Source organism: Rahnella sp. 2050, assembly GCF_040544515.1.
Taxonomy (GTDB): domain Bacteria; phylum Pseudomonadota; class Gammaproteobacteria; order Enterobacterales; family Enterobacteriaceae; genus Rahnella; species Rahnella aceris.
In genome coordinates, this window is sequence record NZ_JBEPKE010000011.1 from 1 (window position 1) to 57,671 (window position 57,671).

The window sequence follows — 57,671 nt, forward strand, 5'->3', positions numbered from 1 at the left end:
TGTCTCGCTTCGCTCGGCTCGAACCTTCGTGTCGAAGATTCTTCATCCTTCCCGATTTGAGTTTTTATTTAGTTTGGGATTTTTCGGAAGGTGCGGTTGCACATAGAAGATGGTGGTGGGGGAAGGATTCGAACCTTCGAAGTCGATGACGGCAGATTTACAGTCTGCTCCCTTTGGCCGCTCGGGAACCCCACCACAACTTTTGTGGCATTTACTACATACTTCTTGGCCAAAACCATCATGTGCTACATGGATGATTTTTGTCGCTGCAGCGGTTAGCTGCGAACGGGGCGCATAATACCAAATGATTCGAAGGTGTAAAGCGCTGAAAGCGATAATAAAGTTCGTTTGCGGATTTTTTGCGCTTAACGGTGCTTCTCTGAGCGAAAAGCACCGTCAGAAGGCGGATTACAGAATGACAGTGCGGTTGCCGTAAACAAAGACACGCTGCGCCAGCACGCGATATAAGGCACGGCTGAGCACGTTTTTCTCAACGTCCCGACCGGCGCGCATCATATCTTCCGCCGTATAAGTATGATCGACGTTAATCACGTCCTGCATGATGATCGGACCTTCATCCAGGTTGTCATTCACGTAGTGCGCGGTGGCACCAATCAGTTTCACGCCGCGCTCATACGCCTGATGATACGGGCGGGCGCCAATAAATGCCGGCAGGAATGAGTGGTGAATGTTGATCACCTGATGCGGATAATGCTGCACAAAACCCGGCGTCAGCACGCGCATGTATTTAGCCAGCACCACATAATCAGGCTGATACTGGTCGATTTGCGCAATCATTGCGCTGTCGTGCTGTTCGCGGGTCAGGCCGTCATGACTGACCAGATGGAACGGAATATCAAAACGCTCGACCAGCGTTTGCAGCGTGTCGTGATTACCGATCACCGCAGCGATTTCGACATCCAGACCGCCGTAAGCCGCTTTCATCAGCAGATCGCCCAGACAATGGGCTTCTTTGGTGACCAGGATAACAATGCGGCGGCGTCCGGTGCTGTTGAGTTCGCGCACGGAACCCGCAGGCAGCGCGCTGTCAAGATCGGCCAGCAGCGTGGTGTCGTTGAAAATCCCTTCCAGCTCGGTACGCATAAAGAAGCGTCCGGTGCGGTGATCGACGAATTCGTTGTTTTGCACGATATTAAGTTCGTGCTTGTAGCAAATATTGGTAATTTTGGCGATCAGACCTTTTGCGTCAGGGCAAATGGTGCGTAATACCTTGGTTTGTACGTTCTGTTGCGGCATGAGGTTGTGGATCCTGTCCAAGACTTAAAATAGTACGGTTGAATTATTTACCGCAGCACTTCTTATATTTTTTACCCGATCCGCACGGGCAGGCGTCATTGCGTCCTGTCTGCGGTTTAATTCCGTCGATATAGTACCAGCGTTCGTTCAAACGAAGAAATCGTGAACGCTCATGGATCAGATGAATATGTTCGTCGCCGGTTTCGGTAAATCGTGCAGCAAACTCAACGAAACCTTCATCAGCATTGCGTCCCTCTGACTGAGCGATCACCTGTAAACCTTGCCAGTGCGTACTGGTAAAGCCTTCCTGTAAACTTTCACGCCAGCGCCCGGGTTGACAATCCGGATGCCAGGTGGCGATCAGATAACTCGCATTTTTCAGGACGTAAGCAGTGTAGCGTGATCGCATCAGCGCGGACGGTGTGGGCGCCACGCGGGTCTCAGAAATGTATGGCTGGCAACATTCTTCGTAAGGAAGATGGCTGCAACATGGGCAAAGTTCTGACACGGAAACTCCTGATTCGCAGGGCTTACACATTCAATAGCGCAGGTTGCGCTATTGAATGCACCAAAGCGATATGTTACCTAACAACCTCGCCGGGTGACAACGCGCTTCCCCGCTGATTCTAATGCTATGCGCAATATAAGGTCATCAGATGAGCAGAAAAGTCACCATTGGTCTTGCCCTTGGCTCGGGAGCCGCGAAAGGGTGGGCACACATTGGCGTGATTAATGCCCTGAAGGAAATGGATATCGACGTTGATGTCGTCGCCGGTTGTTCAGTTGGCGCACTGGTCGGCGCGGCCTACGCCAGTAACAGATTGCCTGCAATAGAAAGCTGGGTTCGCTCGTTCAGTTACTGGGATGTGCTGCGACTGATGGACTTTTCGTGGAAGCGCGGAGGATTGCTGCGTGGAGAGCGTGTGTTCAATGCCGTGGGGCAGTTGATCCGCATTGATGAGTTTGAAAAGTGCTCGAAGAAGTTTGGCGCAGTCGCCACCAATCTGAGTACCGGTCGCGAATTGTGGCTGACAAAAGGGGACTTGCATGAGGCTATCCGCGCCTCGTGCAGTATGCCCGGCCTGCTGGCACCGGTCTGGCACAATGGTTACTGGCTGGTTGATGGGGCGGTGGTGAATCCGGTGCCCATTTCGCTGACTCGCGCACTTGGCGCTGATATCGTTATCGCCGTTGATCTCCAGCACGACGCGCATCTGATGCAGCAGGATTTGCTGACGGTACAACCGACCGGCGAAGCACTGGATACTGAGAAAGAAGTGAGCTGGCGTGACAGAATACGTCAGCGTTTAACCCGTCCAAATGCCAGAAAACCCAACGTCAGCCCCTCGGCGATGGAAATTATGTCAACGTCCATTCAGGTGCTGGAAAACCGCCTCAAACGTAATCGCATGGCAGGCGACCCGCCGGATGTGTTGATCCAGCCTTATTGCCCGCAAATTTCGACGCTGGACTTCCATCGGGCAGAAGAAGCGATCGAGGCAGGCCGTCTTGCCGTTGAAAAACAGAGAGAGCAATTGCTACCCCTGATTAAAAATAGACAGTTCTGAATGGCTTAAAATGTGTTTGGCCTAATCTGACAATTCTGCCAAGCAAAAACAGGCTTTATGAGCCACTATTAGAATAAGAAATTCTGGGGGACCCTGATGGACAAGCCACTTACAAGCAAGCATATTCTCATCGTTGAAGACGAAGCCGTCTTCCGATCCATACTTGCTGGCTATGTAAGTTCCCTCGGTGCGACATTTACGGAAGCCGAAAATGGCCTTGAGGCTTTGTCTCTGGTCGAAGATTACCCGCCTGACCTGATTCTCTGCGATTTGGCGATGCCTGAGATGGGCGGTATGGAGTTCGTCGAAAACCTGCGATTACAGGGAAATAAAATCCCTGTTCTGGTGATCTCCGCCACGGATAAAATGACCGACGTTGCATCAATGCTGCGACTCGGCGTGGAAGATGTTCTTCTCAAACCGATCAGCGATCTCAACCGGTTACGCGAAGCGCTGCTTTCGTCTTTATACCCGAAGCTTTTTTCATCACAGGCGATGGAGGAAAGCTCGCTGGTTCAGGACTGGGAAGCGCTGTGCCGCAACCCTAATGAAGCACAGCGTTTGTTGCAGGAATTACAGCCACCGGTTCAGCAGAGGCTGGCGCATTGCCGCATCAACTACCGGCAACTGACATCAGCGGAAAGTCCGGGACTGGTGCTGGATATCGCCGCGCTTTCCTCCAAAGATCTCGGTTTCTATTGTCTGGACGTGACCCGTGCCAACGAAAATGGCGTACTGGCGGCGTTATTGTTGCGTGCTATTTTTAACAGCTTATTACGTGAGCACTTAAGTAATCAGCATCAGCGGTTGCCACAAATGTCGACGCTGCTTAAACAGGTCAACCATTTATTCAAGCAGGCAAATCTCGAAGGACAATTCCCGTTGCTGCTTGGTTATTATCATGCCGGGTATAAGAATCTCATTCTGGTTTCTGCGGGATTACATGCCAACGTGAATACCGGCACCAATATGATTCAGCTCAGCAATGGTGTGCCGCTCGGCACCACTGGCGCAACATACTCCAATCAAATCAGTCAGAAATGTGATGCCTGGCAATGTCAGGTCTGGGGTTCGGGTGGTCGTCTGAGATTAATGCTGTCTGTTGATTGAGCAAATTTATTACTATTGATAATAATTTATTAATAATCCTGAGCATTTTTCCCACACGTTTTTTTGTCTTCCCACTTTATTTCAATCTTCTAAGATGTATCTCAATGCAAAATATGCCTTTGCAGGCGCACTTGCGGCTGAAACTGGTATAATCCGTTCCGGTAAATTTGGCTGTCTATTTTACATTGTTTAAAATAACAAATAGGAATTCGCTGATGAAAGTAACAGTTTTTGGTATCGGTTACGTCGGACTTGTTCAGGCGGCGGTTCTTGCTGAAGTTGGGCATGAAGTTTTGTGTATCGATGTAGATGCAAAGAAAGTAGAAAACCTGAAAAACGGGCAGATCCCAATTTTTGAACCGGGCCTGACGCCGCTGGTTCAGAGCAACTATGAAGCAGGGCGCTTGCTTTTCAGTACCAATGCGGCTGACGGTGTAGCGCATGCAACGGTACAATTTATCGCGGTGGGTACGCCACCGGATGAAGACGGTTCCGCTGATCTGAAATATGTGACTGCCGTGGCGCGTACGATTGCTGAGTACATGACCGAACCCAAAGTGGTCATTGATAAATCCACCGTTCCGGTCGGTACTGCGGACAAGGTCCGTGCAGTAATGACCGAGAAACTCAAAGAACGTGGTGCAGATATCAACTTTGATGTGGTATCAAACCCTGAATTCCTCAAAGAAGGTGCAGCAGTCGCAGACTGTATGCGACCTGAACGTATTGTCATCGGTACTGATAACCCGGATGCTATTGATCCGATCCGTGAACTTTACGAACCTTTCAATCGTAATCACGATCGTATGATCCTGATGGATATCCGCAGTGCAGAGCTGACCAAATATGCCGCTAACTGTATGCTGGCGACCAAAATCAGTTTCATGAATGAAATGTCTAATCTGGCAGAAATGCTCGGTGCGGATATCGAGAAAGTCCGCCAGGGTATCGGTTCTGATTCACGCATTGGCTACCACTTTATCTACCCTGGCTGCGGCTACGGCGGTTCGTGTTTCCCTAAAGACGTCCAGGCGTTGATCCGTACTGCTGAGCATATTGGCTATCAGCCTAAATTGTTGCAGGCGGTAGAACAGGTCAATTACCAGCAAAAATATAAATTGCCTGCTTTCATTCAGCGCCATTTTGGCGATGACCTGAAAGGGAAAACCTTTGCACTGTGGGGGCTGTCATTTAAGCCTAATACCGATGATATGCGTGAAGCATCGAGTCGCGTATTAATGGAACAACTCTGGGCTGCAGGCGCGAAAATCAAAGCCTATGATCCTGAGGCGATGAATGAAACGCAGCGGATCTACGGTCACCGTGATGATCTGGAATTGATGGGCACCAAGGAAGCGGCATTGCACAATGCTGATGCGTTGATTATTTGTACGGAGTGGCAGAATTTCCGTGCCCCTGATTTTGATGTGATCAAAAAAGCATTAAAAGAGCCGGTTATCTTTGATGGTCGTAATTTATTCGATCCTGAACGTTTGGAGAAACGCGGATTTACTTACTACGGCATAGGTCGTGGCGCATCAATCAATCCGGTTCTGTAAGGAGTTTTCATGAAATATCTGGTCACTGGCGCAGCGGGCTTTATTGGGTTCTATGTGTCACAACGTTTGTTGGCTGCGGGTCATTCCGTTATCGGCATTGATAATCTGAATGACTACTATGACGTCAATCTGAAACTTGCCCGCCTTGCTCAGCTGGAAAATAAAGTCGGCTTTGAATTTATTAAGCTGGATTTAGCTGATCGTGAGGGTATGGCCGCATTGTTTGCGGAACAGCGTTTTGAACGGGTTATCCATTTAGCCGCGCAGGCGGGTGTCCGATATTCAATCGAAAATCCTCTGGCTTATGCGGATGCCAACCTCATAGGATTTGTTAATGTTCTGGAAGGATGTCGTCATAATAAAGTCGGACATTTGCTTTATGCCTCTTCCAGTTCAGTTTATGGCCTGAACAAAAAACAGCCTTTTTCAACGGATGATTCTGTGGATCATCCTGTTTCGCTGTATGCCGCAACGAAAAAGGCTAATGAATTAATGGCTCACACTTATTCACATCTTTATAAGATCCCTACGACCGGATTACGTTTCTTCACCGTATATGGCCCGTGGGGACGCCCGGACATGGCATTGTTTAAGTTCACCAAAGCAATACTTGCCGGGCAGAATATCGATGTTTATAACCATGGCGAAATGCGTCGTGATTTTACTTATATCGATGATATCGCCGAAGCCATTGTTCGTTTACAGGATGTTATTCCACAATCTGATCCGGACTGGACTGTAGAAGGTGGCTCTCCTGCCAGCAGTTCTGCACCTTATAGTGTTTATAATATTGGCAACAGCAACCCCGTGAAACTGATGACGTATATCAGTGCGCTGGAGAAGGCGTTGGGAATGGTTGCGGGTAAGAATATGCTGCCAATGCAGCCAGGCGATGTACACGAGACCAGCGCAGACACATCACCGCTGGCTAAGGCGATTGACTTCAAGCCTGAGACACCTGTAGAGCAAGGCGTACAGCGCTTTGTGGACTGGTATCGCGACTTTTATCAGGTTTGATTTTGTATTTCTTGCTAAAGGCTGCTGACGCAGCCTTTTTTTATGGAATCAGTTAAATCTTATAGATGTTTATTGAACAGGTTGTATCAATCTGTTTTATCAGTTTTGTATTTACGGTACGCCTGTTACAGCGCAATAAAAACAAAAAGCCCATCACTCTGATGGGCTTTTTAGCATTAACAGTAACGTTAATCAGGGCAATTACAGCAGGAAATCGTCCAGTGATTTACCTTGCTCTTCGATTGCTTTCTTGATTACAGCTGGAGTACGACCCTGGCCAGTCCAGGTTTTGTTTTCGCCGTTCTCATCAACGTATTTGTATTTAGCCGGGCGTGCTGCACGTTTTGCTTTACCAGTCGCTTTAGTCGCAGCCATTGTCTGCAGCAATTCATTAGGATCAATACCGTCCGCAATCAGCATTTCGCGGTATTGTTGCAGTTTACGGGTGCGCTCTTCAATCTCAGCAGCTGCCTGAGAATCTTCTTCGCGACGCTCGTTCACAACAACTTCTAATTTTTCCAGCATCTCTTCCAGAGTTTCCAGAGTGCATTCTCTTGCTTGCGCACGCAGAGTACGGATGTTGTTCAGAATCTTTAATGCTTCGCTCATTATACTAGTCTCAAATTATATTGGTGGGGGGCGTTTGGCTAATAATAGAATGCTCTTCTGTATTCTGCAATAGCGAATTTGTTTGCTTGACCTTAATTTACGCATTTAAAGCAAATAATGTTTATCCGCAGAGAAATATAGCCAGGTCGCTTAGCGCTATTAATCTGGGGATGATAACCCTATTTTCAATCCTCTGTTGAGGATTGTTGATGCTTTGTGTAAGTGTTTTTTTAAGTCAGCGAGAGTTCACAAAATTAAAGGATCCGTGAAGTCATGTAATGTAAGGATATGGAAAGGCTTGAGAGATGAAGCACAAGATCAGAAAAATGATTCTTTGCCGGTAGCATTTCAATTGTCTTTTTTAATGTATAGACAAACTCTTACTCTGCAATGCAGACATATAAACTGCGCTTTCATTGCGGGTATTCTGCCGTGTCAGCAGGCCATAATTATCTCATGTCGTATAATTTTTATTGTAAGCCTCTGTGATTTCTTTACCGGGAATGAATGCCCGCCCGTGCCAGATATCAGTGCCACTCTCCGGTTGTTATAGTCTGCCAGGCATGTGATACAATACATGCCGAAAATTTATGCCATCCATTACTTTATGGGATCACTTCTTTATGGCTCAGCTTTATTTCTATTACTCGGCGATGAATGCCGGTAAGTCCACCTCGTTGCTGCAATCTTCATATAATTATCAAGAACGTGGTATGCGCACGCTGGTGTTAACAGCAGAACTCGATAACCGGTATGGTCAGGGTAAAGTCAGTTCGCGAATCGGCTTGTCGTCTCCTGCAGAGCTTTACAACACAGAGACAGAACTCTTCAATCTGGTGGCTCAGGAGAACCGCACACAGCGTTTGAGTTGCGTTCTGATTGATGAGTGCCAGTTTCTCACCAAAGCTCAGGTATCGCAGCTGACGGACGTTGTGGACGATCTGGATGTGCCTGTACTTTGCTATGGTCTGAGAACGGATTTTCGCGGAGAGCTTTTTGAGGGCAGTGAATATCTGCTGGCCTGGGCGGATAAACTGGTTGAGCTTAAAACCATCTGCCATTGTGGTCGCAAAGCCAACCGCAACCTGAGACTGGATGAGAACGGTAACGCCTTACATGATGGCGCACAGGTCGTTATTGGCGGTGATGAAAGTTATGTTTCGGTCTGCCGTAAGCATTACAAAGAAGCGATGGCTGCGTTTGATGGCAGGGATGAAAGTAAGACTCTCTAAGTCATGAGCGCTGACTAAGTTCGATGAGCCAGAGTTGAATGATAAATCGCGAATTCGGACCATAAAAAAACCCGCCTTTCAGCGGGTTTTTTACTATCAGTATCTCAGCAGATTATTTTTTGCTGGTTTTCTTTTCAGCTTTTGGCGCAGGAGCAGCAACTTCTTCTGCTACGTCTTCACTGTATTCACGGCCGTAGTAAGTATCCATCAGAATCTGTTTCAATTCGGCGATCAGCGGGTAACGTGGGTTAGCACCGGTACACTGGTCATCAAACGCATCTTCAGACAGTTTATCTACTTTAGCCAGGAAGTCAGCTTCCTGAACGCCAGCTTCACGAATAGAGGTTGGGATACCTAGTTCAGCTTTGATTTCATCCAACCAGGTCAGCAGTTTCTGGATTTTCTGTGCAGTACGGTCACCAGGAGCGCCCAGACCTAAATGGTCTGCAATTTCTGCGTAACGACGACGCGCTTGCGGACGGTCATACTGACTGAAAGCCGTCTGTTTCGTTGGGTTATCGTTGGCGTTATAACGGATAACGTTTGAAATCAGCATGGCGTTAGCCAGACCGTGCGGAATGTGGAACTCTGAACCCAGTTTGTGGGCCATTGAGTGACAAACCCCAAGGAAGGCGTTAGCAAACGCGATACCCGCGATAGTCGCCGCATTGTGAACACGTTCACGGGCAACCGGGTTTTTAGCGCCATCTTTGTAGCTGGCTGGCAGGTTTTCTTTCAGCAGTTTCAGTGCCTGCAGAGCCTGACCGTCGGAGTATTCGTTCGCCAGTACAGAAACATAAGCTTCCAGTGCGTGAGTGACGGCATCCAGACCACCGAAGGCACACAGTGATTTCGGCATGTTCATGACAAGATTGGCGTCAACGATAGCCATGTCAGGTGTCAGAGCATAGTCAGCCAGTGGGTATTTCTGGCCAGTCGCATCGTCAGTAACAACGGCAAATGGTGTAACTTCTGAACCAGTACCGGAAGTGGTCGTGACGGCGATCATTTTCGCTTTTACGCCCATTTTCGGGAATTTGTAGATACGTTTACGGATATCCATAAAACGCAGCGCCAAATCTTCGAACTGAGTATTCGGGTGTTCATACAGAACCCACATAATCTTCGCAGCATCCATTGGTGAACCACCACCCAGCGCGATGATAACGTCTGGTTTGAAGGAGTTCATCTGCTCAGCACCTTTACGAACAATGCTCAGCGTCGGGTCAGCTTCAACTTCGAAGAATACTTCAGTTTCAATACCATGACCTTTCAGAACGCTGGTGATCTGATCGGCATAGCCGTTATTGAACAGGAAGCGGTCAGTTACGATGAAGGCGCGTTTTGCTCCATCAGTCGCCACTTCTTCCAGTGCGATTGGCAGTGAGCCACGACGGAAGTAGATAGATTTAGGAAGTTTATGCCACAACATGTTTTCTGCTCGCTTCGCTACAGTTTTCTTGTTGATCAAGTGTTTAGGACCGACGTTTTCAGAGATGGAGTTACCACCCCAGGAACCGCAACCCAGCGTCAGAGACGGAGCAAGTTTGAAGTTGTACAGGTCACCGATACCACCCTGTGAAGCCGGGGTGTTGATCAGAATACGTGCGGTTTTCATTTTGTTGCCAAAATAATTCACACGTTCTGGTTGGTTGTCCTGGTCTGTATACAGGCAAGAGGTATGGCCGATACCGCCCATTTCTACCAGTTTCTCTGCTTTAGCGACGGCGTCTTCGAAATTCTTAGCGCGGTACATAGCGAGGGTAGGGGACAGTTTTTCATGCGCAAACGGTTCAGATTCGTCAACAATGGTGACTTCACCGATGAGCACTTTAGTATTCGCAGGCACTTTAATGCCAGCCATTTCAGCAATTTTCACTGCTGGCTGACCTACGATAGCGGCGTTGAGGCCGCCATTTTTCAGAATGATATCTGAAACGGCTTTGAGTTCTTTACCCTGCAGCATGTAGCCGCCGTGAGAAGCGAAACGTTCACGGACTGCATTATAAGCTGAATCAACCACGATGATGGACTGCTCAGAGGCACAGATGACACCGTTATCGAAGGTTTTAGACATCAGGACGGAAGCAACAACACGTTTGATATCTGCGGTTTCATCAACAACGACTGGTGTATTACCTGCACCCACGCCGATTGCTGGTTTACCGGAGCTATAAGCTGCTTTAACCATGCCCGGACCACCTGTTGCCAGAATCAGGTTCAGATCCGGGTGGTGCATCAGTTGGTTGGAAAGCTCTACGCTTGGTTCATCAATCCAGCCAATGATATCTTTTGGCGCGCCGGCAGCGATGGCCGCTTGCAGAACGATATCCGCAGCTTTGTTCGTTGCATTCTTGGCACGTGGATGTGGAGAGAAGATAATACCGTTACGGGTTTTCAGGCTGATAAGCGCCTTGAAAATTGCAGTAGAAGTTGGGTTGGTAGTCGGGACGATACCGCAAATCAGACCAATTGGCTCAGCGATAGTGATGGTACCGAAGGTGTCATCCTGGCCCAGGATGCCACAAGTTTTTTCATCTTTGTAAGCATTGTAAATGTATTCAGAAGCGAAGTGGTTTTTGATCACTTTGTCTTCAACAATACCCATTCCGGATTCTTCAACAGCCAGTTTTGCCAGCAGAATTCGAGAATCGGCAGCAGCCAGGGCGGCGGCAGCGAAAATCTTATCGACTTGTTCTTGACTGAAGTTGGCATATTCGCGCTGTGCCTTCTTGACCCGAGCAACGAGTGCGTTTAGTTCAGCGACATTTGTTACAGCCATAATGCTCTCCTGATAAAGTTAAACTCTTTTAGTAAATAATCCGCCAAAGACTAGTATAGACCTGCTATCAGTCACCGTGAGAAACTAATTAAATCTAAGATTCTCAATGTGTTGTCTTTGTCTCTTTATTTGCTCAAAGAGCTTTCAGTTGTGAAGCACCGGGTAAAGCAGATGACGTTAAATAAATCACCTTCATCACTGGACGTTTTATCTTTCATGTAACGCTGAGTGACTATGTACTGAGATTACCTATTTGTAGGCAGCGTCAATTTGATCTGGATCACTAAATACTGATGCTGACACCTTTCAGCAACTTGATATTGAGAATGGTTATCAAATTCTCCCTTGGATAATACAGTTTTGTATCTAAAGTTATCAATAAAAAATCTGTTTTTTAACAAAAGTTGTATTCACTGCCTTTGTTCGGAAATCTGGTGATAAAAACTATGAAACGACGTGGCGCCTTTACGGGGATTCCAGTACATTAGCGCCCATCAAAACCTTCATCTACTGGCATAGTTATGCGGAGTTCTGCGTGAGCCAATCTTTATTAGATTTTTCAGGGTATATCAAGTTTTTCGTCGGGCTGTTTGCGCTGGTCAACCCTGTGGGGATCTTGCCAGTCTTCATCAGCATGACAAGCTATCAGGCGGCAGCGGGGCGTAATAAAACCAATATGACGGCAAACCTGTCGGTTGCCATTATATTGTCGACTGCACTTTTCCTGGGCGATGCCATTTTACATCTGTTTGGTATATCGATTGATTCATTCCGAATTGCGGGTGGGATCCTGGTGGTCACCATTGCGATGTCTATGATCAGCGGGAAACTGGGCGAGGACAAACAGAACAAGCAGGAAAAATCAGAAACAGCGATACGTGAAAATGTCGGGGTGGTTCCGCTTGCGCTACCTCTGATGGCCGGACCGGGCGCAATCAGTTCAACGATTGTATGGAGTTCACGCTATCACAGTTGGCCGAATCTGCTGGGACTGACACTTGCGATTATCTTCTTTGCATTTTGTTGCTGGTTACTGTTCAGAGCGGCACCATTGCTGGTGCGATTACTGGGGCAAACCGGGATTAACGTGATTACGCGTATCATGGGGCTTTTGCTGATGTCTCTGGGTATCGAATTTATTGTGACAGGGATTAAAGCTATTTTCCCTGGCCTGCTCTAACCTGCTGGTCACTGAATTATCACGGAAACACGGGTGGGTTTTCGTGATAATTATTACCTTTCCTTATAATGCGATGCATTAATATAGTGCAGCTAATGACTTAATTAAGCGCGTTTGCACCTAAATGTGGCGTAAAGCCACGTCTCATTCTTCTTTTCGAACCAAGTCTTCATTTCTTCTAATAAACTTAGCGAATTTTTAGCTAAATACGCATCTTTACTGCCCGTTTTGACGCTAATTTATCCACATCATTCTGTAAGGCTTGTGCATGCTGTATCGAGATGTTATTAGTGTTAACACCGCAGTTAACAGGTGTTTATCCTTGAAAACATCTTAATGTTAACGGATTGTGTCAGGCGAGTTCTTATGCAATCAGTGACGTTAATTTTGCGCTAAAAATTATCGTAAAAATGCCAATAAACAATGAGTTAACCAAGGTTTCCAAATGTTTCCTTGTGGGTGGCTCATCGGGCTTGTAACCAGTAAAAGAGAATTGCGTAACAAATTTGCAAAATTTATTGGCGCCTGTATCAGGCTTCTGATAATTTTCAAATCGCCTTCAAAAATGGAATTTTGTTAAGCGGGATGCTCTGAGTGAGAACGAATCTTGCTAGAGACAGAAAGATTGAAGCCATTTTATTTGTTTTTGGAGAGTATCGTGTCGCAATGCGTACCACAAAATTATCCTCATCCGCTTTCTGCGAAAAGAAAGCCGGGCATTGTGCTGGCGACATTACATAGTCTTTTGTTGAGTCTGCCGGTTCAGCAAAACAAACCTTCATCTCTTCTTCTCATTAATTGAATTCAGGCGCTTAACTGCGAAGGGCTTTCTATCGCCGTGAGGCGAATAAGAAAATAATATTGTTAAGGTTAGGAATAACAGTATGTGATTACCTGGTGTGACGCAGAACCTTGTTTTGTTGTGCACGGGGTAAATCAAATGGGGTGGGATCATCCTTAACGATCCCGGAAACAACATGGCGAACAACAGCCTGACGTTTCCAACGTTATTGAGTAATACATGCAGTAATAGGGGACAGCCATCTGCGGGTGGTAACTACATGGGGGCCTTTCTTGAGCAATTCGTTCCTGCTTTTGAAACCCATTGACCCAGCAAGGGTTTATCTTGCACCCGGGCGTGCAAGTTCATAATAAAAACTGGAGTTGAATAAAAATGACCAACATCACAAAAAAAAATCTGCTCGCTGCCTGCATTCTGGCTGCAGTAGGATCTGTTTCAATCAATAATGCATTCGCAGCCAACGTGCCAGCAGGCGTGACTCTGGCCGCCAAACAAGAGCTGGTGCGCAACAACGGTTCTGAAGTTCAGTCTCTCGACCCGCATAAAGTCGAAGGCGTGCCGGAATCTAACGTTATCCGTGATTTGCTGGAAGGTCTGGTAAATACCGATAGCAAAGACGGCAGCGTCATTCCTGGTGTAGCCACCAGTTGGGAAAACAAAGATTTTAAAGTCTGGACCTTCCACCTGCGCCCGGAAGCTAAATGGTCTAACGGCGACCCTGTAACAGCCGAAGATTTTGTCTACAGCTGGCAGCGTCTGGCGGATCCGAAAACTGCGTCTCCGTATGAAAGCTATCTGCAATACGGTCATATCGAAAACATTGACGACATCATCAGCGGTAAGAAAAGCCCTGATACTCTGGGTGTGAAAGCGCTTGACGACCATACCCTGCAAGTCACTCTGACCGAACCTGTTCCCTATTTCGTCAAAATGCTGTCTCACACCGCGATGAAGCCGGTAAACAAAAGTGTTGTTGAGAAATTTGGCGACAAATGGACTCAACCAGAAAACTACGTGAGCAACGGTGCATACAAACTGAAAACCTGGACCGTTAACGAACGCATTGTTCTGGAGCGTAGCCCGACTTACTGGGATAACGCGAAAACCGTTATTAATCAGGTCACTTACCTGCCAATCTCCTCTGAAGTGACTGACGTTAACCGCTACCGTAGCGGCGAAATCGACATGACTTATAACAACATGCCGATCGAACTGTTCCAGAAACTGAAAAAAGAAATCCCGACCGAAGTCCACGTTGACCCGTACCTGTGCACTTATTACTACGAAATCAATAACCAGAAAGCACCATTCACTGATTCACGCGTTCGTGAAGCGCTGAAACTGGGCCTGGATCGCGACATCATCGTGAACAAAGTAAAAGCGCAGGGCGATTTGCCAGCTTATGGCTATACCCCTCCTTACACTGATGGTGCAAAACTGACGCCTCCGGCCTGGTTTAAAGAGACTCAGGAACAGCGTAACGAGCAGGCTAAAAAACTGCTGGCTGAAGCGGGTTATACCCCAGCTAAACCACTTACTTTCGACCTGCTGTACAACACGTCTGATCTGCACAAAAAACTGGCTATCGCCGCTGCCGCTATCTGGAAGAAAAACCTGGGTGTTGACGTGAAACTCGTTAACCAGGAGTGGAAAACCTTCCTGGACAGCCGTCATCAGGGCAACTTCGATATCGCCCGTGCTGGCTGGTGCTCCGATTACAACGAACCTTCTTCCTTCCTGAACACTATGCTGTCTGACAGCAGCAACAACACGGCTCACTATAAGAGCCCTGCGTTTGATAAAGACATCGCGGACACGCTGACCGCGAAAACTGACGAAGAACGCGCAGCGCTGTATCAGAAAGCTGAAACCCAGCTCGATAAAGATTCTGCGATTGTGCCTGTCTATTACTACGTGAACGCGCGTCTGGTGAAACCATACGTTGGTGGTTACACCGGTAAAGATCCACAGGACAACGTCTACGTTAAAGACTTATACATCATCAAACACTAATTAATCAGTGTCAGAGCAAGGCATCCCCGAGCTGCCTTGCTCCTTCTTTATTGATGAAGGTAATGTTTTTAGTGCCGGTTTTCGGTGCTGAAGCAAAGAGCCACCACGGCGGCTATCACCCGATAGTCGTCGTGACCAAGCCAAAACTATCAAGCTGTAGTGACAGGCTTAGAAACAGGTACGGGCAATGTTAAAGTTTATTTTACGCCGCTGTCTGGAAGCGATTCCGACGCTATTCATTCTGATCACCATTTCGTTTTTTATGATGCGTCTTGCACCTGGCAGCCCTTTTACGGGTGAGCGTAATCTTCCGCCAGAAGTGATGGCGAACATTGAGGCGAAATATCACCTCAATGACCCAATGTATAAGCAATATTTCCATTATTTAGAACAACTGGCGAAAGGCGATTTTGGCCCGTCGTTCAAATATAAGGACTACACCGTTAATGATCTGGTTGCGGCTTCTTTCCCGGTTTCAGCGAAACTGGGTCTGGCGGCATTTATCATGGCGATTGTGTTTGGAGTCAGTGCGGGCGTTATCGCAGCACTCAACCAGAACACGAAATGGGATTACACGGTGATGGGCGTTGCGATGACGGGGGTGGTCATACCCAGTTTCGTGGTTGCGCCGTTACTGGTGCTGATATTTGCCATCACGCTTAAATGGTTGCCTGGCGGCGGCTGGAATGGCGGTGGTGCCAAATATATGATCCTGCCGATGGTGGCACTGTCACTGGCTTATATCGCCAGTATTGCGCGTATCACCCGCGGTTCAATGATCGAAATTCTGCATTCCAACTTCATCCGTACAGCTCGCGCCAAAGGGTTGCCGCTGCGTCGCATCATTTTGCGCCACGCGCTTAAACCTGCACTGCTGCCGGTATTGTCATACATGGGACCGGCCTTCGTTGGGATCATCACCGGTTCGATGGTCATCGAGAGCATTTTCGGATTGCCGGGCATTGGCCAGCTGTTTGTTAACGGTGCATTAAACCGTGACTACTCACTGGTCTTGAGCCTGACCATTTTAGTGGGCGCATTGACCATATTATTCAATGCGATCGTCGACGTGCTTTATGCCGTCATCGACCCGAAAATCCGTTATTAATGCCGGAGTACGTCAATGATGTTAAGTAAGAAAAATAGCGACGTCGTGGAAAACTTCAGCGAAAAACTCGAAGTTGAAGGCCGCAGTCTGTGGCAGGATGCACGACGTCGTTTTATGCACAACCGTGCGGCGGTCACCAGCCTGATCGTGCTGGCATTTATCGCGCTATTCGTGGCGTTTGCGCCGATGTTATCCCAGTTTTCCTACGATGATACCGACTGGAATATGATGTCAGCGGCACCTGATTTTGCTTCTCACCACTATTTCGGCACTGACTCTTCAGGCCGTGATTTGCTGGTACGTGTGGCGATCGGCGGACGTATTTCCCTGATGGTCGGTGTAGCGGCAGCGTTAGTGGCCGTTATTCTCGGTACGCTTTACGGGTCGTTGTCCGGTTATCTGGGCGGTAAAATTGACTCCGCAATGATGCGTCTGCTGGAAATTCTCAACTCCTTCCCGTTCATGTTCTTCGTTATTCTGCTGGTGACCTTCTTCGGGCAAAACATCCTGCTGATATTCGTGGCGATCGGGATGGTGTCCTGGCTGGACATGGCGCGTATCGTGCGTGGACAGACTCTCAGCCTCAAGCGTAAAGAATTCATCGAAGCGGCGCTGGTGAGTGGTGTGAGCACGCGCAATATTGTCCTGCGTCACATTGTTCCCAATGTGCTGGGCGTTGTCGTGGTCTACGCATCGCTGCTGGTGCCGAGCATGATTTTGTTTGAATCCTTCCTGAGCTTCCTGGGATTGGGTACACAGGAACCACTGAGCAGTTGGGGCGCGTTGTTAAGCGATGGCGCCAACTCGATGGAAGTTTCACCTTGGTTACTGCTGTTCCCGGCAGGCTTCCTGGTTGTAACTCTGTTTTGTTTCAATTTTATCGGCGATGGCTTGCGTGATGCCCTCGACCCGAAAGATCGTTAAGGAGTGCAATCATGAGCACCATTGAACATTCCACATTTGCAGCCCCCGCCGCGGTTGACGGCAAAGTTCCGCCAATCTTACTTGATGTTCAGGATTTGCGCGTCACGTTCGAGACTCCGGACGGTGACGTTACCGCAGTGAACGATCTGAATTTCGATCTGCGTGCTGGCGAAACGCTGGGCATTGTGGGCGAATCCGGTTCTGGCAAATCACAAACCGCCTTTGCTCTGATGGGATTACTGGCCAGTAATGGCCGCATCGGCGGTTCGGCGAAATTTAATGGCCGCGAAATCCTCAATCTGCCACAACAACAGCTCAATAAGCTGCGCGCAGAACAGATTTCGATGATCTTCCAGGATCCGATGACCTCTCTCAACCCGTACATGCGCGTGGGTGAACAGTTGATGGAAGTCCTGATCCTGCATAAAAAAATGAGTAAGCGCGAAGCGTTTGAAGAATCCGTACGCATGCTGGACGCGGTGAAAATGCCGGAAGCCCGCAAGCGTATGAAAATGTTCCCACATGAATTCTCCGGTGGTATGCGCCAGCGTGTGATGATTGCAATGGCGTTGTTGTGCCGCCCTAAATTGCTGATTGCCGATGAGCCGACCACGGCGCTGGACGTGACCGTTCAGGCGCAAATCATGACATTACTGAATGAACTGAAATCAGAGTTCAACACAGCAATCATTATGATTACGCATGACCTTGGCGTGGTGGCCGGTATCTGCGACAAAGTGCTGGTGATGTACGCCGGGCGAACCATGGAATATGGCCGTGCACGCGATGTGTTTTATGAACCTTGTCATCCTTATTCCATCGGCCTGCTCAATGCGGTTCCTCGTCTTGATGCCGAAGGTGGCGCGATGATGACTATTCCGGGCAACCCGCCAAACTTGCTGCGCCTGCCAAAAGGTTGTCCGTTCCAGCCGCGCTGTCCGCATGCGATGGATATCTGCTCCTCGGCACCGCCGCTGGAGCGTTTCGGGGATGGCCGTTTGCGTGCATGCTATAAGCCGCTGGAGGAGCTGGTATGACAGACAACACAATCATGAACAGTGCGGCAATGAACACCCACGCGCCAGAGAAAAAAGTTCTGCTCGAAGTGGCTGATCTTAAAGTCCATTTCGACATCAAAGACGGTAAACAATGGTTCTGGCAGCCCTCGAAAACCCTGAAAGCCGTCGACGGCGTGACCCTGCGTCTTTATGAAGGGGAAACGCTGGGCGTAGTGGGGGAATCCGGTTGTGGTAAATCGACCTTTGCCCGTGCGCTGATCGGGTTGGTGAAAGCCACTGACGGTCGTGTCGCATGGCTGGGCAAAGATCTGCTGAATATGTCGGACAGCGAGTGGCGCCACACGCGCAGTGATATCCAGATGATTTTCCAGGATCCGCTGGCGTCCCTGAACCCGCGTATGACCATCGGTGAAATCATTGCCGAGCCGCTGAAAACCTATAATCCGAAGATGCCTCGTCTTGAGGTGAAGGAAAAAGTGAAGGCAATGATGTTAAAGGTCGGGCTGCTGCCTAACCTGATTAACCGTTACCCGCACGAATTCTCCGGTGGTCAGTGTCAGCGTATTGGCATCGCGCGCGCACTCATCCTGGAACCGAAACTGATTATCTGTGATGAGCCAGTCTCTGCACTGGATGTGTCCATCCAGGCGCAGGTGGTTAACCTGCTTCAGCAGTTGCAGCGTGAAATGGGCTTGTCGCTGATTTTCATCGCGCACGATCTGGCGGTGGTAAAGCACATCTCTGACCGTGTTCTGGTGATGTATCTTGGTCATGCCGTCGAGCTGGGGACTTATGATGAGGTGTACAACAATCCTCAGCATCCGTATACCCGTGCCCTGATGTCTGCGGTGCCGGTTCCTGATCCGGACAAAGAGCGCAACAAAGTCATTCAGTTGCTGGAAGGGGAGTTACCTTCGCCAATTAATCCGCCGTCAGGTTGCGTGTTCCGTACCCGCTGCCCGATCGCCGGACCAGAATGTGCGATAACCCGTCCGTTGCTGGAAGGCAGCTTCCGCCACGCGGTATCTTGTCTGAAAGTCGATCCGCTCTGATAAATATTCTCAGACGGAAAGCATAAAAAAACCTGCCAATGGCAGGTTTTTTTCGTCTTCGTTATCTTTATGTATCGTTCTGCTAAGTCATTCAGATTGGATCAAGGCGGCAATTGAGTGAATTCCCGGGAGCTGACTTATGTCAGTGACCGGGGTGAATGAAAGCAGCCAACACAGAGCCGGTCTGAAGGACGACGGAGAAGATTATTCTTTCCAGAGGATATGGCAGAGCTTGTGATCTTTCTCGCGACACAGCAGAACACGGGCGAAAATATCATTGATAGGCTGGTCTTCAGCGTCAGCCAGGCCAATCACCACTTCAGCAAAGAAGTCCGGATTTAAGTCGAAATCCACGTGCTCAACCCAGTCTTCAGCCGGGTCATATAATTCAGCGCCGCCACGTTCTTCAAATTGCAGATTGAAGATCAGGATGTCTGCCGGATCAAGGTTATCTCCGGCCAGTTCCAGAAAGATGTCGTAGGCTTGTTCAAGCGTTTCGTCTTCGGTCAGGCGATTATTCAGGTCCATATCATTCTCGTTTACAGATGAGTGTATTCAGGCTGGTTCAGGCCGGTACTGTGTGTATTACATCATGCCCGACGTGGCTTTTACAGCAGCGGACTGAAAAAGTAGAACAATCGTTCGACGATGCGGTGCCAGAAAGGACGTTTAAGCCAGGCTTCCACATCCAGCAAATGCGAGCGGGCAATATAATCTTCCTGCACGCGGCCCAAATCATCGCCAAATCCGGCGTCATCAATGACCAGTGTTATCTCAAAATTGAGCCACAGACTGCGCATATCCAGATTCACCGTGCCGACCAGACTGAGCTGGCCGTCGACCAGAATACTTTTGGTATGCAGCAGGCCGTCTTCGAACTGGTAAATTTTGACACCGGCTTCCAGCAATTCGCCAAAGAACGCCTTACTTGCCCAGTTCACCATCATCGAATCGTTCTTCATCGGCAGAATGATACTGACATCCACTCCGCGCTGCGCCGCTGTGCAAATGGCATGCAGCAGATCGTCGCTTGGCACGAGATACGGTGTCGTCATCACCAGTTGTTCGCGTGCAGAATAGGTCGCGGTCAGCAGAGCCTGATGAATCATATCTTCAGGGAAGCCAGGGCCGGAAGCGATCACCTGAATGGTATGGCCGCTTTCCTGCTCGAACGGCATCTGGTTGAGATCCGGTTCCGGCGGTAAAATCCGTTTGCCGGTTTCAATCTCCCAGTCGCAGGAATACACGATACCCATTGTGGTGGCGACAGGGCCTTCCATGCGCGCCATCAAGTCCACCCACTGACCGACGCCAGCATCCTGTTTGAAGAAACGCGGATCGACCATATTCATGCTGCCGGTATAGGCGACATAGTTGTCGATCAGTACGACTTTACGGTGCTGACGCAGATCCATCCGGCGCAGGAACACACGGAACAGATTCACCTGCAACGCTTCAACGACTTCGATACCCGCGTTGCGCATCATGGCCGGGTAAGGGCTGCGGAAAAAGGCCACGCTGCCAGCGGAATCCAGCATCAGACGGCAATGAATGCCACGGCGAGAGGCCGCCATCAGGGATTCTGCGACCTGATCAACCAGACCGCCCGGTTGCCAGATATAAAACACCATTTCGATGTTACTGCGTGCCAGTCCGATATCACGCATCATCGCGTGCAGCACGTCATCGCTGGTGGTCAGCAGTTGCAACTGATTACCTTTTACACCGGCAATGCCCTGACGGCGCTCGCAAAGCTGGAAAAGTGAGGCGGCAATTTCACTGTTCTCAGTGGCAAAAATACGCTTACAGTCTTTGAGATCATTGAGCCAGCGGGCGGTGGAGGGCCACATGGCTTTTGCCCGTTCCGCACGGCGTTTGCCTAAGTGCAGTTCCCCAAACGACAGATAGGCAATAATACCGACCAGCGGAATGATGTAGATGATCAGCAGCCATGCCATTGCGGACGGAACTGCCCGGCGCTTCATCAGAATGCGCAGGGTGACACCGGCAATCAGTAACCAGTAACCGAAAACCAGAAGACCGCTGATTACCGTATAAAATGTTGTCATAAAGGCGAAAAGTCCTGTTCGCAAGCCATCGGCATGAGTGTACGTGAAAGGGGAAACCTTTTAACTAACTTTATCCTGCTAATCAATCAGCTACCTCTGTAATCTGTATCAGATTAATAAAAGAGTCATCGCCCTGACATCAAGGTTAGCTGATAACGTGGAGGAAGGGGGAAAACAAGACTTGGATCACAACGTCATCGGCCTATAATGTCCCGCAGTTTTTCCGCTCAAGACACTTTCTGTAAAAGAAGCGCTTTCGTTAAAGAAGCAGCCACGGGCATTACGGGACACAAGTGAATGAAACACAGTAGAAATGAAGTCGGCCGGTGGCGGATGTTACGCCAGACCCAGCGCCGGAGAAGCCGCTGGCTGGAAGGGCAGTCAAGACGCTACCGCCATATTTACCGTATTCGTCAAATCCATCATCAGCAGCACCAGCGCCTTTCATTGTATGCCGTGAACTACGAATGGAATTCCTGATTAACGGGATTTAGGCTGAAAAAGCGCGCCACATTTTTTGCAGACCAGCGTGGCGTTTTTGCGCACTTTCGAGCTCATCTGTTCTGAAACATAACCGCATTCCGGGCAGGTGACCTTCGTGGTCGTGCTGGTTAGAAACTTCAGTCCGTCGAAGAATGACATAATGCTTACCTCATGGGTAGGGGTAAGCATTCTAACACAGAAGCGATGAATGCAATGTGACGGCATTCGGGGAATCACGCCATGAGGTGTGATGTCATGGCGCGTGAGGGGTGAAATCAGTCGAAAAGCTCTGAAAGGAAGCTCTTCTTTTTATAGGGCTTTTGGGACGGGTAATGGCCGCGGTTGTCATAATTGCCTTGCGGCCGGTGATCGTCTCGACGGTCACGTTCCTCATAGCGTGCAGTTGCAGGGCGTTCTGCGGCCTGTAATGTGGCAGATTTCTCGATGATTTTATCCAGCTCACCGCGATCCAGCCATACTCCGCGACAGTCAGGACAATAATCGATTTCAATGCCCTGACGTTCGGACATCACTAACTGACTTTCTTTGCATACCGGACATTGCATATCAGGTTCTCCGCTCGACTGTTAAAGAAAAAAGGCGCAGGTAACTGTTTGAGTAACCGGATATTTAGACAATCAACTGACGTAAGCAAAAGTAAAGTTGATTAAAGAGAAGGCGGGAAGGCACAGGGAATAGCGGGCAGCCCGAAAAACTGCCCATAAAACATCAGAATACGCGTTTGAACGGTTTGACAGTCACGGCTTTATACACGCCAGCTTTAACGTACGGATCGGCATCTGCCCACACTCTGGCGTCTTCCAGTGTTTCGAATTCGACAATCAGCACGGATCCGGTCATGCCGGCGGCGCCCGGATCTTCGCTGTCAATGGACGGGGTCGGACCTGCAATCAGTACGCGGCCTTGTTCATGCAATTTTTTCAGGCGTTCGATGTGAGCAGGGCGGGCAGCAGCACGTTTCTCCAGCGAGTCGGAAACATCTTCAGAATAAATAACGTAAAGCATGAGTCACCTTTAATGGGGTTTTAGTGAGCGTTTTTTGGCAGCCAGAGGCTGCCTGACTATTTTACAGAATTAACATAGCTAAACCTGAAGTCCGGGGAAAGCGCTTTGCGTAGGATCAAAACAAGGGTTATTTGAGAATAGTTGTCATCTCGGTGTTGAATATGATTGCTATTTACATTTAAACTTGCGGCTTCACGGGGAAAATGAATCATTATGCCGCTAAAAAAGTTTAGATTTATCCGCAAGGTGACGGTGCCGGTTTTGCTTGCTGTTAGTTTACATGTCGCAGTCATTGCGGGCGTGTTGTATATGACGGTGGGCGAGTCAATCAAATTGCCAAGTCAGGATCAGAAGGTGATGAGTGTAACGATGGTCAATCCGGCCGACTTTGCACCCCCTCCGCCGCCGCCACAACCTGAACCGACACCGCCAGCACCTGAGCCGGAACCGGAAGTCGTGCCGGAGCCACCGCCGCCGCCTGAAGCCGTTGTGATTCCGGAGCCCCCAAAACCTAAGCCAAAACCGGTGAAAAAGCCGGTCGTTAAACCGAAGGTGAAACCCGTTGAACGTCCCGTCGAAAAACCGGCGCAAACGGTACAAACTGCCCCGGTAACCAGCAACCAGCCGGTCACTAAACCCGTGAGTCAGCCTCCGGCGTCTACCAATGCGCAGAGCAATACCGGTCCGCGGCCGCTGCAGCGTGGCGAACCTGCTTATCCGGCGCGAGCACTGGCCTTACGTATCGAAGGGCGGGTTCGTGTACAGTTTGATGTGGACAGCGATGGTCGTGTGCAAAACGTACGTGTTCTGTCAGCTGAGCCGCGCAATATGTTTGAGCGGGAAGTGAAACAGGCGATGAGCAAATGGCGCTATGAACCGAAGGCTGCCAGCAATCTCGTGGTGAACCTGGTGTTCAGGATTAAAGGCGGTTCTGCTGTCGAATAAGCCAGGACAGGTCATCACCAGTGATTTCCACGCAAAAAAAGGTCGCCATGAAGGCTAATGCCGGTCACTTAAGGTGACCGGCATTGTTTTTTAAGGGATATTTCGACCTTTTTTCTCTCACTTCCCTGACATATTCACGCTCACGTCTCGAGGGCAGTTTTAGCATCGCTGCGTTGCTGTAAAAATGCTTCAGATGACCCGGGATGGCTCCCGCTGATGCCCACGGCAGCCCGATTAACAACCGTAATATCTCCGACACTGCACCGCTAAAACTCAGCTGATAAGGCAGATAATCTCCCTTCAGGCTGAACGCCATCTTGATCATCTGGTAACGAATTAGGTTATAACTCAGCAGGATACCCCACAGTTCCTGCCTCACCATTTCCGGCAGTTTGCTTCTCAGCGCCCACCGGTTCCCCAGTAAAAACTGCTTCGTCTCCCGGTATCCTAACTCGATTTCCCAGCGATGCTTATAAAGCTCCGCCACGCTGGCGGCCGGATAACGCATCGCATCCGTCATTGACGTCAGAACCTGCCGTTCAACGCCATTGACCTTCCGGCGGATAAGCCGCACGGTCATTTCTTCCGGCAGTCCTTCCCACTGTTTTCTGGCCTGCGGTGACGTTTTCAGCCGTATCAGCTCGTCCTGTTTGCCGGGCTTACACACCACCTCGTACTGCGTGTTCTTTTTCAGCGGCGTCAGCCAGTGGCGATTTTCGCCCGCATTATGCCAGTCATGTAGCAGGCCTAAAGAGTAAAAACCCTTATCGAACAGCGTAATACTGTTATCCGGCGCGCTGGCTGCCAGCTTTGCCGCCAGGCGCATCTCGTTCACGTCGTAACTGTCCATCACACTGGCCCGCAACAGGTGGCTGCTCAGTTCCATCAGGCAGACCATGCGGACCTGAGGATATCCGCGTTCACCGTGCTGGTTCGAAGCCTTACCGAAGGCCTCTGCATTTTCAGGCGTGTCCTGCGTATGCCAGACTACGCCATCGACGGCATTGAGTGTCAGTCCGTGCCAGAGAGGATGTTTTGCCTCTGCATGCCAGTGTTGCTGAGTGATATCAAACAGAACCCGGATGGCATCTTCACCTAACGTTTTTCTGCGGGCAATAACGGAGCTGGGTGCGGTGAATGAGCGTCCGGTTCGGTCAACAATATCCATCAGATTAACGATATGACTCATAGGCTTATTGTTGAATATGGCCATGCCGATAACCAGCCAGACCATGGACTCGAGGGGGAGTTTACGCTTGCGTAGGGTGACGGTGTCAGTGAGAGAAAAAGCTTGCTGAATGAGGTCCGGAGACAGGAGGTCAGCGAGGCTTTGAACTTCATCGGGGGCAGTAAGATTGATAATACCGAGAGCTTGTGAAAGTTCCATTTAAAAAGGGTCCATGATGAGCATGAACCCTTTTTACACGAGCCACCGGATCGGTCAACTGATCCTTAAACGATCGGCATTAGCCATGAAGGCGACCTTTTTACTTCCAGTCTTTTACTTCCCATCATACAGAACCGGCTTAGTCCTGAGAGACACCGTCGGAATCGACGCTGAAATTACTGCGACCGTCAGGCAACTGGCGCGATTTCCCTTCATCATCTACAGCAACATACGTAAACACCGCTTCAGTGGCTCTGTAACGCTGTCCGATGGGCTCAGAAGAGACTTTCTTCACCCACACTTCCACGTTGATGGTGATCGAGCTGTTACCGGTACGAATACAGCGTGCGTAGCAGCACACCACATCCCCGACAGCCACGGGTTTAAGAAACGTCATGCCGTCAACGCGTACGGTCACTACGCGACCTTTGGCGATTTCTTTCGCCTGAATCGCCCCGCCCATATCCATCTGCGACATCAGCCATCCGCCAAAGATGTCGCCATTCGCATTGGTGTCAGCTGGCATCGCCAGCGTACGCAACACCATTTCACCATTGGGTAAGCTATGTTTTTCGTTCATACGATAGGCTTCACACAGTTCAACAATTTGAAAAAGTAAGGCCTTTCAAAGAAAGGCCCGTGCAGAAGAATGCTTATTTTTTTTCGTCATCCGGCATATGCCGGTAAATATAGACGCCACTCAACAGGGTGAATACCAGCGTCAGTGCGGTCAGGCCAAATACCTTGAAGTTAACCCAGATATTCTGCGGTAACCAAAAGGCCACATAGATATTGGCCAGTCCGCACAGCAGGAAAAAGATGGCCCAGCTGACGTTCAGTTTATTCCATACGTGATCCGGCAATGTCAGCTCTTTACCCAACATACGCTGGATTAACGGCTTTTTCAGAACCAGCTGGCTGATCAGTAATGCACCGGAGAACAGCATATAAATAACTGTCACTTTCCATTTAATGAATTCGTCATTGTGGAAAACCAGTGTCAGGGTGCCGAAAACAGCGACCATCGCGAAGGTGATTAACGTCATCTTCTCGATTTTGCGATACAGAATCCAGGTAATCACTAACGCTAACGCGGTGGCCGCAATTAACGCGCCTGATGCGACAAAAATATCGTAAAGCTTATAAACCACAAAAAAGACAATCAGGGGAAGAAAATCGAGGAGCTGCTTCATACTTCATTCCATGTTTTATGTATGGGATGACTATACCGGAATCATTTCGCGGACAAAAGAAAAGGGCGCCGGAGCGCCCCTGAAAAAGTTATGTCTATATTATGCATGTAATTTCATGTAAAGACGGAACAGATAAATCAGCATAAAGGCGCTGATCAGGTTGCTCACTGCGCCGAGGATCACTGCACCAATCATCGGATTCAGCGCACTCAGTACGCCAACAAACAGCATCAGCACCACCTGCGCCACAATCCACAGCATCACGGCCGGGGCGACCAGACGCACATTGCTGAAGGCCAGGCGGGTGCTCAGGCGCATTGCTTTGAACACGCCGGCATTCTCTTTACAGGAAATAACCAGTGACATTGACCAGGCAATCGCAATCAGGAATGCCGGAACAAACAGCAGCGCCAGACCGATACGGAACATGATGCTGTAAATAAACAGCAAAATGGCCAGACGTGGCAACACCGGCAATGACGAACTCAAAATTTGCGTAATACTGGCGCGAACGCCCTGAGAAATCAGTTGGATCAACGTCAGAACGCCGCCGACCAGAATAACGTTTCCGGCGAGCGTTGACAGCAGAGCGGCCAGGCTGTAACGGAAAATCGCGCTTTGCTGCTCCGGAGTAATCTGCTGCTCAATATATCCCATCATATCGCCGACGCTCATGCCGGTCATGTTACTCATCAGTTGCCCGATGGCCTCGACCTGCTCAGATGAAGGACTTAAAACCCAGCTTAATATGACGGTGATTAATGCGGCCAGAACCGAGAGCGCCAAAACGCTACTCATCTGATTACGCATAAAATTATAACTGTCACGGTACAACGTACTGGCCGTGATAGACATGGACGCTCCTTGGCAAAAAGCAAAAATCAATAAGGCGGGGATTGTACCCTTTAAATACCCTCCGCCGATAGTTTTGCGCTGATTTCCTGTCAGACCCGTCGATCAATCTCTGCTTAAACGCAACTGAGGTGGCTGAGATCAATCGTCGGTAAATTTACATCCAGAGGGGGCAGGCCATACTTCGCACGGGCACGATCGCAGGCAGCATTGCCGATGCCATTCAACCCTGACTGATCGAATTCGCGGCACGGTGTCGGACGGTTGAGATAAACAGAACAGGAAACCGCATGTCCCACTTCACCCTCCAGGGCAACACAGCGCGGCGTTTTACTGTTCGTGCCTTGCATGCAACTCAGAAAAGGGGTGACTTGCTCTGTCAGTGCCTGCGGAACACAGCCGCCAGCCTCTTCAGATTCAGCCCAATAAAATGAAACGCGGAAATAAGCGCAGCATGCGCCACAGGTCATACAAGGATTGTTAATTTCGCCCATCTTGGAAGTTACCGACTCCTTACGGCACCAAACCAAAACTAACTATGAGTATGCAAATTACGCAGCACCATTTTTTTTAGCAACTGAAATATCACCTGTTAACAAAACAACAAAATCTCCTCATTTTTGATGCAGATCAATTCCTTTGTTTTTATAGATTTAGATCGCTTTGCGGAAGATGCATTTTCTTACTTTTTGTTTTAAAGATGTGATCCCGCATTGATCAAACCATACCAAAGAGTAGGTATCATTCGCGCGGTTTATAACTAATCCACACAAAGGGAAGGGACAATGAAAGCAGCATATTGGGCATTAGTGGCAGCAGCGGCATTTCCGGCAGTCTCGAGCGCACATCAGGCAGGGGATGTGATTTTTCGCGTAGGGACAGCCACGGTTCGTCCGACAGAAGGCTCGGACAACGTGCTGGGTCTGGGTTCATTTAATATCAATAACAACACGCAGATGGGATTAACCCTCGGTTACATGTTCACTGACAATATCGGGATGGAGTTGCTGGCAGCCACACCGTTCCAGCACAAAGTCGGTCTGCAAAGTACCGGGACTATCGCAGAAGTGAAACAATTACCGCCGTCTCTGATGGCGCAGTATTACTTTGGTGACCGTCAGGACAAATTGCGTCCGTACCTCGGAGTAGGTATCAACTACACCACATTTTATGACGCGGATTTCAACCAGACCGGGCGTGATGCCGGGCTGTCTGATTTAAGCGTCAAAGATTCCTGGGGTGTGGCAACGCAGGCTGGTCTGGATTACAACCTGGACGATAACTGGTTAATTAACATGTCTGTCTGGTGGATGGATATTGATACGGAAGTCAAATTCAAAGCTGGTGGTGAGCAGCAAAACATCAACACCCGGATCGACCCATGGGTCTTTATGTTTGGCGCCGGCTATCGTTTCTGATTTCCGGAAAGACGGTCCAAAAAAGAGGCGCTTCGGCGCCTCTTAGATTTTCAGTTTGCTACATTCCTGATTATTTCAGTCGCATATCATTCTCAATTGAACGCACACCGGCTACGCCGCGAGTCACTTCAACTGCACGGTTTGCATCTGCTGTTGACGTCACAAAACCACTCAACTGTACGCGGCCTTTAAAGGTCTCGACACTGATCTCAGTGGATTTAATGCTCTTATCTGCCAGCAGGGCAGATTTTACTTTTGTGGTGACGACGGTGTCATCGATGTAACCACCGGTTCCTTCTGATTTTTTGGTCGGCGCACAAGCGGCAACAGCCAGGACCACAACCGCTGCCATGCAGAATGCGGACAATGTTTTGAATAGCTTCATAAAATAACTCTCCATGATTTGTTATAAAACCAAAAGAAACAACATGTTAGCTGAGCAGATGATATCTCTCTCATACAGTATCATTGATCTGCAGAGTAATTTTAGTTTGGATTATTGAAATGGGTAATACAAATTAAGCGGGGTAAAAAAAAGTAAGAAATTAAAAGAAACAGAACCTTAGTCACTGTATGACTGAGGTTCTGTCTGAGAGAGGGTTAAGCGCGGGTCGCGGCCTTCATTTCACTGACAAAGCGGGAAAGCTGAGCCAGCATTTCAGAAGGCTGATGCTGATTGTTTTCGATGATACGCACCGTCGCTGAACCGGAAATAGCACCGGCTGCGCCTGCGGCCAGCGTTTCTTTCACCTGTGACGGTTCGGAAATACCAAAGCCCTGCAAGGGTGGCGCGGCATTGTATTCACGTAACTTATCAACCAAGTGATTCAGCGGCGTCAGCGCGCGTTTTTCAGTGCCTGTCACGCCTGCACGTGACAGCAAGTAAGTGTATCCGCGGCCATGAGACGAAATCTCACGCAGCAAATCGTCAGAGGCATTTGGCGGACAGATGAAGATAGGAGCGATGCCGTGGCGTAACGCGGCCGCACGGAATGGCGCAGATTCTTCAAACGGCACATCGGCAACCAGCACCGAATCGACGCCCACTTCAGCGCAACGCTGATAGAAGGTTTCAATACCATTGTGGAACACCAGGTTGGCATACATCAGCAGGCCAATCGGAATATCCGGATGCTTTTCGCGAATACGGGCCAGCATGTTGAAGCATTGCGTTGGCGTCACACCCGCAGCAAAAGCACGCAGGTTTGCATTCTGAATGGTCGGGCCATCGGCCAGAGGATCGGAGAACGGTACACCCAGTTCCAGTGCGTCGGCACCGGCTTCAATCAGCGTATCGATGATTGACAGTGACATCTCAACGCCCGGATCGCCCAGCGTGACGAAAGGAACAAATGCGCCTTCTTTTTTGCTTTCCAGACGCTTGAATAATTGCTGATAACGTTCCATTAAATCTCTCCCCGGGCAGTCAGGATGTCGTGTACGGTGAAAATGTCTTTGTCGCCGCGACCTGACAAATTCACGACCAGGATTTGTTCTTTCTCTGGCGTTTCCTTGATCAGTTTCAACGCATAAGCCAGCGCATGAGAGGATTCCAGCGCCGGAATAATCCCTTCATGGCGGGACAATTCTTTAAAGGCATCCAGCGCTTCATCATCGGTAATCGACACATATTCTGCACGGCCAATGCTGTTGAGAAAGGCGTGTTGCGGGCCGACGGACGGGAAATCCAGACCGGCTGAAATCGAGTAGGATTCTTCAATCTGACCCTCAGACGTCTGCATCATTGGCGCTTTCATGCCGAAATAAATGCCGACGTGACCGTGTTTAAGCGGCGCGCCGTGTTGTCCGGTTTCGATACCCAGACCACCCGGTTCAACCCCAATCAGTTTCACGCTGGTGTCGTCGATGAAATCTGCAAACATGCCAATGGCATTGGAACCGCCACCGACGCAGGCAATCACCGCATCCGGCAGACAGCCTTCGCGTTCCTGCATCTGGGATTTGGTTTCTTCGCCGATCATGCGCTGGAATTCGCGCACGATAGTCGGATACGGATGCGGGCCTGCTGCGGTGCCCAGCATGTAGTGTGCTGTTTCATAGCTGCCTGACCAGTCACGCAGTGCCTCATTACAGGCATCTTTCAGCGTGGATGAACCGCTGTGTACCGGGATCACTTCCGCACCCATCAGGCGCATACGGAACACGTTTGGCGACTGACGCTCAATGTCTTTGGCACCCATATAAATGCGGCATTTCAGACCGAGCAGGGCGCAGGCCAGAGCCGATGCCACACCGTGCTGGCCGGCACCGGTTTCAGCAATGATTTCTGTTTTGCCCATGCGTTTTGCCAGCAATGCCTGACCCAACACCTGGTTAGTCTTATGTGCGCCGCCGTGCAGCAAATCTTCACGCTTAAGATACAGCTTGGTTTTAGTACCGGCGGTGAGGTTTTTGCACAGTGTCAGCGCCGTCGGGCGACCTGCGTAGTTTTTCAGCAAATCAATGAATTCGGCCTGAAACTCAGGGTCGCGCTGTGCGCTGACAAAAGCTTCTTCCAGCTGAGCCAGCGCAGGCATCAGAATTTGCGGGACATACTGGCCGCCAAATTCGCCAAAGTAGGGATTAAGTAAAGTCATGTTATCGCGTCCTGTCTGTCAATTTTTGCGTCATTGCGTGCGGCTTAATACGCCCGCAATGTCTGGAATACGGCATTAATTTTCCCGGCATCTTTGATGCCCGGCTCGCTTTCAACACCTGAGTTGAAATCCAGGCCTGCGCAACCGAGTTGTGCGGCTTCGACGCAGTTATCTGCGCTCAGTCCACCGGCGAGCAAGGTATTGCTCAAATCCTGACCGGCCAGTTTGCTCCAGTCGAACCGGTGACCCGTGCCCCCTTTGCCGTTGTCCAGGACGTAACGATCCACGTGATTCAGGTCGCGCGCTGGCAATGTTTCTTTGACGCTCAGCGCTTTCCAGATCTGAACCGTTTGCGGCAAGGCTGTGCGCAGGGCATCGATATAAACCTGATCTTCGTCGCCATGAAGCTGCACGGCGGTCAGGTTTAATGTCTGAGCCGTCTGGGCCACTGTGGTGATTTCTTCATCGCGGAACACGCCGACATACTTCAGCGGTGCGCCGTTCTGCACTTCTTTCGCCTGCGTCTGTGTCACGAAACGCGGTGAGGCTTCAACAAAAATCAGCCCGCCATAAATAGCACCAGCTTCGTGCGCGGCTTTGGCATCCTGAGCGCGGGTCAGGCCACAGACCTTGTTTTCACCGAGCAGCACGCGACGAACGGCACTGCTCAGGTCTTGTTCCGACATCAGCGCACTGCCGATCAGGAAGCCATTGGCGAAGCGGCTCAGTTCACGGATTTGTCCGTAAGTATTAATACCTGATTCACTGATGACCGTGACGCCATGCGGTACGCGCGGTGCCAGCTCACGGGTGCGGTTCAGGTCGATAGACAAATCGCGCAAATCGCGGTTATTGATACCGACGACTTTGGCTTTCAGTTTAACGGCGCGATCCAGTTCTTCTTCATTACTGGCCTCCGTCAGCACCCCCATGTTAAGGCTGTGAGCAACCGCGGCGAGCTGAACGTACTGATCGTCATCGAGCACTGACAGCATCAGCAAAATCGCATCAGCCTGATAGAAACGGGCCAGATGGATCTGATACGGGTCGATAATAAAATCTTTGCACAGCACAGGCTGTGTGACGGTTTTGCTCACCAGCGGCAGAAAATCAAAACTGCCCTGGAAGTATTTTTCGTCGGTTAATACTGAAATGGCGGAAGCATGGTCTTTATAAACACTGGCGATTTCTACCGGATCGAAGTTTTCGCGGATCTTCCCTTTCGACGGAGAGGCTTGTTTACACTCCAGAATAAAAGCCGTTCTTGCCCCTTGCAGGGCATGGTAGAAACTGCGCTGGCTCTGAGTTATGTCGTTCTGAAAGCTGGCCAGCGGTTGCTGATCTTTACGTGCCGCGACCCAAATTTCTTTATCGCGAACAATTTTGTGGAGCACGGTTTCCTGCTGCATCACTTATCCTCTTGCTGCCAATGCCACCACGCGCTGGTAGGGTTCACCGCTGCGCATGACGTCCAAAGCCTGTTGTGCATTTTGCTTTAAATCTTCCTGACCGAACAGACGCAGTAACATCGCTACATTAACGGCCACCGCGGCTTCATGGGCCGGATCTCCTTTACCTTGTAATAAGCGTGCCAGAATGTCACGGTTTTCTTCCGGCTCGCCACCCAGCAGGGATTCTATCGGATAATTATCCATACCGAAGTCCTGTGGCGTCAGTTCGTAAGTGGTTATTTGACCGTCTTTCAGCTCCGCAACCTGCGTTGCCGCGTGGATCGCCACTTCATCCATGCCGCCGCCGTGAACCACCGCAGCACGCTCATAACCCAGTGCCCGCAATGTTTCTGCAATCGGCTGCACCAGTTCGGGGCTGTACACGCCAATCAGTGCCAGCGGAGGACGTGCCGGGTTGATCAGCGGCCCCAGCACGTTAAACAGCGTGCGGGTTTTGAGCGATTTACGCACCGGCATCGCATGGCGGAAACCGGTGTGGTATTGCGGCGCGAACAGGAAACACACACCCAGATCATCCAGCGCGGCCCGGGATTCTTCCGCAGGCATATCCAGACGGATGCCAAAAGCAGCCAGTAAATCCGATGAGCCCGAACGGCTGGACACGCTGCGGTTGCCGTGTTTAGCCACCCGTGCACCACACGCTGCCGCTACAAAGGCGCTGGCGGTGGAAATATTGATGCTGTTGGTGCCGTCGCCGCCGGTGCCGACAATGTCCGCAAACGGATAGTCAGGACGCGGGAACGGCTCGGCGTGTGCCAGCAATGCTTTGGCGGCGCCGGCGATTTCAGCCGGTTGCTCACCGCGCACTTTCATGCTGATTAATGCACCGGCCAGTTGCGCCGGTTCCAGTTCGCCATTCACGATGGCGGTAAATAGCTGCTGGCTTTCTTCCTGCGTCATTGTCTGAGCGCGGAACAGATTGTCGAGAATGCCGGGAATAGTTTGCGTTTGCATGACAGTTCTCCTTACGCCAAAGCCCAGGCCAGTGTCTGCTCAAGCAGACGGGCGCCCTGTGAAGTTAGAATGGATTCCGGATGGAACTGGAAACCACAGACGCGATCTTCTTCGTGACGTACTGCCATCACCATATCGCCGTAGCGGGCGTTGACGGTCAGTCCCTCAGGGATCTGGCTGCCGACCAGCGAGTGATAACGCGCCACCGGCAGCGGATTGTTCATACCGGCGAACATCGCTTCGTTGTCATGCGTAATAGAAGAGGCTTTGCCGTGCAGGATTTCACCGGCCTGGCCGACGAAACCGCCGTAGGTTTCCACAATTGCCTGATGACCGAGGCAGATACCGATAATCGGCAACTGACCGCGCAGACGTTTGAGCAGCTCAGGCATGCAACCGGCTTCGGACGGCGTACCCGGTCCCGGAGAAAGCACCAGCACCGGTTTTTCCAGCTGGCTGAGTTTTTCAATAATGACGTCAGCCGGGATCTGATTGCGATAAATCACCACGTTATGTCCGCTCGAGCGCAACTGATCGACGAGGTTGTATGTAAAGGAATCGACGTTATCGATGAGTAAGATATCGGCCATCTTAAAATACCTCTTTCGCATTATGGGCGGTGGCGATGGCACGCAGCACTGCACGGGCTTTATTACGGGTTTCGTCGGCTTCGGCTTGCGGAACGGAATCGAGCACCACACCGCCGCCAGCCTGTACGGTGGCGATGCCGTCTTCGACATAGGCGGAGCGGATCACGATGCAGGTATCTAAATCACCGTGAGCGGTGAAGTAACCCACTGCGCCGCCGTAGCTTCCGCGACGGGTTTGCTCGGAGGCAGAAATCAGCTGCATGGCGCGCACTTTCGGTGCGCCGGTCAGTGTGCCCATGTTCATCACGGCCTGATAAGCGTGCAGTACGTCGAGGTCATGACGCAGCGTGCCAACCACGCGGGACACCAGATGCATCACGAAGGAATAACGGTCAACTTTGGTCAGGTCGGCGACGTAACGGCTGCCCGGTTCGCAGATCCGTGCCAGATCGTTACGCGCCAAATCCACCAGCATCAGATGTTCGGCCAGCTCTTTATGGTCAGTCCGCATTTCCAGTTCGATGCGGCTGTCGAGATCCAAATCCAGTGAACCGTCAGCGCGGCGACCACGAGGGCGTGTACCGGCAATCGGATAGATTTCAATCTGACGGTTTGTCGCGTCGTATTTCAGCGCACTTTCCGGCGACGCGCCGAACAACGTGAAATCGTTATCCTGCATGAAGAACATATACGGGCTCGGGTTGTTGTTTTTCAGCGTTTCATAAGCGGCCAGCGGAGCAGGGCACGGCAGTGAGAAACGACGTGAAGGCACCACCTGGAAAATTTCACCGGCGCGGATCGCCACTTTCATCTTCTCTACCACGGCACCAAACTCTTCATCGCTCTGATTTACGCTCAGTTGCATTTCCGGCACGCTCTGGTGCGGAATGGCGTGCGGCGGTAGCTGTAACTGGTGCTGCAGTTGTTCAAGGCGGGCTTGCAGACGCTGTTTCTCTTCCGGCGACGGCGTAAACAGGCTGGCCTGCAAACGACATGAACGGTTCTGATGGTCGAGTACCAGCAGAGTTTCTGCCAGATAGAAGCAGAAATCCGGGCAACGCTGGTCAGACTCTAATGCCGGTAAATCTTCAAAACCGGCGACCAGATCGTAGGCAAACAGACCGCCGAGGAACATCGCTTCGCGCTCATCGGCAGGCGCTTCAACTGAGGTCAGAATGCTGCGTAACGCATCAAACACGGAGCGCGAACGCAGGCGGGCGTCTTCATCCTGCATCTGGTCGATGGACGGGAAACTCAGCTCGCGGCCATTCGGACGCACGTCGTTACGCATTTCAGCCGGTAACGCGGCGTCAATCAGTGAGAGTAATGACGCGCCGTTTGGCGTGAGTGCCTGAATCGAAACCCGGGAACCCAGCGCCGTGATGCGCAGGGCGCTGTCGACAATCAACAGGCTCTTCAGGTTTTCTTTGCTGGTCACTTCGGAGGACTCCAGCAGCAGGGTCGCCGGACGGGCGCCGCACAATTGATGGAAAATGGCCGTCGGGTCGCCGCGGTAACATCCTTCTGCGGTCAGCAATTCTAAACGTGGTTTCTGAATAGTCATTTTGCTTCCTGAAATTTTCTCAACGTTTGTATTAAACGGATTTCAAATTAGACGGCCACAAAAAAGCCCGCATTATGCGGGCTTCGGAAATCTTGCAGCGTCTGATGACAGCTATGCGTGATTACTCCGCCCGACAAGGGGAAGTACGCCACCAGCTGAGAACCGCCATCATGTAAGTTTTCATCATCAGACACTCTTGTTTGTTTATGAAGCTATCGTTTTTAAAACGTAAGCTTTCTGAATCGGTTTGTCACGGTGTTCATTACTGAGTTATTCCGTGAACTTGCGTACTAGTAAACTAGTTCAGAGATGTAAAGTCAACCCTCTTTTAGCGCAATTTCCCCCTTTAGTGCGGCGACGTTGTGCAAACAGTGTTGTTATAGCACTGTAACAGTGCGTAACGGCCGGGTGAAATCATCCCTAACGTGCAACGCACTAACGCGTTATGATATGTGCTGCATTCAGAAACAGGTTAATTCCCCACGTGACGATGACTTTACCAACAAACACTTCGCCTTCAGCAGACGACCAGATAACCCGCAACGCATTTACCCTTTACGATCTCCACAGCCATACCACGGCATCTGACGGCTATTTAACACCGGAAGCGCTGGTGGCGCGTGCAGTAGAAATGCGTGTCGGCGTGCTGGCGATCACCGATCACGACAGCACGGAAGGGCTGGCGCGGGCGGCGCGGGCGATTGCTGACAATCAGCTGCCACTGCAACTGGTAAACGGTGTCGAGATTTCTACGCTGTGGGAAAATCATGAGATCCATATTGTCGGGCTGGGTATCGACCCGGGGCATCCGGCGATGGTGGAATTACTGAAAGTGCAGGCCGATTTGCGTCAGCAGCGTGCGCAGGAAATGGGCCGTCGTCTGGCGAAAGCGCGCATCGAAGGCGCGTGGGAAGGTGCGTTACGTCTGGCCGATGGCGGAGCCGTCACCCGTGCACATTTTGCCCGTTATCTGGTGGAATTCGGCGCGGCTGACAACATTGCGCAGGTATTCAAAAAATACCTCGCCAAGGGCAAGACCGGCTACGTTCCGCCACAGTGGTGTACAATAGAACAAGCGATTGATGCAATTCATCAGTCTGGCGGACAGGCGGTTGTCGCCCATCCGGGACGTTATGAACTGTCCACAAAATGGCTGAAACGCTTACTGGCGTTCTTTGCTGAACAGGGTGGCGACGCGATGGAAGTCGCGCAATGTCAGCAGGCACCCAATGAGCGTGCACAACTGGCGGCTTACGCCCGTGATTATCAGTTGCTCGCCTCACAGGGATCTGATTTCCATCAGCCTTGTTCGTGGATTGAGCTGGGGCGCAAACTTTGGCTTCCCGCAGGCGTAGAACCGGTATGGCAACACTGGCCGGTCGCCGGGAAACAGCCTGAAATTGAACCGGTCTGAAGCCCGACCGTAGAAGAAGAATTAAGAGGGAAAAATGAGTCAATATTTTTATATTCATCCGGAAAACCCGCAACCCCGCCTGATTAATCAGGCCGTAGAATTGCTGCGCAAAGGCCAGGTTATCGTGTATCCGACAGATTCCGGTTATGCACTGGGTTGCCGTCTGGAAGAGAAAAACGCCATGGAGCGTATTTGCCGGATTCGTCAGCTGGACAGCAACCATAACTTCACCCTGGTGTGCCGTGATTTGTCTGAGCTGTCGACTTACGCCTATGTGGATAACGCGGCTTTCCGCCTGATGAAAAACAACACGCCGGGCAATTACACGTTCATCCTGAAAGCGACCAAAGAAGTGCCGCGCCGTCTGATGAGCGAGAAACGTAAAACGATCGGCCTGCGCGTGCCGTCCAATCCGATTGCGATTGCCTTGCTGGAGGCGCTGGGCGAGCCGCTGATGTCGACCACGCTGATGCTGCCGGGCAATGACTTTGCAGAATCCGATCCGGAAGATATCAAAGATCATTTGGGCAAGGTGGTGGATCTGGTGATTGACGGCGGGTCTATTGGTCAGCAGCCTACCACGGTGGTTGATCTGACAGAGGCTGCGCCCGAAGTGGTGCGTGAAGGCGCGGGCGATCCGACACCGTTCCTCTGAGGCTTGTTTGAAAAATAACCGGACTGCAACGTTTTTTGCAGGATACAAATTGCATATAAATGTGTATAATGGCAGGCTGACTTTTTTCTAAGTCATTGTAATGATACGCAATAACTGAATTTTTGCGGGCAGATGACAAATCAGGTCATGCTGCCGGCTCCCCCCGACGCCTGTGAAGGCGACAAATGAGGCTGCTCAATGAGCGAGAAGTATAATTCCCAGAAGCACACCAGCGACAAATCCAAAGCATCACGTCCATCTGGTGACAAGCCAAAAAGTGGCAGGAATTCCGGCGCAGCAAAAAGCCGTCCGGAACCGTCGCGGGCTGAAAAGCGCGGCGAAAAGCCACGTACTGACAAACCACGCAGCGACAAACCGCGCAGCGACAAGCCACGTTCAGACAAACCACGTTCTGACGCAGGCCGCAGCGATTCGCGTTCTGAATCCCGTATCGACAATTCACGTATAGAAAAAGCACGCAGCGGCAAACCGGGTCGTCCGGAACATGCACGCGGTGAAAAACCACGTACGTTGAAACCTCGCGGAACCAAACCTAAAGCTGAAGCACTGTTTGATGAAAACGGTGACGAAGAAGAAGTGAAATACCAGAAGCCGAAGAACGCACTGGACAGCACCGAAGGTCAAAGCGAAAAACTGCAAAAAGTCCTCGCCCGCGCAGGTCATGGTTCACGTCGTGAAGTTGAAGCGATGATCCAGGCTGGCCGCGTCAGCGTTGACGGTAAAATTTCTACGCTGGGCGACCGCGTGGAAGTCACCGGCGGTACCAAAATTCGTCTTGATGGACACGTTCTGTCAGTGATGGAATCTCAGGACACCGTTTGCCGCGTACTGGCGTACTACAAGCCTGAAGGCGAGTTGTGTACACGCAATGATCCGGAAGGCCGTCCGACCGTCTTTGACCGTCTGCCAAAAATGCGCGGTTCCCGCTGGATCGCCGTAGGTCGTCTGGACGTTAACACGTCAGGCCTGCTGTTATTCACCACCGACGGTGAACTGGCTAATCGCCTGATGCACCCGAGTCGTGAAGTTGAGCGTGAATATGCCGTACGTGTTTTCGGTCAGGTTGATGATGAAAAAATTAAACAACTGAGCCGTGGCGTGCAGCTGGAAGACGGTCCTGCGGCGTTCCGCTCGATCAAATTCCAGGGCGGTGAAGGTTTGAACCAGTGGTACAACGTGACCCTGACAGAAGGACGTAACCGCGAAGTTCGTCGTCTGTGGGAAGCTGTTGGCGTACAGGTAAGCCGTCTGATCCGCGTGCGTTACGGTGATCTGAATCTGCCTAAAGGCCTGCCTCGCGGTGGCTATAAAGAGCTGGATCTGCCAGACATCAACTATCTGCGCACACTGGTCGACATGACGGAAGAAACTGTCAGCAAACTGCCGGTTGAGCGTGATCGTCGTCGCGTAAAAGCCAACCAGATCCGTCGTGCTGTGAAGCGCCATACTCAGGTTGCACCGACGCGCCGCACTACCGGCCCGGCAAAACGGGGTTAATCGCTGACAAGCGAGGCACTTGCGTCTATGCTCATAAACCGCAGTCAGTGACTGCGGTTTTTTTTTGCTCAAAATTCAGGGCATAACATTATTCTGCATCCACCCTGTTCATGAATACTCTTCAGTAATACAACGCAAGGAGCTGATTATGATGCTAATCACCGGAGGTGCCCGCAGTGGTAAAAGCCATTTTGCTGAGCAGATAGCAGAGAAACGTGGCGGCGAGGTGCTGTATATCGCCACCTCGGTCGTTACTGATGCCGAAATGGCGGATCGCATCCGTTATCACCAGCAACAACGTCCGGCTCACTGGCATACGTTTGAAAGCTATCGTGATCTGGGGGATGTCGTACTCGCGCATCAGGCGCAGTTTCCGACCATTATTATCGAGTGCATCACGACGTTGATTACCAATCTTCTGTTTGATCTGGCCGGTGAAACACCGCCGGAACACATGGATTTTGACGCAATAGAACAGCATATTTTTGCGCAAACCACGAAACTGATGGAAGCTGCGCAACATCCTGAATCTGAAGTGATTATTGTCACTAATGAAGTGGGGATGGGCATTGTGCCGGATAACCTGCTGGCGCGGCGTTTTCGTGATATTGCGGGGCGGGTGAATCAGCAACTGGCTGCCGCGGCGGATGATGTCTACCTGATCGTATCCGGCATTCCGGTACCGGTGAAAACATCGGAATAAAACGACTCAGAACAGGGTGTTTATTATGGCTTTATGGCGGCTGTTTCTCGCGACATTGCAGTTTCTCACCCGCATCCCGGTCAGGGATCGCTGGTGCGATGGCTTTGAACTGAAAGAGTATGCACGCGGCATTGTCTGTTTTCCGCTGGTCGGGCTGGTTATCGGTTTACTGACCGCGCTGGTGTGGCAGATTTTAATGCCGCATATCGGTGTGCTTCCGGCGGCGATTGCCGTTGTCATTGCACATATTATGCTGACCGGCGGTTTACATCTCGACGGGCTGGCCGACAGTTGCGACGGTTTATTTTCGGTGCGCAGCCGGGAGCGTATTCTCGAGATTATGCGCGACAGCCGGATCGGCACCAACGGCGCGCTGGCGCTGATTGTGGCTGTTCTGTTGCGAACCGCACTGGTTTATCAGATGAACGCCGACGGATTGCCGGTGCTGGCGTTTCTTATCGTCACGCCGGTTGTCGGGCGGAGCATGATGGCGGTGATGATGTACCGTCAGGCTTATGCCCGCGAGTCAGGAATGGGCAATTTGTTTATTGGTAAGATCAGCGAAGGGCGCTTTGGTATCACATTACTGTTGATGGCAACGCTGGTGCTGCTCATCGGCGGGTTATTCTCCCTGTTTGCATTACTGGTGACGTTGCTGTTTGTTCTCGGTTTCCGGCGTTTTGTCGCCACGCGCATTGGCGGCCAGACCGGCGATACGCTGGGCGCGGCATGCGAATTGAGTGAACTGGTCTTTCTGTTTTTCCTGTTATGGCACTGAGACAAGGGACAAAATTATGAAACTGTATCTGATACGGCACGGACAAACTCAGGCTAACGTTAACGGCGTTTTTTGCGGCAGCAGCGACATTGCGCTGACCGCCGAGGGTGAGCGACAGGCGCAGCATGTGGCGCGTCAGCTGGCTTCTACTTCGCTTGATGCACTGATTCACACGGATATGCGCCGCAGCCGCGATACGGCGGGCATTATTGCTTACGGGCGCGAACTGGCAATGGAAACTCAGCCGCTGTTGCAGGAAATGGGGTTTGGCGAGTGGGAAATGCGTCATCACAAAGAACTCGAAGCCTCGCAGGCAGAAGGCTATCAGGCCTGGTGTCAGGACTGGCAAAAGGCCGACGTACCGCAAGGTGAGTCATTTACAGATTTCACTCAGCGTATCCGGCAGGCGTTGCAGCAGTTGCATTTGCGTCCGCAGGAAAGCAGGCTGGCAATAGTCGCACATCAGGGTTCACTCAGCCTGCTGCTGGCGATGATGCTGAAACTGGCACCGGCTGACATGTGGCGTTTTCCATTTAAGCAAGGCTGCCTGTGTGAAATTGATCTCAGCCCCGGCGCTTGTGTCATTCAGCGTTTTAATGACAGCGGTATTTAACTTTTAAACTGGTAAGGACAACCCGATGGCTTCTCTGGCCAATATTATCCGTCAGATTGCTGAACCCGATGCGCAGGCCGCACAAACGGCTGCTGCGCGGCTCGACAGTCTGGTAAAACCTTTAGGCAGTCTTGGCCGCCTGGAACAACTGGCGATTCAGCTGTCATCCATCCGGGGTGATCAGCCTTTGCATTTTCCGAGCAAAGAAGTGCTGGTGATGGCGGCCGATCATGGCGTGTGGCAGGAAGGCGTCACACCCTCCCCGCAGGAGGTAACGGCGATTCAGGCGGTGAACATCGTGCAGGGCAAAGCCGGGGTTTCTGTGCTGGCTCGGGTAGCCGGGGCGCAGGTGACGCTGATTGACTGCGGAATCATTGGGCCGGATATTCCCGGCACGCTGAATCACAAAGTTGCGCAGGGAACCGGCAATATTGCCACCGGCCCGGCGATGACGCGCGAACAGGCGGAATCTTTACTGATCTGGTGTGCGGAACGGGTGATCGCGAAAGCTGAAAACGGTTTATCCCTGCTGGCTGTCGGTGAGCTCGGGATGGCAAACACCACGCCGGCGGCGGCGATGGTGGCGGTGCTGACCGGCGCTGCGCCAGCGCAAACCGTCGGGCTGGGTGCGAATCTTCCGCCGGACAGACTGGCGCATAAAATCAGCGTGGTCGAAAAAGCCATTGCGGTAAATCAGCCGGATCCGTCAGATGCACTGGATGTGATGGCGAAAGTCGGGGGATTCGAACTGGTAGCCATGGCGGGTGCGATGATTGGCGCGGCGGCGGCGGGGATTCCGCTGGTGCTGGATGGCTTCCTTTCTTACGCGTCGGCGCTGGCAGCGTGTCAGTTAGCACCTGCGCTGAAACCCTATCTTATCCCTTCGCATATTTCAGCAGAGCAGGGCGCAACGCTGGCGCTTGAAGCGCTGGGCCTGCAACCGTATTTCGATCTGAATTTACGACTGGGCGAGGGCAGCGGCGCGGCGCTGGCGTTACCGCTGATTGATGCTGCCTGTGCTGTCCATAACGAAATGGCGACGCTGGCAGAGTGTCAGATAGCGCTTTAAAAGTTAAAGCAGGGCGTTACCAGTCAATGCCCTGCTGCGCCATAATTCCGGCGTCAAACGCATGTTTCACCGGACGGAGTTCGCTGACGGTATCGGCCATTTCCAGCAGATCACGATGGCAGCCGCGCCCGGTGATAATCACGGTCTGGTGCGCGGGACGGGCTTTCAGCGCATCCACCACGTCCTGCAAATCCAGATAGCCAAAACTGACCATATACGTCAGTTCATCAAGCACCACGAGATCTAATGATGCATCAGCCAGCATCCGTTTACCGTGCTGCCAGACAGCCTGGCAGGCTTCGGTATCCGTTTCTTTATTCTGCGTTTCCCAGGTAAAACCGGTCGCCATCACCTGAAATTCCACGCCATGAGGCTCGAGCAGATTTTTCTCGCCGTTAGGCCATTCACCTTTAATAAACTGGATCACTGCCGCGCGCATGCCATGGCCGACAGCGCGGGTCACCGTGCCAAATGCCGCCGTGGTTTTGCCCTTACCGTTACCGGTAAATACAATCAGTATTCCGCGCTGTTCTTTGGCGGCGTCAATGCGCGCATCAACCTGTTCTTTCAGCTTTTGCTGGCGCTGTTTATGGCGATCTTCAGTCATCAGAGACTCCGTGATTATTTATTCTGCCGGACCGGCTTTGCGCCCTGGCTGGGCATCAAAACTGATACCTGTTTTACGGCGGCTGTCATCGCCCATCAGATACAGATACAGCGGCATAATATCAGCCGGTGTCTTGAGTTTATCTTTGTTTTCATCGGGGAACGCGGAGGCGCGCATGCTGGTGCGTGTGCCGCCAGGATTGATGCAGTTGACGCGCAGGCCGGTATGCTTATGTTCTTCGGCCAGCACCTGCATCATACCTTCGGTGGCGAATTTTGACACGGCGTAAGCACCCCAGCCGCTGCGGCCTTCGCGTCCGACGCTGGACGTGGTGAACACCAGCGAAGAACTGGCAGATTTCAGCATCAGCGGCAGTAACGACTGAGTCAGCATAAACGTGGCGTTCACATTGACCTGCATGACGTTCATCCAGTCCTGCAACTTAATCTCAGCCATTGGCGTGATGTCAGTCAGCAATCCGGCGTTGTGCAAAACGCCGTCCAGATGCGGCACCCATGCAGCGATTTGATCTGCGACGCGCTGGCAGTCCTGCTGACTGGCGGTCTGTAAATCCAGTGCATAAATGAAAGCCGGTCGCAGATTACGTGCGGCAATTTCCTGCTGCACACTGGCCAGTTTACTCTCAGTACGGCCCAGTAAAATCACCTGCGCGCCGAAACGGGCATACGTCAGTGCGGCTTCACGGCCGATGCCGTCGCCGGCGCCAGTGACCAGAATGATACGGTTATTGAGCAAATCGGATTTAGGATGATAATGCACGGTCAGTCCTCTTAAGGGGGGCGGCGATGTGGCGGTAAATGACGTCATCACATCAGGCGCTCTTCATATCAAAAATGGCGGAAACGGGAGATATTGCGCTCAACCAGAGTCCGGCATTTTGGTGAAAATTTTAGCTTTTTCGGGTGCAATCACCGCTTATATGCCTCAAATGGGCATGAGTTTCAATGATTAACCGAAAAGCGGGCAGCTCTTTTGTAACAAAATTGGAACACAGACGCACTCTGTTTTACGTCTGAGTCATGATGTCATCTTCGAACAAGACGTCAGTGCGGCGATTGTTTAGAATGTTTAACATCTTTCTTACCACGGTTTTATTACCACGTTGAAAAGGCGGTATGTGTGGATTTACTTTCTCTTTATGGGCTATTTTTGGCCAAAGTCGTGACCGTTGTGATCGCCATCGGGGCGCTGGTCGTGTTGTTTGTCGGCCTCCGTCAGCGTAAATCTCACGGCAAAGGTGAGTTACACCTGGTCGATTTAGGTGAACAGTATCGCGAAATGCAACGTGAAATGCGCAGTGCGCGCATGAGCCCTGCCGAACTTAAAATTCGCAGCAAGGAACTGAAGAAAAAGGATAAAGCGGAAGCAAAACAGAAAAAACTGCAAGCCAAAACCGGCAGTTCGAAAAGCAAACCTTGCCTGTATGTACTCGATTTCAAAGGCAGTATGGATGCCCACGAAGTCACCTCACTGCGGGAAGAAATCTCGGCGGTGCTGGCCGTTGCAACCCCGGAAGACGAAGTGTTGTTGCGCCTCGAAAGCCCGGGCGGTGTGGTGCACGGTTACGGCCTGGCGGCATCACAACTGGTGCGTCTGCGTCAGAGTGATATTCGTCTGACGGTTGCGGTAGATAAAGTCGCAGCCAGTGGCGGTTACATGATGGCCTGTGTGGCGGACAGGATTGTCGCCGCGCCGTTTGCCATCATCGGTTCGATCGGCGTGGTGGCGCAGATCCCAAACTTTAACCGTTTGCTCAAACGAAATGACATTGATATTGAGTTGCACACGGCGGGCGAGTTTAAACGTACCCTGACGTTGCTGGGTGAAAATACCGAAGAAGGTCGTGAAAAGTTCCGTGAAGATCTGAATGAAACGCATGTGCTGTTTAAAGAGTTTGTTCATCAGAACCGGCCGTCGCTGGACATTGATGCGGTAGCCACCGGTGAGCACTGGTTTGGTACCCAGGCGCGTGAAAATGGCCTGATTGATGCTATTGGTACCAGTGATGATTTACTGATTGCAGAAATGAAAAATCATGAAGTGATTGCGGTGCGTTACAGCCGTCGTAAACGCATGATGGACCGTTTCACCGGCAGCGCGGCAGAGAGTGCTGATCGCCTGTTCCTGCGCTGGTTACAACGCAGTCAGAAACCGCTGCTGTAATCTATTTTTTTCGCAAGGCATACAATAAAAAGGGACGAATGTCCCTTTTTAATCCTGCGGATTAAGCCCCGCCGTTTACCGGTGGTGTATACCTTTATTAGCGATTGTTTTATCTCAATCTTCGAGATGGTATTTTTCTGAAAAAAGATGAGCCAGGTGTTTAAACATATTAAATACCGCAGTGGTTTTTCTGGTCGGTAAACCGTCTTCATCCATGAAAAACTCCCCGCGGAAAACCAGCACATTGCCTTTCTGCTCAACCTCTGTCGCCAGCATTCCATGCATGTAATCTTCGTGCTCACGGATAACCTTATTCGCTTCGACCAGTAAAGCTTCGCGACTAATTGCCGATGTATTTTCGTGCATGATATTTACTCCCCACTATAATTGCTGACGTTATTGTAATCCTGACGCAGATAAAACCGCAAATCTGCTGGGGGTAATCTGCTTAATCGCTCTGGTTATAATTTGAGCGTCTCTATAAAAAACGGGCGCGTATTGGCGAAAAGGGCCTTTCCGTGTTAATTAGTTTGCGTGACGATTTTTATCAGGTAGAGTGTGGGATTTTGTGGCTTCAGGTGGAATGTTTTGTTTACGCTTGGTCATTATTTGACTTAAAAATGGGCGCATTCTGCTGAGCCCTGTCTGGTTAATCCCTCGCAGAATCAGTGTTTTGAACCTCTGGAAGTCAGTTCGCTCCTTCTTTTAAAGAAATCAGTTGACGTTCTGACTCACTGCCGCAATATAAAAAAAGACGTGATATTGTGCCGCGGCATAACTAGACAAAATCTTCTTCATATGATGAAGAATCATTCAGGTAAAGGTAATTATGGGCAAAGCTCTCGTAATAGTTGAGTCCCCGGCAAAAGCCAAAACGATTAATAAATATTTAGGAAATGACTACGTTGTTAAGTCCAGCGTTGGTCATATCCGTGATTTACCGACCAGTGGATCCGCTGCTAAAAAGACCGCCGACTCAACCGAAGAAAAAACAAAGAAAAAAGTAAAAAAGGATGAGAAAACCGCGCTGGTTAATCGCATGGGCGTCGATCCGTATCACGGTTGGGAAGCACAATACGAAATACTTCCGGGTAAAGAAAAAGTTGTTGCTGAGTTAAAAGCGTTAGCGGAAAAAGCTGACCACATCTATCTCGCAACCGACCTTGACCGCGAAGGAGAGGCGATTGCCTGGCATTTGCGGGAAGTGATTGGTGGTGATGACAAACGTTTCAGCCGTGTCGTTTTTAACGAAATTACCAAGAACGCGATTCAAAACGCCTTTAAAGAACCGGGCGAACTGAATATTGATCGTGTGAATGCTCAGCAGGCGCGTCGTTTCATGGATCGCGTGGTGGGTTACATGGTTTCTCCGCTGCTGTGGAAGAAAATTGCCCGTGGTTTATCCGCAGGTCGTGTTCAGTCCGTTGCGGTGCGTCTGGTCGTCGAGCGTGAGAAAGAAATCAAAGCGTTCGTGCCGGAAGAATACTGGGAATTGCATGCGGATTTGCTGGCGAAGAAAGAAACCGCGCTGCAAATGGAAGTCACGCATCATCTCGAAAAACCGTTCAAACCGGTCAATAAAGAACAAACTCACGCGGCCGTTTCGCTGCTTGAAAAAGCGCGTTACACCGTGGTGGATCGTGAAGACAAACCGACCAGCAGCAAGCCGGGTGCGCCTTTCATTACTTCCACACTGCAACAGGCGGCCAGTACGCGTCTGAGCTTCGGTGTGAAGAAAACCATGATGATGGCCCAGCGTCTTTACGAAGCCGGTCACATTACCTATATGCGTACGGACTCCACTAACCTGAGTCAGGACGCGGTGGAAATGGTGCGCGGCTATATTGGCGAGAATTTTGGTGATAAATACCTGCCGAAAGCGCCGCTGCAATACAGCAATAAAGAGAATTCTCAGGAAGCGCACGAAGCGATTCGTCCTTCTGACGTGGCCGTGATTTCAGAACAACTGAAAGATATGGAAGCGGATGCTCAACGTCTGTATCAGCTAATCTGGCGTCAGTTTGTGGCCTGTCAGATGACACCGGCTCAGTACGACTCCACTACGCTGACGGTTAAAGCCGGTGATTACTCTCTGCGCGCCAAAGGTCGTACGCTGCGTTTTGATGGCTGGACCAAAGTCATGCCGGCGTTGCGTAAAGGCGACGAAGACAGAACCTTGCCGGCGATCGAAGTGGGTACGGATCTGGAGCTGCAACAACTGCTGCCCACCCAGCATTTCACCAAGCCGCCTGCGCGTTTCAGCGAAGCGTCTCTGGTTAAAGAACTGGAAAAACGAGGCATTGGCCGTCCGTCTACCTATGCGTCGATCATTTCGACCATTCAGGACAGGGGTTACGTTCACGTTGAAAACCGTCGCTTCTACGCAGAAAAAATGGGGGAAATCGTTACCGATCGTCTGGAAGATAACTTCCGTGAATTGATGAACTACGATTTCACCGCACGTATGGAAGACGGGCTGGATCAGGTCGCCAACAACAAGGCGGAATGGAAAGCCGTTCTGGATGAATTCTTCACTGAATTCAGTAAGCAGCTGGAAACTGCTGAGAAAGACCCGGAAGAAGGCGGTATGCGCCCGAATCAGATGGTGTTGACCAGCATTGAATGCCCGACCTGCGGACGTCCGATGGGGATCCGTACCGCCAGCACTGGCGTGTTCCTCGGTTGTTCCGGTTACGCCTTGCCGCCGAAAGAGCGCTGCAAAACCACCATCAACCTGATTGCTGATGCCGAAGTGCTGAACATTCTGGAAGGTGATGAAGCCGAAGCCAACGCGCTGCGTGCGAAACGTCGTTGCGTCAAATGCGGCACGGCGATGGACAGCTATCTCATCGATAATCAGCGCAAATTGCATGTTTGTGGTAACAACCCGGAATGTGATGGCTATGAAATCGAAGAGGGTGAGTTCCGCATCAAGGGTTATGACGGCCCGATTGTTGAGTGCGAAAAATGTGGCTCTGAAATGCACCTGAAAATGGGACGTTTCGGTAAGTACATGGGCTGTACCAACGACGAATGCAAAAACACCCGTAAGATTTTGCGAAACGGTGACGTTGCGCCGCCGAAAGAAGATCCGGTTCCGCTGCCGGAATTGCCGTGTGAGAAATCAGACGCCTATTTCGTGCTGCGTGACGGTGCGGCAGGGGTATTCCTGGCTGCCAACACGTTCCCTAAATCGCGCGAAACCCGTGCGCCGCTGGTGGAGGAACTGAAGCGCTTCAAAGACCGCTTGCCGGAAAAACTCAGCTATCTGGCCGATGCGCCGGTGGCCGATCCGGAAGGCAATAAATCAATGGTGCGTTTCAGCCGTAAAACCAAGCAGCAGTATGTATCTTCAGAAAAAGACGGCAAAGCCACTGGCTGGACCGCTTTCTTTGTCGACGGTAAGTGGGTCGAAGGCAAAAAATAATTATCGCCGTCATACCTTAAGCTGTTAAGCAGTTGTAAAAAACCAGTCTTCCGGACTGGTTTTTTTATTGCATTAAGATCTATCATCGCGGAGTTATGCGTGTTTTTATTATCAGTCTGCGACAGTCCTCGATTATCGTTATGTTCTTCGGGTATACATGACGCTAATAATGGATATAATTGTTATATAAAATTTATTCTTATGCACTTAAGTAATAAGTTAATGCGTCTGGGGCATAAAAACGGTGCGTTCACAGACTTCCGGTAGTCGATAAAAAATCATTTCCAGACTGTTCAGCCAACGGATGAACAGGGATGGCGACAGGGTTTGAAACCAGGGTGGTATGAGATATGAAATTGCAGCAACTGCGCTACATCGTAGAGGTTGTTAATCACAATCTGAACGTCAGTTCGACGGCAGAAGGCCTGTACACGTCGCAGCCTGGGATCAGCAAACAAGTGCGGATGCTGGAAGATGAACTCGGGATCCAGATTTTTTCCCGCAGCGGTAAACATCTGACACAGGTCACGCCGGCAGGGCAGGAAATCATCCGTATTGCCCGTGAAGTATTGTCTAAAGTGGATGCGATCAAAGCTGTTGCTGGTGAGCATACCTATCCGGACAAAGGTTCGCTGTATGTCGCGACGACGCATACGCAGGCGCGTTATGCCTTACCGAATGTGATTAAAGGCTTTATCGAGCGTTATCCGCGCGTTTCATTGCATATGCATCAGGGGTCGCCGACGCAGATTGCTGAAGCAGTTTCAAAGGGCAATGCGGATTTTGCTATCGCCACCGAAGCGCTCCATCTGTATGACGATCTGATCATGCTGCCTTGCTACCACTGGAACCGTGCCGTGGTGGTTCAGCCTGATCATCCGCTGGCAGGTAAAGAGAAAGTCACCATTGAGGAACTGGCAGCTTATCCGATTGTGACCTATACCTTCGGCTTCACTGGCCGTTCAGAACTGGATACCGCGTTTAACCGCGCCGGTCTGACGCCACGCATTGTATTCACCGCCACCGATGCTGACGTCATCAAAACCTATGTCCGCCTGGGGCTGGGCGTCGGTGTCATCGCCAGCATGGCAGTGGATCCGGTTCAGGATCCGGATCTGGTGACCGTGGATGCGAGTGATATTTTCACCTACAGCACCACCAAAATCGGTTTCCGTCGCAGTACATTCCTGCGCAGCTATATGTACGATTTTATCCAGCGCTTTGCGCCGCACCTGACACGTGATGTGGTTGATACCGCTATTTCCCTGCGCTCCAACGAAGACATTGAAGAAATGTTCAAAGACATTAAGCTGCCGACAAAATAAGTCGTCATCCTCTATTTTTATCTCCCTGAGATCCCGCCGCATCCTCACCGAAGCGGCGGGATTTTTTTTGCCTGATGATCAGTTTGAGCTGTTATAAAAATGTTAACGATAATTTGTGTTATCTTTAACTATGCACTTATAAGCCAGCGGGTTATTACTCATGGCCACGCTGAGCGCTAAAGGAGAAGCTATGTCGTCTATTCGCAAGAACAGTCTGGATAAGCTGGCAGTCCGGGAGAAAGAATTTTACTACTACAGCCTGCCACTCGCTGCCAAAACATTGGGTGATGTTCAGCGCCTGCCAAAATCCCTCAAAGTTTTACTCGAAAACTTACTGCGCCACGTTGATGGTGACACTGTCACAGAAAGCGATCTACAGGAACTGGTCGAATGGCAGAAAACCGGTCATGCCGACCGCGAAATTGCTTATCGTCCGGCGCGCGTACTGATGCAGGATTTTACGGGTGTACCTGCCGTGGTGGATCTGGCCGCGATGCGCCAGGCGGTAAAACGCCTCGGCGGGAATGTCGAACAGGTAAACCCGTTGTCGCCTGTTGATCTGGTCATCGACCACTCCGTCACAGTGGATGAATTCGGTGATGATGAGGCGTTTGGTGAGAACGTTCGTCTCGAAATGGAGCGTAACAACGAGCGCTATCAGTTCCTGCGCTGGGGGCAAAAAGCCTTCAATCGTTTCCGCGTAGTGCCGCCTGGCACGGGTATTTGTCATCAGGTCAACCTGGAATATCTTGGACAAACCGTCTGGTACGAAGAGCAGGATGGCAAAACGATGGCCTATCCCGACACGCTGGTCGGAACGGATTCACATACCACGATGATTAACGGTCTGGGGATTCTGGGGTGGGGTTGCGGCGGTATCGAAGCCGAAGCCGCAATGCTCGGACAGCCGGTTTCCATGCTGATCCCGGACGTTGTGGGTTTCAAACTGACCGGTAAATTACGCGAAGGCATTACCGCGACGGACCTGGTGTTAACGGTCACCCAGATGCTGCGCAAACACGGCGTGGTAGGAAAATTTGTCGAGTTCTATGGTGATGGCCTTGCCGATTTGCCGCTGGCTGACCGCGCAACCATCGCTAATATGTCGCCGGAATTCGGCGCGACCTGCGGCTTCTTCCCGGTGGATGATGTGACACTGAGTTACATGAAGCTCAGTGGCCGCAGCGACGAACAAATCGATCTGGTAAAAGCCTATTCGCAGGCCCAGGGTTTATGGCGTAACGCCGGTGACGAGCCGGTCTTCACCAGTACGCTTGCGCTGGACATGGGAGACGTTGAGCCGAGCCTCGCGGGGCCGAAACGTCCTCAGGATCGCGTTGCGTTGCCTGATGTGCCGAAAGCGTTCAAAGCGGCGACTGAACTGGAGTTGGGTAACGGCAAGCCGGGGCGCAGCGATAAAGAAAGTTTCACGCTGGAAGGGCAGCATTATGCGCTGACCACCGGCGCGGTAGTGATTGCGGCAATCACCTCTTGTACCAACACGTCAAACCCAAGCGTGCTGATGGCCGCTGGTCTGCTGGCGAAGAATGCCGCCGAAAAAGGTCTGACCAGTAAGCCGTGGGTGAAAACCTCACTGGCGCCAGGTTCCAAAGTGGTGACCGATTATCTTAATGCCGCCGGTCTCATGCCGCATCTGGAGAAGCTGGGCTTTAATCTGGTGGGCTACGGTTGTACGACCTGTATCGGTAACTCCGGGCCGTTGCCGGAACCGATTGAGTCGGCGATCAAGGCCGGTGATTTAACCGTCGGGGCCGTGCTTTCCGGCAACCGTAACTTCGAAGGGCGTATTCATCCGCTGATTAAAACCAACTGGCTAGCCTCACCACCGCTGGTGGTGGCCTATGCGCTGGCGGGTAATATGAACGTCGATCTGACGACGGATCCGTTGGGTGAAGGTGCTGATGGCAAGCCGGTTTACCTGAGAGATATCTGGCCGTCGGCTAACGATATCGCTAATGCGGTTGCGCAGGTGACCACGGAGATGTTCCATAAAGAGTACGCCGAGGTGTTTAACGGCGATGCCAGCTGGCAGGCGATTCAGGTCGAAGGCACGCCGACCTATACCTGGCAGGAAGACTCCACCTATATCCGCCACCCGCCGTTCTTCAGTGATATGAAGGCGGAACCTGATGCGCTGGAAGACATCAAAGATGCGCGAATTCTGGCGATTCTGGCGGATTCAGTGACCACCGACCACATTTCACCTGCCGGGAATATCAAGGCCGAAAGTCCGGCTGGTTTGTATCTGACCCAGCACGGCGTCGAGCCCAAAGCGTTCAACTCCTACGGCTCGCGGCGCGGTAACCATGAAGTGATGATGCGCGGGACGTTCGCCAATATTCGCATCAAAAATGAAATGGTGCCGGGCGTGGAGGGCGGATATACGCGTCATATTCCGTCGCAGGACCAACTGGCGATTTACGATGCGGCGATGCGCTATCAGCATGAAAGTGTGCCGACCGCAGTGATTGCCGGTAAAGAATACGGTTCAGGTTCAAGCCGTGACTGGGCGGCGAAAGGGCCACGTCTGCTTGGGGTACGTGTGGTTATCGCAGAATCATTCGAACGTATTCACCGCTCGAATCTGATCGGGATGGGGATTTTACCGCTCGAGTTCCCGCAGGGTGTGACGCGCAAAACGCTGAAACTCACGGGCGATGAACAGATCAGCATCAGCGGGTTACAAACCCTGACGCCGGGGCAGGATGTTGCAGTGCATATCACGTTTGCTGATGGTCATACTGAAACAATTGATGCACATTGCCGTATCGATACCGGCAACGAACTGACCTATTTCCAGAACGGCGGCATTCTGCATTATGTGATCCGCAAAATGCTGTAAAACCGCTTCTCCGGCCAATAAAAAAGGGCGCCTTCTTAAGGTGCCCTTAATATTTGGATCGGACTATAAATCCTTACTTGTCGAGCAGATGGCCCATTTTGGCGGCTTTGGTCGACAGGTAGCGTTCGTTTTCCGGATTACGGCCGACGATCAGCGGGACGCGTTCTGTAATGTTAATACCGGCTTCAGTCAGAATTTCGACTTTCTTCGGATTGTTGGTCAGCAGGCGTACGGAATCGACACCCAGCAATTTGAACATGTCGGCGCACAGCGTGAAGTCGCGTTCGTCTGCGGCGAACCCAAGCTGATGGTTGGCTTCGACGGTGTCGTAACCTTTGTCTTGTAAGGCATATGCGCGGATCTTATTCAGCAAACCGATGTTACGGCCTTCCTGACGGTGATACATCAGGATGCCACGACCTTCTTCGGCGATATGATTCAGTGCGGCTTCGAGCTGGAAACCGCAGTCACAGCGCAGGCTGAATAAGGCATCACCGGTCAGACATTCGGAGTGAACGCGCGCAAGAACCGGCGTTTCACCGGTGATGTCGCCAAAAACTAACGCCAGGTGGTCGTGCCCGGTGGCCAATTCTTCAAAACCCACCATCAGGAAATCGCCCCAAGGTGTTGGCAGATTGGCTTCTGCCACCCGTTTCAGCTGCATTTTATGCTCCAAAAAAACCACAAATAGTCTTTATTTACAGTAAGTATTTTACTTGTTGATGCGCATCCTACTTTCTGATGCGGCCTCTGGATAGGGAATCGGTGCCTTTCCATCACGACAGGGCATCATTTTGCCACAGTTTGGGTCACATTTTAGCGGGAATATTTGAACGATTAGTTCATAACTTATGAATTATAACCGCTTCTTCAACAACTCACGCTAAAGGAATGTTAAGCAATCACAACGTTGATACACTCCAACTCTTTTTACGCATGACTGAAGGGACGACTATGTTTGATATCGCCAGGCGCACCGCTCTCGGGGCTGTTCTTTTGTTACTGATGCCCGCAGCGGTGTGGATAAGCGGCTGGACGTGGACACCGGGTGGTAATCCCGCCGTGCTGCGTCCGCTTTATTGGGTCACGGAAACGGTGAGTGAACCATGGGGAATCATGACGACTGTGATCCTCTGTGGCTGGTTTCTGTGGTGCCTGCGATTTCGGCTTAAACCAGCCATCGGGCTGGTGGTGATCATCACCTTGTCAGTGCTGGCCGGTCAGTATGTTAAAGACTTTATCAAAGCCGAAGTCCGCGAACCCAGGCCGTATGTCGCATGGCTGGGGACGGATCATCAGATGAACGTCGATGAATTTTATGCCCGGAAAAGTAAAGCGCGTGCCCGGCAGGTGAAAGAGGTGCTGGGCGACAACGTGCAAATCCCGCACTGGCTGAATAAAAGCTGGCAGAACGACACGGGATACGCATTCCCTTCTGGCCACACGATGTTTGCCGCAACCTGGGCTTTACTCGGTGTCGGGTTATTGTGGCGGCGTAAACACTATAAAACGGTCACCGTGCTGATGGTGTGGGCGGTGGTGGTGATGGGCAGCAGACTGATGCTCGGCATGCACTGGCCACGCGACCTGATGGCATCTGTGGGCATCAGCTGGATCCTGGTAATGCTGGCCTGCTGGCTGACGGAGCGCTATGTCGGGCCGCTCACGCCACCACCGGCAGAAAACCAGGAAATCAGCGAGCGTGAATAATCCCGGTTTTTTGATTTCTTACCGTCTGAAATCCCAGAGGGTTCCTGGTGAACCCTTTAATTCATGGTTTTCATCCCCATATACATTCCATAGCCTTAATTGTCGTGGTGGTCACGACACCACACTAAAGTCGAATGAAGTTGCTACAGACGGCATTTAAACCCTCCGCAATGTTTCCCTGCTTTGTTCGGAAATGCTAACTTATTAGGTCGGGACGCGAGTTTTTGGCATAATTCATCCGGTACACCCGGCATTACAGGAATGAATGTGAAATATCTGCTGATTTTTTTATTTTTGCTGGTCATCGTTGTGATTTCTATCACTCTGGGTGCCCATAACGATCAGACTGTGACCTTCAATTATTTGCTGGCACAGGGTGACTATCGTGTTTCGACACTGCTTGCTGTGCTGTTCGCTACCGGTTTTATTCTTGGCTGGATAATCTGTGGTTTGTTCTACCTGCGTGTACGTCTGTCACTGGGGCGCGCCCAGCGTAAAATAAAACGCCTGGAGCAGCAAATTGAACCCGCGGCTGTCGTTACGCCGCCAGCAGCATCTTACGATGTCAGCAAGGAATAACCCTCTATGTTAGAACTGCTGTTTCTGTTGTTGCCCGTTGCGGCCGCCTATGGCTGGTACATGGGGCGCAGAAGTTCTCAGCAGGACAAACAGGAAAATGCTAACCGCCTGTCGCGTGAATACGTCGCGGGGGTTAACTTCCTGCTTTCCAATCAGCAGGATAAAGCGGTCGATCTGTTCCTCGAAATGTTAAAAGAGGACAGCAGTACAGTCGAAGCGCACCTGACTCTGGGCAACCTGTTCCGCTCCCGTGGTGAAGTCGATCGTGCGATCCGTATCCACCAGTCGCTGATGGAAAGTGCTTCGCTGACTTTCGAACAGCGCCTGCTCGCCGTACAGCAACTGGGTCGTGATTACATGGCTGCCGGTTTCTATGATCGTGCGGAAGACATGTTCAACCAGCTGGTGAAAGAGCAGGATTTCCAGTTGTTTGCGCTGGAACAGTTGTTGATTATTCATCAGGCCACCAGCGACTGGCAGAACGCCATTGATGTGGCGGAACGTCTGGTCAAGCTCGGCAAAGAAAACCGCCGTAAAGAAATTGCGCATTTCTGGTGTGAACTGGCATTGCAGGCAATGGTGTCTGAAGATTTCGATAAGGCGACCGGCTTGCTGAAAAAGGCTGCGGCAGCGGACAAACTCTGTGCCCGTGTCTCCATTATGCAGGGGCGGATTTTACTGGCGCAGGGCGACTACCGCAAAGCGACAGAGGCCTTACAGCGGGTGCTGGAGCAGGATAAAGAGCTGGTCAGCGAAGCGTTGCCGATGCTGCAGGAGTGTTACCAGAATCTTGACGATACGCTGGCATGGGCCGAGTTTCTCAGGCGTTGTGTGGATGAAAATACCGGCGCCACAGCAGAACTGATGCTGGCCGAAATCATCCAGGATGAAGAAGGGCGTGAGACCGCGCAAAACTATATCAACCGTCAGTTGCAACGCCATCCGACCATGCGCGTGTTTCATCACCTGATGGATTACCATCTGGCGGATGCGGAAGAAGGGCGTGCGAAAGAGAGCCTGGTGTTGCTGCGGGATATGGTGGGTGAACAGATCCGGACGAAGCCACGCTATCGCTGTCACAAATGCGGCTTTACCGCGCATTCACTTTACTGGCATTGCCCGTCATGCCGTGGCTGGGCGACGATAAAGCCAATCCGGGGTCTGGATGGCCAATAAGTTTCCCCGTCATACTTCGGGTTGCAGATGCGTTTGTCGCCTTACTGCAACGTGAATTATTTAGGGGAAACCGCAGGATATTTTAAATCGACTCTTACTTCTTCTTGCTGCTCGCCTTGCGGGCATTAAGCAACGTCCGCAATTTCTTGATTTCTTTGGTGGTCAGCGCGGGTTCAGTCTCTTCTGCAAGATGCTGATTATCAATTTCGTGTTCTGTGGCTTTAGCGGCTTTTTTACCTTTGGGCGCAGCAGGGTTAAAACTCTCTTCCAGGCGTGCCGCAACTTCTGCACTTAATGAATGTTCTGCTTCCGCAGCGGCGTTTTTGATCAGTTCTTTCAATTCAACCGGAATTTTAACGGTCAGGGTTGTTATCTCACTCATTTTTCTGCCTTTCCTTAGAGTAAAAGTAACAAGCTAAGCCAGCCTTGTTGCATCGTCTAGTGCATCACAAAAATTTAATAAAACTGTCACATTAGGTGTAGCTGTGAATTCAGTGGTTTGCCATGTAAAATATCGGCGGCAAAAATTATATTATTTCTTCCTGACGTAAAAACTGACAAGAGGCTGACGAGATGAAGTCCGAAAATAACACTAACAACAAAGACTTAAATACTTCACCGATTGTTGTCGCTCTCGATTATGCCGATAAATCCTCCGCACTGGCGTTTGCTGACAAAATCGATCCGCGTGATTGCCGTCTGAAAATTGGCAAAGAGATGTTCACTCATTTTGGTCCGCAGATGGTCAAAGATCTGCAGACCCGCGGTTTCGACGTCTTTCTGGATCTGAAATTCCACGACATCCCTAACACTACTGCGCGCGCTGTGGCTGCTGCGGCAGATTTGGGTGTCTGGATGGTGAATGTGCATGCCAGCGGCGGTGCGCGCATGATGACGGCGGCCCGGGAAGCGCTGGCACCGTTTGGAAAAGATGCCCCCTTACTGATTGCCGTCACGGTGCTGACCAGCCTGGAAGACAATGACCTGGCGGATTTAGGTATTGAACTTTCTCCGGCTGATTATGCTGAACGTCTGGCGCGCCTGACACGCGACTGCGGCCTCGATGGCGTAGTGTGTTCCGCGCAGGAAGCGACCCGTTTTAAATCTGCTCTCGGGCAGGCGTTCAAACTGGTGACGCCGGGTATCCGCCCGGCTGGTAGCCAAGCCGATGATCAGCGTCGCATCATGACGCCACAGGAAGCGCTGGCGGCGGGCGTGGATTACATGGTGATTGGCCGGCCGATCACGCAATCTGCCGATCCGGCGCA

The 57,671-nt window shown here is 51.0% G+C and carries 54 protein-coding genes, 1 tRNA gene, 1 pseudogene and 1 other annotated feature (1 of these 57 running past the window's edge); of the genes and pseudogenes, 30 read left to right on the forward strand and 26 right to left on the reverse strand.

The features are described from left to right. Positions 1-110: 110 nt before the first annotated feature. The 3 genes from ABIC79_RS23705 to ABIC79_RS23715 all read right to left on the reverse strand — a co-directional run bounded on the left by ABIC79_RS23705 (position 111) and on the right by ABIC79_RS23715 (position 1,765). Positions 111-195: transfer RNA gene (locus tag ABIC79_RS23705), tRNA-Tyr, on the reverse strand. A 213-nt stretch (positions 196-408) separates the two neighbouring features. Continuing rightward, complete coding sequence (gene purU, locus ABIC79_RS23710; RefSeq protein WP_013575956.1) at positions 409-1,257, reverse strand: formyltetrahydrofolate deformylase; 849 nt, start codon at positions 1,255-1,257, stop codon at positions 409-411. A gap of 43 nt (positions 1,258-1,300) precedes the next feature. Further along, positions 1,301-1,765 (reverse strand): YchJ family protein, encoded by a 465-nt coding sequence (locus ABIC79_RS23715; RefSeq protein WP_354568683.1) that lies wholly within the window; start codon positions 1,763-1,765, stop codon positions 1,301-1,303. 148 nt (positions 1,766-1,913) lie between these two features. On the opposite strand from ABIC79_RS23715, the gene rssA reads away from it, so the two are divergent. The 4 genes from rssA to ABIC79_RS23735 all read left to right on the forward strand — a co-directional run bounded on the left by rssA (position 1,914) and on the right by ABIC79_RS23735 (position 6,511). Beyond that, positions 1,914-2,825 carry a patatin-like phospholipase RssA gene (gene rssA / locus ABIC79_RS23720; protein ID WP_013575954.1) on the forward strand — a complete coding sequence of 304 codons (912 nt, stop codon included), beginning with the start codon at positions 1,914-1,916 and terminating at the stop codon, positions 2,823-2,825. 96 nt (positions 2,826-2,921) lie between these two features. Next, positions 2,922-3,935, forward strand: a complete 1,014-nt coding sequence (gene rssB, locus ABIC79_RS23725) for a two-component system response regulator RssB (protein ID WP_013575953.1) — start codon at positions 2,922-2,924, stop codon at positions 3,933-3,935. Between the two features lie 215 nt (positions 3,936-4,150). Continuing rightward, positions 4,151-5,494 carry a UDP-glucose dehydrogenase family protein gene (locus ABIC79_RS23730; RefSeq protein WP_013575952.1) on the forward strand — a complete coding sequence of 448 codons (1,344 nt, stop codon included), beginning with the start codon at positions 4,151-4,153 and terminating at the stop codon, positions 5,492-5,494. A 9-nt stretch (positions 5,495-5,503) separates the two neighbouring features. Continuing rightward, on the forward strand, positions 5,504-6,511 hold the full coding sequence (locus tag ABIC79_RS23735; protein WP_013575951.1) for an NAD-dependent epimerase: 1,008 nt from the start codon (positions 5,504-5,506) through the stop codon (positions 6,509-6,511). Positions 6,512-6,712: 201 nt separating this feature from the next. Here the strand turns inward: ABIC79_RS23735 and hns are convergent, their stop codons facing one another. After that, positions 6,713-7,120 (reverse strand): histone-like nucleoid-structuring protein H-NS, encoded by a 408-nt coding sequence (hns, locus tag ABIC79_RS23740; protein WP_013575950.1) that lies wholly within the window; start codon positions 7,118-7,120, stop codon positions 6,713-6,715. Positions 7,121-7,743: 623 nt separating this feature from the next. Here hns and ABIC79_RS23745 point away from each other — a divergent pair. Beyond that, complete coding sequence (locus ABIC79_RS23745) at positions 7,744-8,352, forward strand: thymidine kinase (protein WP_013575949.1); 609 nt, start codon at positions 7,744-7,746, stop codon at positions 8,350-8,352. 112 nt (positions 8,353-8,464) lie between these two features. Here ABIC79_RS23745 and adhE read toward each other — a convergent pair whose 3' ends face one another. Then, complete coding sequence (gene adhE, locus ABIC79_RS23750; RefSeq protein WP_013575948.1) at positions 8,465-11,134, reverse strand: bifunctional acetaldehyde-CoA/alcohol dehydrogenase; 2,670 nt, start codon at positions 11,132-11,134, stop codon at positions 8,465-8,467. A 535-nt stretch (positions 11,135-11,669) separates the two neighbouring features. On the opposite strand from adhE, the gene ABIC79_RS23755 reads away from it, so the two are divergent. From ABIC79_RS23755 to oppF, 6 genes are all read left to right on the forward strand, one after another. Beyond that, positions 11,670-12,314, forward strand: a complete 645-nt coding sequence (locus tag ABIC79_RS23755) for a YchE family NAAT transporter (RefSeq protein WP_013575947.1) — start codon at positions 11,670-11,672, stop codon at positions 12,312-12,314. 1,174 nt (positions 12,315-13,488) lie between these two features. After that, positions 13,489-15,129, forward strand: coding sequence for an oligopeptide ABC transporter substrate-binding protein OppA (oppA, locus tag ABIC79_RS23760; RefSeq protein WP_013575946.1), 1,641 nt, complete (start codon positions 13,489-13,491; stop codon positions 15,127-15,129). 187 nt (positions 15,130-15,316) lie between these two features. Further along, the gene (gene oppB / locus ABIC79_RS23765; protein WP_013575945.1) at positions 15,317-16,237 is read left to right on the forward strand and encodes an oligopeptide ABC transporter permease OppB; all 921 of its coding nucleotides are present in this window, start codon (positions 15,317-15,319) and stop codon (positions 16,235-16,237) included. Positions 16,238-16,252: 15 nt separating this feature from the next. Continuing rightward, the gene (gene oppC / locus ABIC79_RS23770) at positions 16,253-17,161 is read left to right on the forward strand and encodes an oligopeptide ABC transporter permease OppC (RefSeq protein ID WP_013575944.1); all 909 of its coding nucleotides are present in this window, start codon (positions 16,253-16,255) and stop codon (positions 17,159-17,161) included. Positions 17,162-17,172: 11 nt separating this feature from the next. Beyond that, a complete protein-coding gene (locus ABIC79_RS23775) occupies positions 17,173-18,198 on the forward strand; it encodes an ABC transporter ATP-binding protein (RefSeq protein WP_037034493.1) in 1,026 nt (341 codons plus the stop codon). 29 nt (positions 18,199-18,227) lie between these two features. Further along, positions 18,228-19,232: a murein tripeptide/oligopeptide ABC transporter ATP binding protein OppF gene (oppF, locus tag ABIC79_RS23780; RefSeq protein ID WP_015690069.1), complete on the forward strand. Its 1,005-nt coding sequence runs from the start codon at positions 18,228-18,230 to the stop codon at positions 19,230-19,232. Positions 19,233-19,436: 204 nt separating this feature from the next. On the opposite strand, the gene ABIC79_RS23785 is transcribed toward oppF, so the two are convergent. Together ABIC79_RS23785 and cls are read right to left on the reverse strand one after the other, a co-directional pair. Next, a complete protein-coding gene (locus ABIC79_RS23785; RefSeq protein WP_013575941.1) occupies positions 19,437-19,760 on the reverse strand; it encodes an HI1450 family dsDNA-mimic protein in 324 nt (107 codons plus the stop codon). An 80-nt stretch (positions 19,761-19,840) separates the two neighbouring features. Further along, positions 19,841-21,301: a cardiolipin synthase gene (gene cls, locus ABIC79_RS23790; RefSeq protein ID WP_013575940.1), complete on the reverse strand. Its 1,461-nt coding sequence runs from the start codon at positions 21,299-21,301 to the stop codon at positions 19,841-19,843. 297 nt (positions 21,302-21,598) lie between these two features. On the opposite strand from cls, the gene ABIC79_RS23795 reads away from it, so the two are divergent. Then, positions 21,599-21,781, forward strand: coding sequence for a YciY family protein (locus ABIC79_RS23795; protein WP_037034487.1), 183 nt, complete (start codon positions 21,599-21,601; stop codon positions 21,779-21,781). On the opposite strand, the gene ABIC79_RS23800 is transcribed toward ABIC79_RS23795, so the two are convergent. From ABIC79_RS23800 to ABIC79_RS23810, 3 genes are all read right to left on the reverse strand, one after another. After that, positions 21,782-21,943: a YnfU family zinc-binding protein gene (locus ABIC79_RS23800; RefSeq protein ID WP_013575939.1), complete on the reverse strand. Its 162-nt coding sequence runs from the start codon at positions 21,941-21,943 to the stop codon at positions 21,782-21,784. A gap of 116 nt (positions 21,944-22,059) precedes the next feature. Continuing rightward, positions 22,060-22,350, reverse strand: coding sequence for a TFIIB-type zinc ribbon-containing protein (locus tag ABIC79_RS23805; RefSeq protein WP_013575938.1), 291 nt, complete (start codon positions 22,348-22,350; stop codon positions 22,060-22,062). Between the two features lie 163 nt (positions 22,351-22,513). Next, entirely contained in the window at positions 22,514-22,810 is a 297-nt protein-coding gene (locus ABIC79_RS23810; protein ID WP_037034485.1) for a YciI family protein, read from the reverse strand. Between the two features lie 213 nt (positions 22,811-23,023). Here ABIC79_RS23810 and ABIC79_RS23815 point away from each other — a divergent pair, with 213 nt between their 5' ends. Beyond that, positions 23,024-23,755, forward strand: a complete 732-nt coding sequence (locus tag ABIC79_RS23815) for an energy transducer TonB (protein WP_013575936.1) — start codon at positions 23,024-23,026, stop codon at positions 23,753-23,755. Positions 23,756-23,819: 64 nt separating this feature from the next. On the opposite strand, the gene ABIC79_RS23820 is transcribed toward ABIC79_RS23815, so the two are convergent. The 5 genes from ABIC79_RS23820 to ABIC79_RS23840 all read right to left on the reverse strand — a co-directional run bounded on the left by ABIC79_RS23820 (position 23,820) and on the right by ABIC79_RS23840 (position 27,681). Then, on the reverse strand, positions 23,820-25,142 hold the full coding sequence (locus tag ABIC79_RS23820) for an IS4-like element IS1271 family transposase (protein ID WP_241916769.1): 1,323 nt from the start codon (positions 25,140-25,142) through the stop codon (positions 23,820-23,822). Positions 25,143-25,281: 139 nt separating this feature from the next. Further along, positions 25,282-25,722 carry an acyl-CoA thioester hydrolase YciA gene (gene yciA / locus ABIC79_RS23825; protein ID WP_013575935.1) on the reverse strand — a complete coding sequence of 147 codons (441 nt, stop codon included), beginning with the start codon at positions 25,720-25,722 and terminating at the stop codon, positions 25,282-25,284. Positions 25,723-25,795: 73 nt separating this feature from the next. Then, positions 25,796-26,335: a septation protein A gene (locus ABIC79_RS23830; RefSeq protein WP_013575934.1), complete on the reverse strand. Its 540-nt coding sequence runs from the start codon at positions 26,333-26,335 to the stop codon at positions 25,796-25,798. A 99-nt stretch (positions 26,336-26,434) separates the two neighbouring features. After that, entirely contained in the window at positions 26,435-27,190 is a 756-nt protein-coding gene (locus tag ABIC79_RS23835) for a YciC family protein (protein WP_354568693.1), read from the reverse strand. 113 nt (positions 27,191-27,303) lie between these two features. Continuing rightward, positions 27,304-27,681 (reverse strand): YkgJ family cysteine cluster protein, encoded by a 378-nt coding sequence (locus ABIC79_RS23840; protein WP_013575932.1) that lies wholly within the window; start codon positions 27,679-27,681, stop codon positions 27,304-27,306. A gap of 291 nt (positions 27,682-27,972) precedes the next feature. Between ABIC79_RS23840 and ompW the strand changes: the two genes are divergently transcribed. After that, complete coding sequence (gene ompW, locus ABIC79_RS23845) at positions 27,973-28,605, forward strand: outer membrane protein OmpW (protein WP_013575931.1); 633 nt, start codon at positions 27,973-27,975, stop codon at positions 28,603-28,605. A gap of 70 nt (positions 28,606-28,675) precedes the next feature. Here ompW and ABIC79_RS23850 read toward each other — a convergent pair whose 3' ends face one another. The 6 genes and pseudogenes from ABIC79_RS23850 to ABIC79_RS23875 form a co-directional block, all read right to left on the reverse strand. Beyond that, positions 28,676-28,990, reverse strand: a complete 315-nt coding sequence (locus ABIC79_RS23850) for a BON domain-containing protein (RefSeq protein ID WP_013575930.1) — start codon at positions 28,988-28,990, stop codon at positions 28,676-28,678. A 215-nt stretch (positions 28,991-29,205) separates the two neighbouring features. Continuing rightward, positions 29,206-30,012 carry a tryptophan synthase subunit alpha gene (trpA, locus tag ABIC79_RS23855; protein WP_121019216.1) on the reverse strand — a complete coding sequence of 269 codons (807 nt, stop codon included), beginning with the start codon at positions 30,010-30,012 and terminating at the stop codon, positions 29,206-29,208. Next, a complete protein-coding gene (trpB, locus tag ABIC79_RS23860; protein WP_121019217.1) occupies positions 30,012-31,202 on the reverse strand; it encodes a tryptophan synthase subunit beta in 1,191 nt (396 codons plus the stop codon). The genes trpA and trpB overlap by 1 nt, the downstream gene beginning before the upstream one ends. Positions 31,203-31,246: 44 nt before the next feature. Next, entirely contained in the window at positions 31,247-32,611 is a 1,365-nt protein-coding gene (trpCF, locus tag ABIC79_RS23865) for a bifunctional indole-3-glycerol-phosphate synthase TrpC/phosphoribosylanthranilate isomerase TrpF (RefSeq protein ID WP_121019218.1), read from the reverse strand. Between the two features lie 3 nt (positions 32,612-32,614). Continuing rightward, a pseudogene (gene trpD, locus ABIC79_RS23870) lies at positions 32,615-34,218 on the reverse strand (bifunctional anthranilate synthase glutamate amidotransferase component TrpG/anthranilate phosphoribosyltransferase TrpD). Position 34,219: 1 nt separating this feature from the next. Next, complete coding sequence (locus tag ABIC79_RS23875; protein WP_112197966.1) at positions 34,220-35,782, reverse strand: anthranilate synthase component 1; 1,563 nt, start codon at positions 35,780-35,782, stop codon at positions 34,220-34,222. Positions 35,783-35,839: 57 nt separating this feature from the next. After that, positions 35,840-35,942: a sequence feature (Trp leader region), on the reverse strand. 330 nt (positions 35,943-36,272) lie between these two features. Between ABIC79_RS23875 and rnm the strand changes: the two genes are divergently transcribed. From rnm to cobT, 7 genes are all read left to right on the forward strand, one after another. Further along, positions 36,273-37,196: an RNase RNM gene (rnm, locus tag ABIC79_RS23880; protein ID WP_013575923.1), complete on the forward strand. Its 924-nt coding sequence runs from the start codon at positions 36,273-36,275 to the stop codon at positions 37,194-37,196. Between the two features lie 34 nt (positions 37,197-37,230). Beyond that, entirely contained in the window at positions 37,231-37,851 is a 621-nt protein-coding gene (locus ABIC79_RS23885; protein ID WP_013575922.1) for an L-threonylcarbamoyladenylate synthase, read from the forward strand. 597 nt (positions 37,852-38,448) lie between these two features. Then, entirely contained in the window at positions 38,449-39,369 is a 921-nt protein-coding gene (gene rluB / locus ABIC79_RS23890) for a 23S rRNA pseudouridine(2605) synthase RluB (RefSeq protein ID WP_223509797.1), read from the forward strand. A 148-nt stretch (positions 39,370-39,517) separates the two neighbouring features. Next, the gene (cobU, locus tag ABIC79_RS23895) at positions 39,518-40,072 is read left to right on the forward strand and encodes a bifunctional adenosylcobinamide kinase/adenosylcobinamide-phosphate guanylyltransferase (RefSeq protein WP_013575920.1); all 555 of its coding nucleotides are present in this window, start codon (positions 39,518-39,520) and stop codon (positions 40,070-40,072) included. Between the two features lie 25 nt (positions 40,073-40,097). Further along, complete coding sequence (gene cobS, locus ABIC79_RS23900) at positions 40,098-40,850, forward strand: adenosylcobinamide-GDP ribazoletransferase (RefSeq protein WP_121019221.1); 753 nt, start codon at positions 40,098-40,100, stop codon at positions 40,848-40,850. A 16-nt stretch (positions 40,851-40,866) separates the two neighbouring features. After that, positions 40,867-41,463 carry an alpha-ribazole phosphatase gene (gene cobC / locus ABIC79_RS23905; protein WP_013575918.1) on the forward strand — a complete coding sequence of 199 codons (597 nt, stop codon included), beginning with the start codon at positions 40,867-40,869 and terminating at the stop codon, positions 41,461-41,463. 25 nt (positions 41,464-41,488) lie between these two features. Further along, entirely contained in the window at positions 41,489-42,532 is a 1,044-nt protein-coding gene (cobT, locus tag ABIC79_RS23910) for a nicotinate-nucleotide--dimethylbenzimidazole phosphoribosyltransferase (RefSeq protein WP_037034471.1), read from the forward strand. A gap of 16 nt (positions 42,533-42,548) precedes the next feature. On the opposite strand, the gene cobO is transcribed toward cobT, so the two are convergent. Both cobO and ABIC79_RS23920 read right to left on the reverse strand, forming a co-directional pair. After that, positions 42,549-43,139, reverse strand: a complete 591-nt coding sequence (cobO, locus tag ABIC79_RS23915; protein ID WP_013575916.1) for a cob(I)yrinic acid a,c-diamide adenosyltransferase — start codon at positions 43,137-43,139, stop codon at positions 42,549-42,551. An 18-nt stretch (positions 43,140-43,157) separates the two neighbouring features. Then, complete coding sequence (locus ABIC79_RS23920) at positions 43,158-43,919, reverse strand: YciK family oxidoreductase (RefSeq protein ID WP_015690068.1); 762 nt, start codon at positions 43,917-43,919, stop codon at positions 43,158-43,160. 28 nt (positions 43,920-43,947) lie between these two features. On the opposite strand from ABIC79_RS23920, the gene ABIC79_RS23925 reads away from it, so the two are divergent. Both ABIC79_RS23925 and sohB read left to right on the forward strand, forming a co-directional pair. Then, positions 43,948-44,112 (forward strand): hypothetical protein, encoded by a 165-nt coding sequence (locus tag ABIC79_RS23925; RefSeq protein ID WP_157962111.1) that lies wholly within the window; start codon positions 43,948-43,950, stop codon positions 44,110-44,112. Between the two features lie 167 nt (positions 44,113-44,279). Further along, on the forward strand, positions 44,280-45,323 hold the full coding sequence (gene sohB / locus ABIC79_RS23930) for a protease SohB (protein WP_354568698.1): 1,044 nt from the start codon (positions 44,280-44,282) through the stop codon (positions 45,321-45,323). A 114-nt stretch (positions 45,324-45,437) separates the two neighbouring features. Here the strand turns inward: sohB and ABIC79_RS23935 are convergent, their stop codons facing one another. Further along, entirely contained in the window at positions 45,438-45,689 is a 252-nt protein-coding gene (locus tag ABIC79_RS23935; RefSeq protein ID WP_013575913.1) for a YciN family protein, read from the reverse strand. A gap of 463 nt (positions 45,690-46,152) precedes the next feature. Between ABIC79_RS23935 and topA the strand changes: the two genes are divergently transcribed. The 3 genes from topA to acnA all read left to right on the forward strand — a co-directional run bounded on the left by topA (position 46,153) and on the right by acnA (position 52,938). Beyond that, positions 46,153-48,750: a type I DNA topoisomerase gene (gene topA / locus ABIC79_RS23940; RefSeq protein WP_013575912.1), complete on the forward strand. Its 2,598-nt coding sequence runs from the start codon at positions 46,153-46,155 to the stop codon at positions 48,748-48,750. Between the two features lie 350 nt (positions 48,751-49,100). Then, complete coding sequence (gene cysB, locus ABIC79_RS23945; protein WP_013575911.1) at positions 49,101-50,075, forward strand: HTH-type transcriptional regulator CysB; 975 nt, start codon at positions 49,101-49,103, stop codon at positions 50,073-50,075. A 190-nt stretch (positions 50,076-50,265) separates the two neighbouring features. Beyond that, positions 50,266-52,938: an aconitate hydratase AcnA gene (gene acnA / locus ABIC79_RS23950; RefSeq protein WP_354568702.1), complete on the forward strand. Its 2,673-nt coding sequence runs from the start codon at positions 50,266-50,268 to the stop codon at positions 52,936-52,938. Between the two features lie 73 nt (positions 52,939-53,011). Here the strand turns inward: acnA and ribA are convergent, their stop codons facing one another. Then, positions 53,012-53,602 carry a GTP cyclohydrolase II gene (gene ribA / locus ABIC79_RS23955; protein WP_015690066.1) on the reverse strand — a complete coding sequence of 197 codons (591 nt, stop codon included), beginning with the start codon at positions 53,600-53,602 and terminating at the stop codon, positions 53,012-53,014. A gap of 290 nt (positions 53,603-53,892) precedes the next feature. Between ribA and pgpB the strand changes: the two genes are divergently transcribed. The 3 genes from pgpB (at position 53,893) to lapB (ending at position 56,403) form a co-directional block, all read left to right on the forward strand. After that, positions 53,893-54,648 carry a phosphatidylglycerophosphatase B gene (pgpB, locus tag ABIC79_RS23960; RefSeq protein ID WP_013575908.1) on the forward strand — a complete coding sequence of 252 codons (756 nt, stop codon included), beginning with the start codon at positions 53,893-53,895 and terminating at the stop codon, positions 54,646-54,648. 267 nt (positions 54,649-54,915) lie between these two features. Beyond that, complete coding sequence (locus tag ABIC79_RS23965) at positions 54,916-55,227, forward strand: LapA family protein (protein ID WP_013575907.1); 312 nt, start codon at positions 54,916-54,918, stop codon at positions 55,225-55,227. A 6-nt stretch (positions 55,228-55,233) separates the two neighbouring features. After that, entirely contained in the window at positions 55,234-56,403 is a 1,170-nt protein-coding gene (gene lapB / locus ABIC79_RS23970) for a lipopolysaccharide assembly protein LapB (RefSeq protein ID WP_013575906.1), read from the forward strand. 94 nt (positions 56,404-56,497) lie between these two features. Here lapB and ABIC79_RS23975 read toward each other — a convergent pair whose 3' ends face one another. Continuing rightward, positions 56,498-56,785 (reverse strand): Arc family DNA-binding protein, encoded by a 288-nt coding sequence (locus ABIC79_RS23975; RefSeq protein WP_015690064.1) that lies wholly within the window; start codon positions 56,783-56,785, stop codon positions 56,498-56,500. A 191-nt stretch (positions 56,786-56,976) separates the two neighbouring features. Between ABIC79_RS23975 and pyrF the strand changes: the two genes are divergently transcribed. Then, a protein-coding gene (gene pyrF / locus ABIC79_RS23980) for an orotidine-5'-phosphate decarboxylase (RefSeq protein ID WP_121019237.1) crosses the window boundary here: on the forward strand, positions 56,977-57,671 show its 5' portion. 34 nt of this gene lie beyond the right edge of the window; only the first 695 of its 729 coding nucleotides appear in the window; it begins with the start codon at positions 56,977-56,979; the stop codon falls past the right edge of the window.

Excerpts from the sequence above, each read along its gene's own strand:
- purU (WP_013575956.1), bottom strand. The coding sequence starts at position 1,257 with ATGCCGCAACAGAACGTACAAACCAAGGTATTACGCACCATTTGCCCT.
- rssA (WP_013575954.1), top strand. The coding sequence starts at position 1,914 with ATGAGCAGAAAAGTCACCATTGGTCTTGCCCTTGGCTCGGGAGCCGCG.
- rssB (WP_013575953.1), top strand. The coding sequence starts at position 2,922 with ATGGACAAGCCACTTACAAGCAAGCATATTCTCATCGTTGAAGACGAA.
- ABIC79_RS23730 (WP_013575952.1), top strand. The coding sequence starts at position 4,151 with ATGAAAGTAACAGTTTTTGGTATCGGTTACGTCGGACTTGTTCAGGCG.
- ABIC79_RS23735 (WP_013575951.1), top strand. The coding sequence starts at position 5,504 with ATGAAATATCTGGTCACTGGCGCAGCGGGCTTTATTGGGTTCTATGTG.
- hns (WP_013575950.1), bottom strand. The coding sequence starts at position 7,120 with ATGAGCGAAGCATTAAAGATTCTGAACAACATCCGTACTCTGCGTGCG.
- ABIC79_RS23745 (WP_013575949.1), top strand. The coding sequence starts at position 7,744 with ATGGCTCAGCTTTATTTCTATTACTCGGCGATGAATGCCGGTAAGTCC.
- adhE (WP_013575948.1), bottom strand. The coding sequence starts at position 11,134 with ATGGCTGTAACAAATGTCGCTGAACTAAACGCACTCGTTGCTCGGGTC.
- oppA (WP_013575946.1), top strand. The coding sequence starts at position 13,489 with ATGACCAACATCACAAAAAAAAATCTGCTCGCTGCCTGCATTCTGGCT.
- oppB (WP_013575945.1), top strand. The coding sequence starts at position 15,317 with ATGTTAAAGTTTATTTTACGCCGCTGTCTGGAAGCGATTCCGACGCTA.
- oppC (WP_013575944.1), top strand. The coding sequence starts at position 16,253 with ATGATGTTAAGTAAGAAAAATAGCGACGTCGTGGAAAACTTCAGCGAA.
- ABIC79_RS23775 (WP_037034493.1), top strand. The coding sequence starts at position 17,173 with ATGAGCACCATTGAACATTCCACATTTGCAGCCCCCGCCGCGGTTGAC.
- oppF (WP_015690069.1), top strand. The coding sequence starts at position 18,228 with ATGAACACCCACGCGCCAGAGAAAAAAGTTCTGCTCGAAGTGGCTGAT.
- ABIC79_RS23785 (WP_013575941.1), bottom strand. The coding sequence starts at position 19,760 with ATGGACCTGAATAATCGCCTGACCGAAGACGAAACGCTTGAACAAGCC.
- cls (WP_013575940.1), bottom strand. The coding sequence starts at position 21,301 with ATGACAACATTTTATACGGTAATCAGCGGTCTTCTGGTTTTCGGTTAC.
- ABIC79_RS23795 (WP_037034487.1), top strand. The coding sequence starts at position 21,599 with ATGAAACACAGTAGAAATGAAGTCGGCCGGTGGCGGATGTTACGCCAG.
- ABIC79_RS23800 (WP_013575939.1), bottom strand. The coding sequence starts at position 21,943 with ATGTCATTCTTCGACGGACTGAAGTTTCTAACCAGCACGACCACGAAG.
- ABIC79_RS23805 (WP_013575938.1), bottom strand. The coding sequence starts at position 22,350 with ATGCAATGTCCGGTATGCAAAGAAAGTCAGTTAGTGATGTCCGAACGT.
- ABIC79_RS23810 (WP_037034485.1), bottom strand. The coding sequence starts at position 22,810 with ATGCTTTACGTTATTTATTCTGAAGATGTTTCCGACTCGCTGGAGAAA.
- ABIC79_RS23815 (WP_013575936.1), top strand. The coding sequence starts at position 23,024 with ATGCCGCTAAAAAAGTTTAGATTTATCCGCAAGGTGACGGTGCCGGTT.
- ABIC79_RS23820 (WP_241916769.1), bottom strand. The coding sequence starts at position 25,142 with ATGGAACTTTCACAAGCTCTCGGTATTATCAATCTTACTGCCCCCGAT.
- yciA (WP_013575935.1), bottom strand. The coding sequence starts at position 25,722 with ATGAACGAAAAACATAGCTTACCCAATGGTGAAATGGTGTTGCGTACG.
- ABIC79_RS23830 (WP_013575934.1), bottom strand. The coding sequence starts at position 26,335 with ATGAAGCAGCTCCTCGATTTTCTTCCCCTGATTGTCTTTTTTGTGGTT.
- ABIC79_RS23835 (WP_354568693.1), bottom strand. The coding sequence starts at position 27,190 with ATGTCTATCACGGCCAGTACGTTGTACCGTGACAGTTATAATTTTATG.
- ABIC79_RS23840 (WP_013575932.1), bottom strand. The coding sequence starts at position 27,681 with ATGGGCGAAATTAACAATCCTTGTATGACCTGTGGCGCATGCTGCGCT.
- ompW (WP_013575931.1), top strand. The coding sequence starts at position 27,973 with ATGAAAGCAGCATATTGGGCATTAGTGGCAGCAGCGGCATTTCCGGCA.
- ABIC79_RS23850 (WP_013575930.1), bottom strand. The coding sequence starts at position 28,990 with ATGAAGCTATTCAAAACATTGTCCGCATTCTGCATGGCAGCGGTTGTG.
- trpA (WP_121019216.1), bottom strand. The coding sequence starts at position 30,012 with ATGGAACGTTATCAGCAATTATTCAAGCGTCTGGAAAGCAAAAAAGAA.
- trpB (WP_121019217.1), bottom strand. The coding sequence starts at position 31,202 with ATGACTTTACTTAATCCCTACTTTGGCGAATTTGGCGGCCAGTATGTC.
- trpCF (WP_121019218.1), bottom strand. The coding sequence starts at position 32,611 with ATGCAGCAGGAAACCGTGCTCCACAAAATTGTTCGCGATAAAGAAATT.
- ABIC79_RS23875 (WP_112197966.1), bottom strand. The coding sequence starts at position 35,782 with ATGACTATTCAGAAACCACGTTTAGAATTGCTGACCGCAGAAGGATGT.
- rnm (WP_013575923.1), top strand. The coding sequence starts at position 36,273 with ATGACTTTACCAACAAACACTTCGCCTTCAGCAGACGACCAGATAACC.
- ABIC79_RS23885 (WP_013575922.1), top strand. The coding sequence starts at position 37,231 with ATGAGTCAATATTTTTATATTCATCCGGAAAACCCGCAACCCCGCCTG.
- cobU (WP_013575920.1), top strand. The coding sequence starts at position 39,518 with ATGATGCTAATCACCGGAGGTGCCCGCAGTGGTAAAAGCCATTTTGCT.
- cobS (WP_121019221.1), top strand. The coding sequence starts at position 40,098 with ATGGCTTTATGGCGGCTGTTTCTCGCGACATTGCAGTTTCTCACCCGC.
- cobC (WP_013575918.1), top strand. The coding sequence starts at position 40,867 with ATGAAACTGTATCTGATACGGCACGGACAAACTCAGGCTAACGTTAAC.
- cobT (WP_037034471.1), top strand. The coding sequence starts at position 41,489 with ATGGCTTCTCTGGCCAATATTATCCGTCAGATTGCTGAACCCGATGCG.
- cobO (WP_013575916.1), bottom strand. The coding sequence starts at position 43,139 with ATGACTGAAGATCGCCATAAACAGCGCCAGCAAAAGCTGAAAGAACAG.
- ABIC79_RS23935 (WP_013575913.1), bottom strand. The coding sequence starts at position 45,689 with ATGCACGAAAATACATCGGCAATTAGTCGCGAAGCTTTACTGGTCGAA.
- topA (WP_013575912.1), top strand. The coding sequence starts at position 46,153 with ATGGGCAAAGCTCTCGTAATAGTTGAGTCCCCGGCAAAAGCCAAAACG.
- cysB (WP_013575911.1), top strand. The coding sequence starts at position 49,101 with ATGAAATTGCAGCAACTGCGCTACATCGTAGAGGTTGTTAATCACAAT.
- acnA (WP_354568702.1), top strand. The coding sequence starts at position 50,266 with ATGTCGTCTATTCGCAAGAACAGTCTGGATAAGCTGGCAGTCCGGGAG.
- ribA (WP_015690066.1), bottom strand. The coding sequence starts at position 53,602 with ATGCAGCTGAAACGGGTGGCAGAAGCCAATCTGCCAACACCTTGGGGC.
- pgpB (WP_013575908.1), top strand. The coding sequence starts at position 53,893 with ATGTTTGATATCGCCAGGCGCACCGCTCTCGGGGCTGTTCTTTTGTTA.
- lapB (WP_013575906.1), top strand. The coding sequence starts at position 55,234 with ATGTTAGAACTGCTGTTTCTGTTGTTGCCCGTTGCGGCCGCCTATGGC.
- ABIC79_RS23975 (WP_015690064.1), bottom strand. The coding sequence starts at position 56,785 with ATGAGTGAGATAACAACCCTGACCGTTAAAATTCCGGTTGAATTGAAA.